This is a genomic window from Pseudomonas sp. GW821-FHT01C01 (assembly GCF_059422645.1).
Window position 1 is genome coordinate 1 of the sequence record NZ_JBWKXF010000051.1, and the last position, 43,451, is coordinate 43,451.

Annotated in this window: 44 protein-coding genes; 28 read left to right on the top strand and 16 right to left on the bottom strand. The window is 59.9% G+C overall.

What is annotated here, in order from left to right; translation table 11 throughout:
• Positions 1-354: 354 nt before the first annotated feature.
• Together AC07XF_RS23600 and ppnN are read right to left on the bottom strand one after the other, a co-directional pair.
• Positions 355-795, bottom strand: coding sequence for an NUDIX hydrolase (locus AC07XF_RS23600; RefSeq protein ID WP_495028398.1), 441 nt, complete (start codon positions 793-795; stop codon positions 355-357).
• A gap of 90 nt (positions 796-885) precedes the next feature.
• Entirely contained in the window at positions 886-2,259 is a 1,374-nt protein-coding gene (gene ppnN / locus AC07XF_RS23605; RefSeq protein WP_495028399.1) for a nucleotide 5'-monophosphate nucleosidase PpnN, read from the bottom strand.
• 235 nt (positions 2,260-2,494) lie between these two features.
• Here ppnN and AC07XF_RS23610 point away from each other — a divergent pair, with 235 nt between their 5' ends.
• Both AC07XF_RS23610 and AC07XF_RS23615 read left to right on the top strand, forming a co-directional pair.
• Positions 2,495-3,022, top strand: a complete 528-nt coding sequence (locus tag AC07XF_RS23610) for a DUF3087 domain-containing protein (RefSeq protein ID WP_495028400.1) — start codon at positions 2,495-2,497, stop codon at positions 3,020-3,022.
• 84 nt (positions 3,023-3,106) lie between these two features.
• Positions 3,107-4,651, top strand: a complete 1,545-nt coding sequence (locus AC07XF_RS23615) for a sensor domain-containing diguanylate cyclase (protein ID WP_495028401.1) — start codon at positions 3,107-3,109, stop codon at positions 4,649-4,651.
• A 10-nt stretch (positions 4,652-4,661) separates the two neighbouring features.
• Here AC07XF_RS23615 and AC07XF_RS23620 read toward each other — a convergent pair whose 3' ends face one another.
• The 4 genes from AC07XF_RS23620 to AC07XF_RS23635 all read right to left on the bottom strand — a co-directional run bounded on the left by AC07XF_RS23620 (position 4,662) and on the right by AC07XF_RS23635 (position 8,224).
• Complete coding sequence (locus AC07XF_RS23620; RefSeq protein ID WP_495028402.1) at positions 4,662-5,579, bottom strand: LysR family transcriptional regulator; 918 nt, start codon at positions 5,577-5,579, stop codon at positions 4,662-4,664.
• A gap of 130 nt (positions 5,580-5,709) precedes the next feature.
• Complete coding sequence (locus tag AC07XF_RS23625; RefSeq protein WP_495028403.1) at positions 5,710-6,066, bottom strand: DUF2784 domain-containing protein; 357 nt, start codon at positions 6,064-6,066, stop codon at positions 5,710-5,712.
• Positions 6,067-6,127: 61 nt separating this feature from the next.
• On the bottom strand, positions 6,128-7,003 hold the full coding sequence (dapA, locus tag AC07XF_RS23630) for a 4-hydroxy-tetrahydrodipicolinate synthase (protein ID WP_495028404.1): 876 nt from the start codon (positions 7,001-7,003) through the stop codon (positions 6,128-6,130).
• A gap of 285 nt (positions 7,004-7,288) precedes the next feature.
• The gene (locus AC07XF_RS23635) at positions 7,289-8,224 is read right to left on the bottom strand and encodes a GGDEF domain-containing protein (RefSeq protein ID WP_495028405.1); all 936 of its coding nucleotides are present in this window, start codon (positions 8,222-8,224) and stop codon (positions 7,289-7,291) included.
• 168 nt (positions 8,225-8,392) lie between these two features.
• Here AC07XF_RS23635 and AC07XF_RS23640 point away from each other — a divergent pair, with 168 nt between their 5' ends.
• The 3 genes from AC07XF_RS23640 to AC07XF_RS23650 all read left to right on the top strand — a co-directional run bounded on the left by AC07XF_RS23640 (position 8,393) and on the right by AC07XF_RS23650 (position 9,615).
• The gene (locus AC07XF_RS23640; protein ID WP_007978998.1) at positions 8,393-9,091 is read left to right on the top strand and encodes an AzlC family ABC transporter permease; all 699 of its coding nucleotides are present in this window, start codon (positions 8,393-8,395) and stop codon (positions 9,089-9,091) included.
• Entirely contained in the window at positions 9,091-9,402 is a 312-nt protein-coding gene (locus AC07XF_RS23645; RefSeq protein WP_015095729.1) for an AzlD domain-containing protein, read from the top strand. The genes AC07XF_RS23640 and AC07XF_RS23645 overlap by 1 nt, the downstream gene beginning before the upstream one ends.
• 66 nt (positions 9,403-9,468) lie before the next feature.
• Positions 9,469-9,615, top strand: coding sequence for a hypothetical protein (locus AC07XF_RS23650; RefSeq protein ID WP_008000522.1), 147 nt, complete (start codon positions 9,469-9,471; stop codon positions 9,613-9,615).
• A gap of 419 nt (positions 9,616-10,034) precedes the next feature.
• On the opposite strand, the gene AC07XF_RS23655 is transcribed toward AC07XF_RS23650, so the two are convergent.
• Complete coding sequence (locus AC07XF_RS23655) at positions 10,035-10,493, bottom strand: REP-associated tyrosine transposase (protein ID WP_495028406.1); 459 nt, start codon at positions 10,491-10,493, stop codon at positions 10,035-10,037.
• A 1,039-nt stretch (positions 10,494-11,532) separates the two neighbouring features.
• On the opposite strand from AC07XF_RS23655, the gene AC07XF_RS23660 reads away from it, so the two are divergent.
• From AC07XF_RS23660 to AC07XF_RS23685, 6 genes are all read left to right on the top strand, one after another.
• The gene (locus tag AC07XF_RS23660) at positions 11,533-12,990 is read left to right on the top strand and encodes a serralysin family metalloprotease (RefSeq protein ID WP_495028407.1); all 1,458 of its coding nucleotides are present in this window, start codon (positions 11,533-11,535) and stop codon (positions 12,988-12,990) included.
• Positions 12,991-13,064: 74 nt separating this feature from the next.
• Positions 13,065-13,448 carry an AprI/Inh family metalloprotease inhibitor gene (locus AC07XF_RS23665; protein WP_495028408.1) on the top strand — a complete coding sequence of 128 codons (384 nt, stop codon included), beginning with the start codon at positions 13,065-13,067 and terminating at the stop codon, positions 13,446-13,448.
• A gap of 92 nt (positions 13,449-13,540) precedes the next feature.
• The gene (locus AC07XF_RS23670) at positions 13,541-15,307 is read left to right on the top strand and encodes a type I secretion system permease/ATPase (protein WP_495028409.1); all 1,767 of its coding nucleotides are present in this window, start codon (positions 13,541-13,543) and stop codon (positions 15,305-15,307) included.
• On the top strand, positions 15,304-16,638 hold the full coding sequence (locus AC07XF_RS23675) for an HlyD family type I secretion periplasmic adaptor subunit (protein ID WP_495028410.1): 1,335 nt from the start codon (positions 15,304-15,306) through the stop codon (positions 16,636-16,638). Before AC07XF_RS23670 ends, AC07XF_RS23675 begins: the two co-directional genes overlap by 4 nt.
• A gap of 2 nt (positions 16,639-16,640) precedes the next feature.
• Complete coding sequence (locus tag AC07XF_RS23680) at positions 16,641-18,008, top strand: TolC family outer membrane protein (RefSeq protein WP_495028411.1); 1,368 nt, start codon at positions 16,641-16,643, stop codon at positions 18,006-18,008.
• Positions 18,009-18,212: 204 nt separating this feature from the next.
• Positions 18,213-20,066: a polyurethane esterase gene (locus AC07XF_RS23685; RefSeq protein WP_495028412.1), complete on the top strand. Its 1,854-nt coding sequence runs from the start codon at positions 18,213-18,215 to the stop codon at positions 20,064-20,066.
• Between the two features lie 124 nt (positions 20,067-20,190).
• On the opposite strand, the gene AC07XF_RS23690 is transcribed toward AC07XF_RS23685, so the two are convergent.
• Positions 20,191-20,871, bottom strand: coding sequence for an SOS response-associated peptidase family protein (locus AC07XF_RS23690; RefSeq protein ID WP_495028413.1), 681 nt, complete (start codon positions 20,869-20,871; stop codon positions 20,191-20,193).
• 197 nt (positions 20,872-21,068) lie between these two features.
• On the opposite strand from AC07XF_RS23690, the gene AC07XF_RS23695 reads away from it, so the two are divergent.
• The gene (locus tag AC07XF_RS23695; protein ID WP_495028414.1) at positions 21,069-21,968 is read left to right on the top strand and encodes a polysaccharide deacetylase family protein; all 900 of its coding nucleotides are present in this window, start codon (positions 21,069-21,071) and stop codon (positions 21,966-21,968) included.
• 122 nt (positions 21,969-22,090) lie between these two features.
• On the top strand, positions 22,091-22,330 hold the full coding sequence (locus tag AC07XF_RS23700) for a DUF1652 domain-containing protein (protein WP_495028415.1): 240 nt from the start codon (positions 22,091-22,093) through the stop codon (positions 22,328-22,330).
• 176 nt (positions 22,331-22,506) lie between these two features.
• Here the strand turns inward: AC07XF_RS23700 and AC07XF_RS23705 are convergent, their stop codons facing one another.
• Entirely contained in the window at positions 22,507-23,394 is an 888-nt protein-coding gene (locus AC07XF_RS23705; RefSeq protein WP_429398279.1) for a LysR family transcriptional regulator, read from the bottom strand.
• Between the two features lie 124 nt (positions 23,395-23,518).
• Between AC07XF_RS23705 and AC07XF_RS23710 the strand changes: the two genes are divergently transcribed.
• The 10 genes from AC07XF_RS23710 (at position 23,519) to AC07XF_RS23755 (ending at position 32,247) form a co-directional block, all read left to right on the top strand.
• Positions 23,519-24,667, top strand: a complete 1,149-nt coding sequence (locus AC07XF_RS23710) for a muconate cycloisomerase family protein (protein ID WP_495028416.1) — start codon at positions 23,519-23,521, stop codon at positions 24,665-24,667.
• A gap of 10 nt (positions 24,668-24,677) precedes the next feature.
• Positions 24,678-24,968 (top strand): muconolactone Delta-isomerase, encoded by a 291-nt coding sequence (catC, locus tag AC07XF_RS23715; RefSeq protein WP_218432980.1) that lies wholly within the window; start codon positions 24,678-24,680, stop codon positions 24,966-24,968.
• Between the two features lie 55 nt (positions 24,969-25,023).
• A complete protein-coding gene (catA, locus tag AC07XF_RS23720; RefSeq protein WP_495028417.1) occupies positions 25,024-25,953 on the top strand; it encodes a catechol 1,2-dioxygenase in 930 nt (309 codons plus the stop codon).
• Between the two features lie 196 nt (positions 25,954-26,149).
• Positions 26,150-27,109, top strand: a complete 960-nt coding sequence (locus AC07XF_RS23725) for an AraC family transcriptional regulator (protein ID WP_495028418.1) — start codon at positions 26,150-26,152, stop codon at positions 27,107-27,109.
• A 254-nt stretch (positions 27,110-27,363) separates the two neighbouring features.
• On the top strand, positions 27,364-28,728 hold the full coding sequence (benA, locus tag AC07XF_RS23730) for a benzoate 1,2-dioxygenase large subunit (RefSeq protein WP_277536788.1): 1,365 nt from the start codon (positions 27,364-27,366) through the stop codon (positions 28,726-28,728).
• Positions 28,725-29,213, top strand: a complete 489-nt coding sequence (gene benB / locus AC07XF_RS23735) for a benzoate 1,2-dioxygenase small subunit (protein ID WP_495028419.1) — start codon at positions 28,725-28,727, stop codon at positions 29,211-29,213. Before benA ends, benB begins: the two co-directional genes overlap by 4 nt.
• A gap of 10 nt (positions 29,214-29,223) precedes the next feature.
• Positions 29,224-30,237: a benzoate 1,2-dioxygenase electron transfer component BenC gene (benC, locus tag AC07XF_RS23740; RefSeq protein WP_495028420.1), complete on the top strand. Its 1,014-nt coding sequence runs from the start codon at positions 29,224-29,226 to the stop codon at positions 30,235-30,237.
• Between the two features lie 177 nt (positions 30,238-30,414).
• On the top strand, positions 30,415-31,188 hold the full coding sequence (locus AC07XF_RS23745; protein WP_495028421.1) for a 1,6-dihydroxycyclohexa-2,4-diene-1-carboxylate dehydrogenase: 774 nt from the start codon (positions 30,415-30,417) through the stop codon (positions 31,186-31,188).
• A 42-nt stretch (positions 31,189-31,230) separates the two neighbouring features.
• Entirely contained in the window at positions 31,231-31,929 is a 699-nt protein-coding gene (locus AC07XF_RS23750; protein WP_495028422.1) for an alpha/beta hydrolase, read from the top strand.
• A 117-nt stretch (positions 31,930-32,046) separates the two neighbouring features.
• Positions 32,047-32,247 carry an SPOR domain-containing protein gene (locus AC07XF_RS23755; RefSeq protein WP_495028423.1) on the top strand — a complete coding sequence of 67 codons (201 nt, stop codon included), beginning with the start codon at positions 32,047-32,049 and terminating at the stop codon, positions 32,245-32,247.
• Positions 32,248-32,388: 141 nt separating this feature from the next.
• On the opposite strand, the gene osmE is transcribed toward AC07XF_RS23755, so the two are convergent.
• Both osmE and AC07XF_RS23765 read right to left on the bottom strand, forming a co-directional pair.
• A complete protein-coding gene (gene osmE, locus AC07XF_RS23760; RefSeq protein WP_495028424.1) occupies positions 32,389-32,739 on the bottom strand; it encodes an osmotically-inducible lipoprotein OsmE in 351 nt (116 codons plus the stop codon).
• A 13-nt stretch (positions 32,740-32,752) separates the two neighbouring features.
• Complete coding sequence (locus tag AC07XF_RS23765) at positions 32,753-32,992, bottom strand: hypothetical protein (RefSeq protein WP_046043505.1); 240 nt, start codon at positions 32,990-32,992, stop codon at positions 32,753-32,755.
• 270 nt (positions 32,993-33,262) lie between these two features.
• Between AC07XF_RS23765 and AC07XF_RS23770 the strand changes: the two genes are divergently transcribed.
• The 4 genes from AC07XF_RS23770 (at position 33,263) to AC07XF_RS23785 (ending at position 37,052) form a co-directional block, all read left to right on the top strand.
• Positions 33,263-33,598, top strand: a complete 336-nt coding sequence (locus AC07XF_RS23770; RefSeq protein ID WP_495028425.1) for a hypothetical protein — start codon at positions 33,263-33,265, stop codon at positions 33,596-33,598.
• Positions 33,599-33,815: 217 nt separating this feature from the next.
• Positions 33,816-35,105: an NAD(P)/FAD-dependent oxidoreductase gene (locus tag AC07XF_RS23775; RefSeq protein ID WP_495028426.1), complete on the top strand. Its 1,290-nt coding sequence runs from the start codon at positions 33,816-33,818 to the stop codon at positions 35,103-35,105.
• 25 nt (positions 35,106-35,130) lie between these two features.
• Positions 35,131-35,685 (top strand): helix-turn-helix domain-containing protein, encoded by a 555-nt coding sequence (locus AC07XF_RS23780; protein ID WP_008000492.1) that lies wholly within the window; start codon positions 35,131-35,133, stop codon positions 35,683-35,685.
• 20 nt (positions 35,686-35,705) lie between these two features.
• Positions 35,706-37,052 carry a glutamine synthetase family protein gene (locus AC07XF_RS23785; protein WP_495028427.1) on the top strand — a complete coding sequence of 449 codons (1,347 nt, stop codon included), beginning with the start codon at positions 35,706-35,708 and terminating at the stop codon, positions 37,050-37,052.
• Between the two features lie 314 nt (positions 37,053-37,366).
• Here the strand turns inward: AC07XF_RS23785 and AC07XF_RS23790 are convergent, their stop codons facing one another.
• The 5 genes from AC07XF_RS23790 to AC07XF_RS23810 form a co-directional block, all read right to left on the bottom strand.
• Positions 37,367-38,725 carry a purine-cytosine permease family protein gene (locus tag AC07XF_RS23790; RefSeq protein WP_495028428.1) on the bottom strand — a complete coding sequence of 453 codons (1,359 nt, stop codon included), beginning with the start codon at positions 38,723-38,725 and terminating at the stop codon, positions 37,367-37,369.
• A gap of 5 nt (positions 38,726-38,730) precedes the next feature.
• Positions 38,731-39,408 (bottom strand): cysteine hydrolase family protein, encoded by a 678-nt coding sequence (locus AC07XF_RS23795; protein WP_495028429.1) that lies wholly within the window; start codon positions 39,406-39,408, stop codon positions 38,731-38,733.
• 91 nt (positions 39,409-39,499) lie between these two features.
• Complete coding sequence (locus tag AC07XF_RS23800) at positions 39,500-39,649, bottom strand: hypothetical protein (RefSeq protein WP_495028432.1); 150 nt, start codon at positions 39,647-39,649, stop codon at positions 39,500-39,502.
• Between the two features lie 177 nt (positions 39,650-39,826).
• Positions 39,827-40,870, bottom strand: a complete 1,044-nt coding sequence (locus AC07XF_RS23805; protein ID WP_102672851.1) for an LLM class flavin-dependent oxidoreductase — start codon at positions 40,868-40,870, stop codon at positions 39,827-39,829.
• Between the two features lie 232 nt (positions 40,871-41,102).
• Positions 41,103-41,588, bottom strand: coding sequence for a flavin reductase family protein (locus AC07XF_RS23810; RefSeq protein WP_495028430.1), 486 nt, complete (start codon positions 41,586-41,588; stop codon positions 41,103-41,105).
• Positions 41,589-41,912: 324 nt separating this feature from the next.
• Here AC07XF_RS23810 and AC07XF_RS23815 point away from each other — a divergent pair, with 324 nt between their 5' ends.
• Complete coding sequence (locus AC07XF_RS23815; RefSeq protein ID WP_495028431.1) at positions 41,913-43,319, top strand: purine-cytosine permease family protein; 1,407 nt, start codon at positions 41,913-41,915, stop codon at positions 43,317-43,319.
• The last annotated feature ends 132 nt before the right edge of the window (positions 43,320-43,451 follow it).

Genomic DNA, 43,451 nt, shown 5'->3' on the forward strand with positions numbered 1-43,451 from the left:
CCCCCCCCCCCCCCCCCCCCCCCCCCCCCCCCCCCCCCCCCCCCCCCCCCCCCCCCCCCCCCCCCCGCTCCCACAGTTGACCAGTGTCAGGCGCAAAATCCATGTACATCCCCGCCCTGCTGTGGGAGAAGACGGCCTGACAGCCAACGACAATCCTCTGGCTCACACCAGCAATGTGGCGAGGGAGCTTGCTCCCGCTGGGTCGCGAAGCGGCCCCCAAACCGGCAGACACCATTCCCGGGATACACCGCATCAGCCGGTTTACGACTGCTGCGCAGTCGAGCGGGAGCAAGCTCCCTCGCCACATGGATTGTGTATGTCAGATTGCTTGGCTGTGTGGCTATCACCCATGCATCACGCGCTTTCCAGCATCTCAATCAACTGCTCCGGCCACACCGTTTCGCGGGTCTCTCGTAGCTCGGCTGCGGACCACCATTTATGGTCCGCCATGACCCGAACCTCGTTAGCCGTCCACCCCTCCCGGGACAGGTGTTCATTGTCGGTATGAACCACAAAATACCGTTCAACCGACAGCACCGTTTCACCACTGGGCAACATCATCGAAAAACGCCGCTCTGCAACGCTGGCTCCCACGGCAGTGACATTCAGTCCGGTTTCTTCAAACAGTTCACGAACCGCTGCAGCCTCAAAGGATTCACCCGGCTCAAGCCCGCCACCGGGTGTCGCCCAGTGGCTTTGGCCCGCGAGGGCATCGTTTTTGTGCTGGAAGTGAAACAGCAGAACCTGTTTTGAAGGATTGATCAGCAGCAGTCGCGCTGAATCGCGTTGGCGCATGTTTTTTCTTTCCATAGAAGTAAGCGAGCCGCAGCTTTCACTGCGGCTCGCGACGGTAAAGCTCACATCGGTGTCGTTACACCGAAAGGGTTACGCCACCACCCGATAGCACGGTACATACGCCGCGCCGCCCGGCAGTTTCATGCGGTGCTGGGCGACGAAGGCTTTGAGCAGCAGGTCCAGCGGTTGCATGATCGCCGCGTCGCCACGGATCTGGTAGGGCCCGTGTTCTTCGATCAGGCGGATGCCCTTGTCCTTGACGTTGCCGGCGACGATACCGGAGAACGCGCGGCGCAGGTTGGCCGCCAGTTCGTGGGACGGCAGGTCGAGGCTCAGCTTCAGGTTGGCCATGTTTTCGTGGGTCGGGTCGAACGGCCGCTGGAAGCCTTCGTCGATTTTCAGCAGCCAGTTGAAGTGGAACGCATCGTTGCGCTCGCGGCGGAATTGCTTGACCGCCTTGAGGCCCTGGGTCATCTGGCGCGCCACTTCGGCCGGGTCATCGATGATGATCTGGTAGTGCTGCTTGGCGGCGTCGCCCAGGGTCGCGCCGACGAACGCGTCCAGTTGTTCCAGGTACGGCGCGGCATGTTTCGGCCCGGTGAGGACGACCGGGAAGGGCAGGCTTTCATTGTCCGGGTGCATCAGGATACCCAGCAGGTACAGGAACTCTTCGGCCGTACCGGCGCCGCCCGGGAAGATGATGATGCCGTGGCCGACGCGGACGAAGGCTTCCAGGCGTTTTTCGATGTCCGGCAGGATCACCAGTTCGTTGACGATCGGGTTCGGCGCTTCGGCGGCGATGATCCCGGGCTCGGTCAGGCCCAGGTAGCGGCCGCCGTGGATGCGTTGCTTGGCGTGGGCGATGGTGGCGCCTTTCATCGGACCTTTCATCACGCCGGGGCCGCAACCGGTGCAGATGTCCAGGCTGCGCAGGCCCAGTTCGTGGCCGACTTTCTTGGTGTACTTGTATTCTTCGGTGTTGATCGAGTGCCCGCCCCAGCACACCACGATCTTCGGCTCGACACCGGGGCGCAGGGTGCGGGCGTTGCGCAGCAGGTGGAACACGTAGTCGCTGATGCCCTGGGAGTTGCTCAGGTCGATGCGTTGGCTGTCGAGTTCGTTTTCGGTGTAGACGATGTCACGCAGGGCGCTGAACAGCATTTCCCGGGTGCTGGCGATCATTTCGCCATCGACGAAGGCGTCGGCGGGGGCATTCAGCAGTTCCAGGCGTACGCCGCGGTCCTGCTGGTGAATGCGGATTTCAAAATCTTTATAGGCTTCAAGGATGGTCTTGGCGTTGTCGACATGGGCGCCGGTGTTGAGGATGGCCAGGGCGCACTGGCGGAAGAGGGTATAGGTGCTGCCGGAACCGGCTTCGCTCAATTGCTGGACTTCCCGTTGCGAGAGCGTTTCCAGGCTGCCCTTGGGACTGACGGAGGCGTTGATAACTTGGCGTTGGGTCATTCAATGATCCTTAAAACGATGTCATTCACACAGCAACAACGAATGGCATCCGAATAATGTGTATTCATGAAAGAAGATGGCACGAACTGCGCGGTCTCGCCATGTCCCCCGCTTGACGATGAAAAGATGAAAAGGAGCCCCAGCATAGCTAAATCCCTCGCAGAGGCGATAATGGCCCGCTGTCTTTTTGCCGCAGACCCCTTTTTTACCCTTTCAGCTCAGGAAACCCGACGCAATGTTCGAAATCCAGCCGATGAACGCCGACACCTACCGGCAACAGACGCGGCGCAGCACGCTCATCATCGCCCTGATCTTTCTGGCGCTGGCGATGGTGCTGTCCACGGTGGCGGTTGCTCTGTTCGGCACGCCGGAGGGCGATAATCTGCGCTTCAACGTGGGCGGCGTGTTTGTTGCGGTACTGGCGATGGCGGCGCTGATGCGTAAGGTGTTCTGGTACCAGGAATGGATGGCGCCGGCGGTCTACAGTTGGCAACTCAAGCGCAGCCTGATGGGCATCACCAATGTCATGCATCATGTAACGGCGGCCGTGGAGGCGGGTGATCCAGTTGCCATGAAGCTGTTGCGTTTCTACCATTTGGGGTTGAACCAGATGCATCAGCTCGATGGCAACTCCAGCGACCACAGCCAGTTGATCCGCGAAATGGATCAGCACAAGGAACGGATGCAGGCGCTGGGCATCGATACCGAGCAGACGCGGCTGGATCCAGCGTGGCTGGAGGCGGTCAGGCAGGCCAGGCGCTAACATCATTGCGAGCCCGGATCAGGCATAGTGGGCAACAACGGCGATCAGGAAGATTCGCCCGGTCACAGACACTCAGGGAGCACCATGGGACATCCGTCGATCAACGATCATATTGAAATGCTCCGGCCAGCCGTGACCCGTCTCAAGATCCGCTCGGCGGTGATCCTGCTGGTCGCGGTGTGCCTGTCGATGACGGCGATCGTGATCTGGCAAGCCTGGAACTCGCGCCAGTACCAGCTGCATGACAAGGAAGTGGCGATGTCCAACCTTGCGCAGACCCTGGCATCGCAAGCGCAGGCAACGATCAAGCAGGCCGACACGCTGCTGTTCACCCTGGTCGATCGTCTGGAACACGAAGGTGCGGACCCATCCCGGCTGCCGCAGTTGCTCAACGTCCAGCGCAGTGAGTTGAGCCAGCTCCACGGCTTGTTCGTGTTCGACGAAAAAGGGCAGTGGATCGCCAATTCCAATGGCGCCGGCCAACCCGGCGTCAACAATTCCGACCGCGAATACTTCATCTTCCATCGCGATAACCCCAGCCGTGGGCCGCACATCGGGCCGTCGATCAAGAGCCGTTCAAGCGGTGAATGGATCATGACGGTTTCTCGCCGGGTCAATCATCCCGATGGCAGCTTTGCCGGCGTGGCGCTGGCGACGATTTACCTCAGCCATTTCCTGCAGCTCTACGACAGTATCGACATGGGCAGCAACGGCGTGATCAACCTGATCGCCGACAATGCCACCGTTGTCATTCGCAGACCCTTCAAGGAGACAGAGATCGGCACCAGCCTCGCCAAGAGCCCGTTGTTTACCCAGTTGTTGCCCAAGGGTGATGCGGGTACAGCCACGGTCACGTCGGTCATCGACGGTGTCGAGCGGGTGACGGGGTATCGCCGGGTCGAGGGTTATCCGCTGATCGTTTTTACCGCGCTGAACAAGAATGAAGTGCTCGGCAGCTGGCGCATGGAGACGCTGCTCAGCGCCGGCATCGTCACGCTGTTGCTGAGCTTTCTCGGGGTGTTGGGGCTGCGGCTCATCAAGTTGATGAGGCAACAGAACCTGGTGCAGGTCGAGTTGCTGGACACCCAGGAGAAACTCCTGGAGGTCAATCGCAACCTGGAGGGGTTGGCCCTCAAGGATGCGCTGACGGGGCTGGCCAACCGGCGTCAGCTCGACGCTTTCATCGATGCGGAGCTGGGTCGTGCCCGGCGCAGCCTGACCGATCTGGCGCTGCTGATGATTGATGTCGATCATTTCAAGGCGTTCAACGACCGTTATGGCCACCTTGCCGGTGACGAGTGTCTACGCAAAATCAGTGCGATCATCACGGACAACATCAAGCGCCCCGGTGGCCTGGCCGCCCGCTATGGTGGCGAAGAGTTCGTCGTGGTGCTGCCCGGCACCGACTATGTGGGGGCATTCCTGGTGGCGGAGAAAATCCGCCGCGCGGTGCTGCAGGCCAGTATTGTCCACAGCGACAGCTCCGAAGGCACAGTAACCGTCAGCGTCGGCGTGGGTGCCAGCAATGCCGCTTCTCAGGTCCGGCCCGAAGAGCTGATTGGTGCGGCAGACAAGGCGCTCTACGTGGCCAAGGCCAGCGGACGGAACATGAGCGTGATTGCCAACTGAGCGTCGGGCATCAGGCAATCCGGTCCGTTCCCTGAACCAGTCGGGTGGCCAGGTTGGGTTTTTCAAGCTGCTCCAGCCACCAGCCCAGGGCGCGACCGTCATGATCGCCACGCCAACCGGCGTACAGGATGTTCGGCTCGCGCGGGTCGGCCATCGGTTTTTCAACCAGCGTGCCGTTTTTCAGCAGTGAGCCAACCCGGTGCCGCGGTAGCCAACCCACCCCCAGCGCATTGCACTGGGCAAGGATTTTCGCGCGCATGGTCGGCACGGCCAGCACCGTTTGCCCCCCGGTGACGCCGTAAGTGCTGCCCTCGGTGACTCTGGACGAGTCGGCCACCACAATCGCCCGGTGTTGCGCGACCATGGCCCGGGTAATCGGGCCTTTGGCCTTGGCCAGCGGGTGCCGGGGTGACACCGCAAACACCCATTCCATTTCCCCCAGTTGCATCCAGCGCAAATTCGCAATGGCCGGCGGTTCATTGGTGGCGCCGATGACCAGATCCGCGCGGCCTTCGCGCAGGGCTTCCCAAACCCCTTTGAGCACTTCCTGGGTGATGCGCAGCGGCACGCCGGATTGCAGCGCATCGAATTCGTGGATCACCGGGATCAAGGTTTCGAACTCCAGCAGTTCGTCGGTCACGATCCACAAGCGGCTCTCCCAGCCGTTGGCGACTTGCCGGACCCGTTGCGTCAGGCGCGAGACGTCCTGCATCAGCCGCGCCGCTTCGTTGACCAGCAACTCGCCCGCCGGGGTCAGTTGCAAACGGTAGCGGCGACGGTCGAACAGCAGCGCATCGAAGCGCTCCTCCAGTTGCCGCGCCGCATAGGACACGGTCGATGGCGCCTTGCCCAGGTGCGCCGCCGCCCGCGACAGGCTGCCGGTTTGGCGGATGGCCTCGAGCAGCGCCAGGTCTTCAGTCGACAGCATGTTCTGCATCCTCAAACGAATACGACAACCTTGCAGGAGCCGGCTTGCCGGCGAAGGGGCCCGCGAGTGCGATGCATGGCTCAAGGCCGATCGCTGGCAAGCCAGCTCCTACAGAGGCAGGGTGGGTGACTCAGGAGGTACGGATCAGTCGAAGATAGACCAGTAGATTGATCACCAACACCACGCTGCCAAAACCCAGTTGAATGGTTGGCGTCAAGCCCGCCGGGTAAATCACCGGCCAAATGTAATGTTCGATGAATCCACCCCCATAGCCGGTTTGCCCGGCCCCGTGGCGCATGCGGTTTTCCCAGTCGGTCAGCGGGCAGGGCAGGTGGAAGAACTCCACCGCCATACCCCACAACGCGGCGGGCGGATGCCACCAAATCAGGGGGCGCCATTTGAGTACCAGCAACCCGCCGAACAACACAAACACAATGAACAGCAAGTGCAACAGCATCAGCCCGTCGGCGGCGATTCGGTACAGCATGTCGGTGCCCCTGAGCGGGTAAACGAATCGCTCCATGGTACTCGGGCCGGTGGCGGGCGCTCTATCGATTGTCGCGGCCCAATGCGCTGAGCACGTCTTTCAAACGCTCGGTCATCGATTCACTGCTGCGTTGCATCGGGGCGCGCAGCTCGTCTCCAATCAAGCCGTGCAGGGCCAGCGCGGTTTTCACCGGGGCCGGGTTGGGCTCCAGGAACAGGCTGTTGATCAGCGGCAGCAGACGGAAAAACGTGGCGCGGCCATCAGCCAACCGGTTGTCGCGGATCTGCCGGTGCAACTGCACGAACAGTTCGGGGTGGACATGCGCCGACGCGGCAATCGCACCTTTGGCACCCAGGCACAGGGCATTGAAGATCTGGTTGTCTTCGCCGCACAGCACGTCGACATGGCCGCTATTGAGCAATGCGAGGGTGTTTGAGAAGTTGCCGCCGCAATCCTTGATGGCGACGATCCGCTCGTGGGCGACGATGTTGAGCAGGGTCGCCTGTTCGAAGGCCACGCCGGTACGGTAAGGAATGTCGTAAAGGATCAGCGGAACGCTGGAGGCATCGGCGATCGTGCGGAAAAACACTTCGAGGCCGGCCTGGGAAGGACGGATGTAATACGGCGCCGGCACCAGCAGGCCAGCCACCGGGCGCTTGAGGATTTCGCTCTGGAACTGCAACAACTCGGTCAGGTTGTTACCGGCCAGGCCCATGGCCACCTGTCGCGCCGGCACCAGCTCCAACACCGCATCGAGCACCGCCAGTTGCTCATGTTTGCCCATCGCCGCCGGTTCGCCGGTGGTGCCGCAAACGATGAGGCCGTCGACACCTTTTTCCAGCAGATGGCTGACCAGCCGCCGCAAGCCGACGAAATCGATGGCGCCGTTGTGGAACGGTGTGACCAGTGGAACCCAGATACCTTGAAACGCTGACATGCACTTTCTCCTGATGGTTGACCGATTTCGTCACCGTCAGGAGCGTAGAAGGAGAGTAAGCAAGGGGAGGGTGGTCCGTCGCGCTCAATGTCCTGTCAGCTCATCTGACGGGACAGCGCGCCCCGGTCACATGAGCGACTGTTTCTTCGATTTGAGGGCGTGCGCAACGCAACCTTGCGCCTTGGCAATCAAGCCAATGACGGAAGTGTTGAGGTTGAAGGTTGCGGACATACTTGCTTACACCCTGAGTGAGGCGCCCAGTTTTAAAAGCCGGCGCGCCGTTTGTCAATCACGAAAATCAGCGAACTCGGCGCGCATCCGCCCATTGTGCTTGGCCTTGTAGAGCAACTGGTCGACCTGTTCGACGAACTCCAGCGCCGTGGCATGCAGTGAAACGCCGGTGGTGCCGACACCGAGGCTGACGCTCAGCAGGTTCGACACCCCGGAGAATTCATGGGCAATCTGCTGCTGGCGAATCAGGTGCAGGCATTTGTGCGCCACCAGCCTGGCGGATTCGGCATCGGTTTCCGGGAGTAGCCAGACGAATTCTTCACCACCGATCCGGGCGATGAAATCCCGTGGCCGATTGGCCGCCAGCGACAGGGTCTGCGCGACCCGGCGCAGGCATTCGTCACCCTTGATGTGGCCATAATGGTCGTTGTACTGCTTGAAGTAATCGATATCCAGCACGATCACCGACAACGGCAACCCGGTGCGCTGGGCGGTGGCCCACTCGCGTTCCAGCACGGTGTCGAACATGCGCCGGTTGGCGATGCCGGTCAGGCCGTCCTGGAAGGAATACTCTTCGAGCTGCTTTTGCAGGCGGATCAGGTGCTCTTCGGTTTTCTTGCGCTCGCTGATATCGAACATGAAGCCCACCAGCGCCTCGACTTCACCGTCCTTGCGCACCACGTGCACCACATCGCGGATCCACACGTACTCGCCGCTTTCGGTGAGTGCGCGATAGTCGGCCTCGTGATCGACACCGGCCCGCGATTGCGAGACGCAGAAGTCCACCACGTAGTCGCGATCATCAGGATGCATGCGCTCGACCCAGTCGTTGACCGTGGCCCAGCTGTCCTGCTTCCAGCCCAGCAGTTCTTCGATCTGTGGCCCGATGTAGCTGAAGGTCATGGTTTTCCAGTCGATGCGCCAGGGAATCGCCCGGGTTGACTCAAGCAAGGTTTTATAAACGTCGCTGTCGGTTTCGACTGAACTCATGAAGGGCCTGCCTCGGTGAAAATGCAGCGCCATCATGTTGCTATCACTTTGGCGAATCAAGCGGGCAGCCGATGAATGGCACGCAGTCGTATCAGTGAGCAAGATTGTTCAAGCCATTGGCCGCCACAACTGGCAAAGTCTGGGGTCTTTCCCTGTCCGTAGAACGTTATGTCCAACTCAATCATGCCGCGCAGTGCCTTTCTGCGCGGCGCCGCGGCGATCATGCCGTTGTCCCTGGCCACCGCGCCCTGGGGCTTGCTGGCCGGTTCCATGGCCATCGAAGCCAATCTCACGCCCCTGCAAGGCCAGGGCCTGTCGAGCATTGTGTTTGCTGGCGCGGCGCAACTGGTGGCCATCGGCATGCTCAAGGGCGGCGCCGGGATTTTTTCGATCCTGCTGACCACGCTGCTGCTGACATCCCAACATTTGCTTTACGGCATGAGCATGCGTTCGGTGATTTCGCCATTGCCGGGGCGCTGGCGTGCGGGCCTGGGTTTTTTGCTCACCGACGAGTTGTTCGCCCTGACCAGCCAGCACGACAAACAGCAGTTCAACCGCTGGTACGCCCTGGGCGTGGGCCTGACGTTCTACATCGCCTGGAACCTGTTCACCCTGGCGGGCATTGTGCTCGGCAGCAGCATTCCCGGCCTTGAACACCTGGGCCTGGATTTCTCCATCGCAGCGACTTTCATTGCCCTGATCACGCCGGTGGTGCGCAACGTGCCAACCGTGGTTTGCGTGGCGGTGTCGCTGTTCTGCTCGGTGTTGTTCAGCTATTGGCAATGGGGCTCGGCGCTGGTGCTGTCGGGGCTGGCGGGCATGACTGCCGGGTTTGTCTGCAACAAATTCTACGGTGGACGCACATGATGGTCTGGGCAGTGATTGTCGGAATGGGCGTGTTGGTGTTCCTCAACCGCTATGTATTTCTGGAACCGCGACTGCCGGTACGCCTGAGCAGCAATGCCCGGCAGTTCCTGGGGTTTGCAGTACCGGGCATGTTGACCGCCATCTGCGGGCCGATTGTGTTCATGCCGGAAAAACAGCTGAATCTGCACTGGGACAATCCCTATTTGATCAGCTCGCTGGTGGCGGTCGGACTGGTGCTTTACACGCGCAATACGCTACTCAGCATGCTGTTGAGCATGGGGTTCTTCTTTTTGCTGCGCTGGTGGCTCTGAGCGGGGCCTGGGGATCTGTTCTACGCTTAAAGGTGGTGACCGATCCCTTCAGGAAGAGAGGTGAACATGGCCAATGAACCCAAGCGTCCGGACCTGGAAGAAGACGAGGATGAACCTACGGAAGAAGAGATTGAGGAGCAGAAGCGTTCGGTACCGGACTGGAAGCATCCTGACGACGGTAAGGAACTGTCAGAGCCTGACCGCAAGTTTTGATCGGCCAGTACGACAAAGCCCCCGCCTTCAGGCGTAATGCTGCTCACTCATGGACGAACACTGTATCTGTGGCGAGGGAGTTTGCTCCCGCTGGACTGCGCAGCAGTCCCTGTTCTTTAGGGCAAACGAGGGACCGCTTCGCGCCCCAGAGGGAGCAAGCTTTATGGCGCGGCAGATTGAAGACAAGGCGCGCTGAAGAAACTCGACAAGGTTGTCTGTAGTCCTCCGTAGCAGCTGGCGAAGCCTGCGTTCGGCTGCGAAGCAGTCGCAGACCGGCATCGCAATGCACCCGATTGAAAACCCGCACGAATGGATGACGACCGCTGCGCGGCCGAACGCAGGCTTCGCCAGCTGCTACAGGCCCAAGTCTTCTGTAGCAGTTGCCGAAGGCGACGTTCGGCTGCGAACAACTCAGTACATCAGAGCCAACACGCATCCCACAGTGGATAATCATGGACTCGGTCAACCAGTCCCGCCCGAATTGGATTGGCAATCACATATCGAGCAAGATTTTTTACATCTTCCTCTCGGCGAACCGCTCGATCATGGTAACCCTTCTGCCACAAGCGCCCTTGCCGTTCCAGTGCTTGATTGACGGCCAGGCTACTGCGGGATTTGATTCGGCACATCAGCTCGGCCAAGGTTTTATCCCGCAGTTGCACCAGGCAATGCATATGATCTGGCATCACGACCCAGGCCAGAAAATCAACCCAACCTTCTTTTTGTGTATGTCTCAACTCCTGGACAACCAGTCTACCCATTCGCCAATCGGAAAAAACCGACTGCCGTTGATGAACCACCGTGGTTAGCAGATAGATACGTCCTGGCTCTGAAAAGCGACCAATGCGCAGGTGACCGGCGTTCGAACTGACAGGCATTCCATTGCCCCTTATCTACTGAAAAGAGGCTCGGAATCTACCGCGTTGCAACCCAGATTGATTGACGCCTATCGCAACTGGATATGACTGCGCACAACCGACTTTTCGTAGCAGCTGGCGCAGCCGGCGTTCGGCCGCGCAGCGGTCGTCATCCAGTCATTCGGATTGCCAGTCAGATGCAATGCTGCGACTGCTTCGCAGCCGAACGCCGCCTTCGGCAGCTGCTACAGGGCCCGCGCACGACCGGCTTTTCGTAGCAGCTGGCGCAGCCTGCGTTCGGCCGCGCAGCGGTCGTTATTCGGTCATTCGGATTGCCAGTCAGATGCAATGCTGCGACTGCTTCGCAGTCGAACGCCGCCTTCGGTAGCTGCTACAGGGCCCGCGCACAACCGGCTTTTCGTAGCAGCTGGCGCAGCCGGCGTTCGGCCGCGCAGCGGTCGTTATTCGGTCATCCGGATTGCCAGTCAGCATGCAATGCTGCGACTGCTTCGCAGCCGAACGCCGCCTTCGGCAGCTGCTACAGGGCCCGCGCGCGACCGGCTTTTCGTAGCAGCTGGCGCAGCCTGCGTTCGGCCGCGCAGCGGTCGTTATTCGGCCATTCGGATTGCCAGTCAGATGCATTGCAACGCCGGTCTGCGCCGTCTTCGGCAGCTGCTACAGGGCCCGTGCACAACTCGCTTTATAACCTCCGCTATAACTCACTGAATGTTTAATTCTGTTGATTGAAGCGCATTAAGTAAACGCGAAAAGTCAGACTACTTTCACACAAAAAAATTTACCTTTATTTAATAATCAAATTGTCGATTGTCGGACAATTTCTCTCACGCATTAACTTTCAAAATAATACTTTCAGAGCACGCCTATTGTTTACGGGCACTTGCTGGAATCTCACATTTTGACGTCGAAAAAATAGTGGACATTTGATTTCAAGTTGTGTCAGTTTTCTTTCGCCTTCAATGGGCGAGTGATAGGACGATCTCGCCAGGGATCGTCGTTATCTGACAAAAACTGTTCCATAGCTAAACAAGGAAGTGTGTTTATGTCGAAAGTAAAAGATCACGCTATTGATTCCGCCGAACAGGCGTTGCAGCCAGTCAATGCATTGGCAGCCAGTAGTTCTGCATTCAATCAAATCAATAGTTTCAGCCATCAGTATGATCGGGGCGGCAACCTCACGGTCAATGGCAAACCCTCGTTTTCCGTCGACCAGGCCGCTACCCAATTGCTGCGCGATGGTGCTGCTTACCAGGACAAGGACGGCAGCGGCAAAATCGAACTGACCTATACCTTCCTGACTTCGGCATCGTCGAGCACGATGAACAAGCACGGGATTACCGGGTTCAGTCAGTTCAGCGCGCAGCAGAAGGGCCAGGCGGCGCTTGCCATGCAATCCTGGGCCGATGTGGCCAATGTCACCTTCACCGAAAAGGCTAGCGGCGGCGACGGTCACATGACCTTCGGAAACTACAGCGGCGGCCAGGATGGTGCGGCGGCGTTTGCTTACCTGCCGGGCACCGGGGCCGGATATGACGGGGCTTCCTGGTACCTGATCAACAGCAGCTACACGCCCAACAAAACCCCGGACCTGAACAACTATGGCCGGCAAACCCTGACCCACGAAATCGGCCACTCCCTGGGTCTTGCCCACCCTGGCGACTACAACGCCGGCGAAGGCGCTCCGACCTACAATGACGCCTCCTACGGGCAAGATACCCGCGGCTACAGCGTCATGAGCTACTGGAGTGAAAGCAACACCAGCCAGAATTTCAGCAAGGGCGGGGTCGAAGCCTATTCGTCCGGCCCGCTGATGGACGACATCGCGGCCATTCAGAAGCTCTACGGTGCCAACACCACCACCCGCACGGGCGACACTACCTACGGATTCAACTCCAACGCGGGACGTGATTTCCTGAGCGCGTCCTCGTCAGCGGATAAAGTGGTGTTTTCCGTGTGGGATGCCGGCGGAAAGGACACCCTGGACTTCTCCGGATTCACCCAGAACCAGAAGATCAATCTCAATGAGGCCTCGTTCTCCGACGTTGGCGGCCTGGTGGGCAACGTCTCCATCGCCAAGGGTGTCACCGTCGAGAACGCCATTGGCGGTGCAGGCAATGACCTGTTGATCGGTAACAGCGTGTCCAACGAGCTGAAGGGCGGTGCCGGCAACGACATCCTCTACGGTGCCGGTGGTGCGGACAAACTGTGGGGCGGCGCCGGTTCCGACACCTTCGTGTTTGCGGCCAGCAGCGACTCCAAACCCGGTGCTGTCGATCAGATCCTCGACTTCGTCAGCGGTCTGGACAAGATCGACCTGACGGGCATCACCAATGGCAATGGCCTGCATTTCGTCAGCGCTTTCACCGGTACGGCCGGCGATGCGGTGCTGAACACGTCGGGGGGCAACAGCTTGTTGTCGATCGACTTCTCCGGGCATGGCGTGGCTGACTTCCTGGTCAGCACCGTAGGCCAGGCGGCGTACTCGGACATCGTGGCCTGATTCAAGGCGTAAGGAGGGCGGTGCCGATGCGCCGTCCTTTGTCCCTTGAGCCACGACCCTGAGTAGAGCGCCCCATGATTCGCAACGCTTTTACCTGCAAGACAACCGCGTGGCTGATAGCGACGCTCATGATGTTTTTTGGAGATGTAGCCATGGCTCGCAGCCTGAAATTGGCGGACCCGTCGGAACTCGCGGGAAAGTGGCAGGTGACACTGCAGGACAAACCGCTGGATGTTTGCACCATCGAACTCAGCGCCAGCCAGACCGTGGACGGTGCCGAATGCTTGAGCGCCTGGTTAAGCGAGCAGCCGACCGGTTGGTTCACGGAACCGGACGGTATCGCGCTTACCGGTAAGGAAGGCGCAAAAATCGTGTTCTTCAGTCGGCAAGGAGAAGGGCTGTATCGAGGCACTTCGAAGTCCGGACTGATCATTATCCTCGAGCACAAAGTTCAATAGCCGGAACACGTTTCCGGTGTCGGAAAGTTGTAATTAACGTGCAAGTAACGACCTCGCCAGGCAGGCGAGGGATAACACTTCAGGAAGAGCCCATGAAGATGGCGAAGAACCCGGCCACTGCACCGTTAATCAAGACGCTGGGTGACTACAAGAGCACTCTGCTCAGCGTTGGTTGTTTCACTGCACTGATCAATATTCTGATGTTGGCGCCCTCTATCTACATGCTGCAGGTCTATGACCGGGTATTGTCTTCGCAGAATGAAACGACACTGGTCATGTTGTCGCTGATGATTGTCGGCTTCTTTGCCTTTATCGGTTTGCTGGAAGCAGTTCGAAGTTTCATCGTTATCCGTATCGGCAGCCAGTTGGAGCGACGCTTCAATCTTCGGGTGTATCAGGCGGCGTTCGAGCGCAATCTGTTCCAGGGCGAAGGCAACGCCGGACAATCGCTGGGCGATCTGGCGCACATTCGCCAGTTTGTCACCGGCCCCGCGCTGTTCGCATTCTTCGATGCGCCGTGGTTTCCGGTTTACCTGTTCGTGATTTATTTGTTCAACGTCTGGCTCGGTGTGTTTGCCACCGCAGGCGCGGTCCTGTTGATTGGGCTTGCATGCCTCAACGAGGCGATGACCAAAAAACCATTGGGCGAGGCCTCGTTTCTCTCCCAGAAATCCAGCCAACTGGCCACCAGTCACCTGCACAACGCCGAAACCATTCAGGCCATGGGCATGCTGGGGGCGTTGCGCAATCGCTGGTTCCAGGTGCATTCGCGTTACCTCGGCCTGCAGAACCAGGCCAGCGACACCGGCGCCGTTATCAGCTCTTTGAGTAAAACCCTGCGCCTGTGCCTGCAATCGTTGGTGCTGGGCCTTGGCGCGTTGCTGGTGATCAAGGGCGACATGACCGCCGGAATGATGATCGCCGGCTCGATTCTGATGGGCCGCGTGTTGAGCCCCATCGACCAATTGATTGCCGTGTGGAAGCAGTGGAGCGGCGCCAAACTCGCTTATGGCCGTCTGAATGCCTTGCTGCAAGCCTTCCCGCCGGGTGACGACGCCATGGCGCTGCCGGCGCCGAAAGGCCAGATCACTTTTGAGCAGGTCAGCGCCGGACCGCCGGGCCAACGCGCTGCAACCTTGCACCTGGTCAGTTTCAGCCTGGCCGCCGGGGAGGTGATGGGCGTGCTCGGTGCTTCGGGTTCCGGTAAATCCACACTGGCGCGGGTACTGGTGGGCGTCTGGCCGACTCTGGGCGGTACGGTGCGGCTCGACGGTGCGGACATCCATCGCTGGAACCGCGACGACCTCGGGCCTTACATCGGTTATCTGCCGCAGGACATCGAGTTGTTCAGCGGCAGCATCGCGCAAAACATCGCGCGTTTTCGTGAAGCCGATCCGCAAAAAGTCGTGGCCGCCGCACAGCAGGCCGGGGTACATGAGCTGATCCTGCGCCTGCCACAGGGCTACGACACCGTGCTCGGTGAGGATGGCAGCGGTCTGTCCGGCGGGCAGAAACAGCGCGTGGCCCTGGCCCGCGCACTGTACGGCCAACCGAGCCTGGTGGTGCTGGATGAGCCCAATTCCAACCTCGACACCGTGGGCGAAGCGGCGCTGGCCAGCGCGATTGCGCAAATGAAAGCCCAGGGAACCAGCGTGATTCTGGTGACCCATCGCTCCTCCGCGCTGGCCCAGGCTGACAAGTTGCTGGTGCTCAACGACGGGCGCCTGCAGGCGTTCGGTGCGAGTCAGGAGGTGCTCAAGGCGCTCTCGGGTGCCCAGCAGGAAAAGGCGGCGCACCCGTCGGGCGGGCTCAGCATGAGCCGGCAGTATCAGCCCGCGACAAGGAGTTCGGGCGTATGAGCAACATCAATGAAGCCAACATGGAACAGGCCTGCATCGCCGAGCGCCCCGAGCGCGACGCCCGCTACTTCGTCCGCCTGGGCTGGGTGCTCGCACTGGTCGGCGCTGGCAGCTTCTTCATCTGGGCCAGCCTGGCGCCGCTCGATCAGGGCATTCCGGTACAAGGTACGGTGGTGGTTTCGGGCAAGCGCAAAGCCGTGCAATCGATGAGCAGCGGCGTGATCAGCCAGATTCTGGTGCGCGAGGGTCAGTCGGTGAAACAGGGGCAGCCGTTGTTCCGGCTCGACCAGACCCAGGTGGCCGCGGACGTGCAATCGCTGCAAGCGCAGTACCGCATGGCCTGGGCCAGTCTGGCGCGTTGGCAAAGCGAGCGGGACAACCTGAAACAGGTGAATTTCCCCGCCGGGTTGAGCAACGACCCTGACCCGCGTCTGGCATTGGTGCTCGAAGGCCAGCGCCAGTTGTTCAGCAGCCGTCGCGATGCCTTCGCCCGCGAGCAGTCAGCCTTGCGCGCCAGTATCGAAGGCGCCGCTGCGCAACTGGCCGGTATGCGCCGTGCCCGCACCGACCTGAACGCTCAGGCCGATTCCCTGCAACAACAACTGAGCAATCTGACGCCATTGGCGGAAAACGGCTACATCCCGCGTAACCGCTTGATGGAGTACCAGCGGCAGCTGTCGCAAGTGCAGCAATTGTTGGCAGAAAATCTCGGTGAAAGCGGTCGGGTAGAGCAGGGCATTGTCGAATCGCGCCTGAAGCTGCAACAGCACATCGAGGAGTACCAGAAGGAAGTCCGCACGCAACTGGCCGATGCGCAGCTCAAAAGCGTGACCCTGGAGGAGCAACTGACCTCCGCCGGGTTCGACCTGCAGCACAGCGAAATCATCGCCACGGCTGATGGCATTGCCGTGAATCTGGGGGTTCACACCGTAGGCGCGGTGGTGCGCCAGGGCGACAACCTGCTGGAGATCGTGCCTCAGGACACGCGCCTGGAAGTGGAGGGACGCCTGCCGGTCAACCTGATCGACAAGGTTGGGGCGCATTTGCCGGTGGACATCCTGTTCACCGCGTTCAACCAGAGCCGCACCCCGCGGGTACCAGGCGAAGTCAGCCTGATCTCCGCCGACCAGATGGTCGACGAGAAAACCGGCGCACCGTACTACGTGCTGCGCAGCAGCGTCAGCGATCAGGCCATGGAAAAACTCAATGGCCTGGTGATCAAGCCCGGCATGCCGGCGGAAATGTTCGTGCGCACCGGTGAACGCTCACTCCTCAACTATTTGTTCAAACCGCTGCTCGACCGGGCAGGCTCCGCGTTGACCGAGGAATAAGGATGTTCGGCTGTATGAATAAGCTTTCCAGGCTCGGGGCGGCATTGATGCTGCTCGTGGGCAACCCGGCGGTAGCGGCCATGGGACCGTTCGATATCTATGAACAAGCGTTGCGCAATGACCCGGTGTTCCTCGGCGCCATCAAGGAGCGCGATGCCGGCCTTGAGAACCGCGCCATCGGCCGCGCCGGGCTGCTGCCGAAACTGGGTTACAACTACAACAAGGGCCGCAACAGCTCCAAGGTCACCTACCTCAACGAGCGAGGGCAAAACCAGAGCGATGACCGCAATTACAGCAGTTACGGTTCCAGCCTGACCCTGCAACAGCCGCTGCTCGACTACGAGGCCTACGCGGCTTATCGCAAAGGTGTGGCGCAGTCGCTGTTCGCCGACGAAAACTTTCGTGGCAAAAGCCAGCAATTGCTGGTGCGGGTGCTGGAAAACTACACCAAGGCGCTGTTCGCCCAGGATCAGATCGACATTGCCCTGGCCAAGAAAAAAGCCTACGAGCAGCAGTTCCAGCAAAACGAGCAGATGTTTCGTCAGGGCGAAGGCACGCGCACCGACATTCTTGAAGCCGAATCGCGCTACGAACTGGCCACCGCCGAGGAAATCGAGGCGCGTAACGAACAGGATGCGTCCCTGCGCGAACTCGGGGCGCTGATTGGCGTGCCGACCGTCGACATCGTCGATCTCGCGCCCCTGGATCAGCACTTCCAGAGCTTCACCCTGCAACCGGCCAATTACGACACCTGGCACGAATTGGCGGTGGCCAACAACCCGAACCTGGCCTCCCAGCGTCAGGCCCTGGAAGTGGCGCGTTATGAGGTCGAACGCAATCGTGCCGGGCACTTGCCCAGGGTCAGTGCCTACGCCACGGTGCGCCAGAACGAGTCGGAGAGCGGCAACACCTACAACCAGCGTTATGACACCAACACCATCGGTATCGAAATCAACGTGCCGTTGTATGCCGGCGGCGGTGTCTCGGCATCGACCCGTCAGGCCAGTCGCGCGATGGAGCAGGCCGAGTACGAACTGGACGGCAAGACCCGGGACACCCTGATCCAATTGCGTCGGCAATTCAGCGCCTGCCTGTCCGGCGTGAGCAAATTGCACGCCTACCAGAAGGCACTGATCTCCGCTGAAGCATTGGTGGTATCGACCAGGCAAAGCATTCTGGGTGGCGAACGGGTCAATCTCGATGCGCTGAACGCCGAACAACAGCTCTATACCACGCGCCGCGACCTGGCCCAGGCCCGCTACGACTACCTGATGGCCTGGACGAAATTGCATTACTACGCCGGAACCCTGAATGAGCAGGATCTGGCCAGGGTTGACGAGGCATTCGGACAAGGCCCGAGGCCCCGCTAACCCCACCTTTTTCCGTAGCAGCTGGCGAAGCCTGCGTTCGGCTGCGCAGCAGTCGTGAATTCAGACAATGCGGTCCATCAAGTAGATCGCATGCACAGGTTTTACGACTGCTACGCAGCCGAACGCAGGCTTCGCCAGCTGCTACACGGGTGCGCCGGTTGTGAGTGATCTCTGACAATTCCAACAACGAGAGAGGCAATACCCATGGGTGTGTACGACTACAAGAACCTCGGCGCAACGGATGCCAAAGCGCTGTTTTCCGACGCGATGGCAATCACGCTGTATTCCTATCACAACCTCGATAACGGCTTTGCCACCGGTTATCAGCACAACGGATTCGGCCTTGGCCTGCCGGCGACGCTGGTGACGGCGTTGATCGGCGGCACCGATTCCCAAGGCGTGATCCCCGGCATTCCGTGGAATCCCGATTCGGAAAAAGCCGCACTCGACGCCGTGCAGAAAGCCGGTTGGACTCCCGTCACCGCCGCGCAGTTGGGCTATGACGGCAAAGTCGACGCCCGGGGAACCTTCTTCGGTGAAAAGGCCGGCTACACCAGTGCTCAGGTGGAGATTCTCGGCAAATACGACGCCCAGGGGCACCTCACGGAAATCGGTATCGCCTTTCGCGGTACCAGCGGTCCACGGGAAAACCAGATCAGCGACTCCATCGGTGACGTGATCAATGACCTGCTGGCGGCGCTGGGCCCGAAGGATTACGCGAAAAACTACGTGGGTGAAGCATTCGGCACGTTGCTGGCGGACGTTGCCGCGTTTGCGCGGGCCAACGGTCTGTCCGGCAAGGATGTGCTGGTCAGTGGCCACAGCCTCGGCGGCCTGGCGGTCAACAGCCTGGCGGATTTGAGCAGCGATAAATGGGGCGGTTTTTTTCAGGACTCAAACTACATCGCCTACGCCTCGCCGACTCAAAGCAGCAGCGACAAAGTACTGAACGTCGGCTATGAAAACGACCCGGTATTCCGCGCCCTCGACGGCTCGGCGTTCAACCCGTCATCGGTCGGCGTGCACGACGCCGATCAAGCCTCGGCCACCAACAACATCGTCAGCTTCAATGACCACTACGCATCGACCGCCTGGAATCTGTTGCCGTTTTCCATCCTCAACATTCCGACCTGGATTTCGCATTTGCCCACCGCTTATGGCGACGGTATGAACCGGGTGATCGAGTCAAAGTTCTACGACCTCACCAGCAAGGACTCGACCATCATCGTGGCCAACCTCTCGGACCCGGCACGGGCCAACACCTGGGTACAGGATCTCAATCGCAACGCTGAAACCCACAAGGGCAGCACGTTCATCATCGGCAGTGACGGCAATGACCTGATCCAGGGCGGCAAGGGCAACGACTATCTGGAAGGTCGCGACGGCAACGACACCTTCCGTGATGCCGGTGGCTACAACATCCTGTTGGGCGGCAAAGGTTACAACGTGCTCGACTTGCAGCAGTCAGTGAATAATTTCGACTTTGCCAACGATGGCGCCGGCAACCTGTACATTCGCGATGCCAATGGCGGTATCAGCATGACCCGCGACATTGGCAGCATCGTGAGCAAGGAACCGGGTTTCCTGTGGGGGATTTTCAAGGATGACGTGACCCACAGCGTCACTGCCAGCGGGCTTGCGGTGGGCAATCAGTTGACTGCCTACGCGTCATCGGTGAAGGGCGGGGCGGGGAATGACACCTTGAAGGCGCAGGCAACCGGCGACTGGTTGTTCGGCCTCGACGGCAATGATCATTTGATCGGCGGCAAAGGCAACGACGTGTTCGTCGGTGGGACAGGCAACGACCTGTTGGAATCGGGTGGCGGGATCGATACATTCCTGTTCAACGGCGCGTTTGGCCACGACCGGGTACTCGGCTATCAGGCGAACGACAAACTGGTGTTTCTCGGGGTGCAGGGCGTAACGCCGAACGACGACTTCCGGGCCCATGCCACGGCAGTGGGGCAGGATACCGTGCTGACGTTTGGCAATGACTCGGTGACGCTGGTGGGGGTGGGGCTGGACAGTTTGTCGGGAGCGGGGATTGTGATTGCCTGAGGATAATGAGGCGCCTGTAAGGGCCTCTTCGCGAGCAGGCTCCCTCGCCACGGATTAAGTGTTCGTTCTTAAGTGAATAGCATTACGCCTTTTAAGCGGGGGGGCTTTGTCGTTACTGACAGGTTCATGGAATTTTATTGATTAGCGTGGCGCCCTGGTTCCTGACATTGCCAACGGCCTTGTCGACCTTGTACCACTCAAATACGTCACTGACTTCGCCCTGGGATAGCGCCATTTCCTCGGCGCGTTCCTTGGGGGTGGCCGGGTCCAGCCATTCCCGCGCCAGCTTGGGCGAGAACACCACCGGTCGTCGGTCATGCACGTCAAGCAGACCGCCTGCGCTGTCGGCGGTGAGGATCACGAAGCCGTCGTGCTCCCGATGTGGGGCTCCGCCGATGGGGTACTGGCCGATGGTCGCGCAGAAAATCGGGGCGCGATCCCGTCGACGGATCAGCCAGGGTTGCTTCGTCGAGTCGCCGCTATCGACCCATTCGAACCAGTTATCAATCGGGCAGATTGCGCGATGGGGCCAGATTGTCCGGAAGTACGGGCCGTGGGCGACTTTCTCGACCCGGGCATTGATCGGCTCCGTGCGATCGGTCGCCCAGTGCGGACGCCAACCCCAGCGCACGGTGTCGGCGTGCAGCCGCCCGTTCTCCAGATGCAGCAGGGCGAGTTGCGTGGTGGGCGCGGCGTTATAGTGCGCCAAGGGTTCGTTGCCGACGTGGTTGATCAGCGCGTCGGGGATGCTCAGCACCGCCACGAAGTCGTGAATCCCGCGGTATTGCGACAGTCGTCCGCACATGGCCTGACACTCTGGCTGAGGATTTTTTTCAGTTTAGTTGGTGGCGACGAAACGGGCTTGGCAAGCACTGGAACCAAACTCTGTGTACCTTATCCAACCTCGGCCCGCTGTTTCGATGCGGGCTGACGACGGATGAACGGGCGAAGGATTCTTGCCAGTTGAAGTATCGACCGAGATGGTCTGGCTCAAGGCAGAAGATGAAACAGTTGTTCAAGTGTTTAACGGTGTGCGCCTTGGCAGTGGGTCTGCTGGGCTGTATCGCAGCACCGATCGAAATGACTCCGCAGACCGAACAGCGTCTGAGTACGCAACCACCGATCCGGTTTCTGCTGACCTTCGATGACGGTCCCAGTGCATCGAGCTGGTGGAATCCGACCGTCACGGTGCTTGAGAGCCTGGCGCAAAACCCGCTGCAACTGGGCATCAAAGCCGTGTTCTTCGTGCAAACCCGCGCTCCTCGGGCCGGTGGCAGCGAGTTGGGCCGGGACATCATGCGGCGCGAACATGCCGAAGGTCACATCCTGGGGTTTCACACCGCCACGCCCTGGCACACCAATCATCGCTCGCTGGAACCGCAAGAACTCGAGCAGTCCCTGACCGATGGCAGCGCCGACATTGCGGCGATCACCGGCGCCCCGCCAATCCTGCTGCGCCCGCCATTCTGGAACTACGACAAACGCACCTTTGCCGCTTATCAGCGGCATGGCCTGCACGTGCTGCTCACGGACTTGAGCGCCAATGACGGCAAGATCTGGGGCTTCAATGCCAGCCCCCGGCGCCGGTCGCACATGCTGCGCTCGATGTCCGAAGTACGCGAACGCATTGCCCGTGGCGAGTTGCCGGTGGTCGATGGAGTGATTCCGGTGGTGGTGACCTTCCACGACCTAAACCGCTATACCGCCCGGCATACCCGTGAGTACCTGCAGATTCTTCTCGACAGTGCCCGGGAAACCGGCGTGAAAACCGCCGACAAGCCGTTTTACGACGATCAGTCGGCGCTGCGGCGGGCGGCCATGGCGCGTACCGTGCGCGACGATTCGCAGCCGGTCGAGTTGCCGGGGTTCTGGAACTGGATCTGGGGCGGAAACACCCATTGAAAAAACGTGCAGAAATGAGCGCTGAATAACACCAATTGCGAATGATTTGTGGCGCAGAATCGGCAAAGTGTACCTATGCTGAAACAGATCCAATCCGATCAACTGTCGCCGAGGCACCGGCCATGGTTCCTATTTCAGTTCTTTGCAATATCGTAGAGTCCGGTTTCGAACCGCTGTCGTGCGAGTGCACGGAGAACCTCGGATTGCTGCGTATCGAAGTCTGCGACCCCGTCACCGGGCGGGTGGAGCTGCTGATCAGCGGTGTCTCGACCGCCGAACTGACCAGCGTGCGCGCCATCTCTGATTTTGTCGGCGAGTTGCGTACCGAGATGAAGTCAGGACGCCGGGCGTTTTCGGGCTGATCACTCGCTGATCTGATGGCAACACTGACCCTGTGGCGAGGGAGCTTGCTCCCGCTGGGGCGCGAAGCGGCCCCCCAAAAGGTCATTACGTTCATCTCAAAGAAACGGGTAACGGCTTTTAGGGCCGCTACGCGCCCCAGCGGGAGCAAGCTCCCTCGCCACAGGTTTTCAATGCCTCAAGTCGCTGGTGGCAGCAGTTCATCAATCATCCGCAAACAATGGTTCAACCCCGGCGAAACATCGCCAACCCGTCGGCTGAGTATGATCGGCGAGGTCGCGTTGTCTTCCAGCAGCGGGGTGAAGCCGATGTCGTCGCGGTGCAGCAATTGCACCGAGGCCGGCACCAGCGTGACTCCGATTCCCGCCCCCACCAGACCGATCGCCGTTTGCAGCTCGTTCGTCCATTGCGCGACGTGGATGCTCACGCCGTAGGACTCAAACAGGGCAATCACATGGTCGGCGTAACTCGGCCGTGGATTGCCGGGGTACAACACAAAGGGTTCCTTCGCCAGTTCCCGCAGGCTGATGGGACCGGCGAGCAACGGGTGGCCGGCGGGCAGGGCGGCGACCAGGCGGTCTTCGGTCAGCACGGTCTGGACGATAGCCGGGTCGTCAATGCGGATACGGCCGAAGCCGATGTCGATGCGTCCGGCCTTGAGCGCCTGCACCTGCTGCAAGGTGGTCATTTCCGACAGCCCCAACTCCAGCTCCAGCGGCTCGCCGCTGCGTAACCGGCGGATCAGTTCCGGCAGCACGCCATACAAGGTCGACGGCGCAAAACCGATACCCAGCCAGGTTTTCTCACCCAACCCGATACGCCGCGTGTTGTCACAGACCTTGTTCAGTTGTTCGAGCAGGGCGGTGGAGTGCTCATGGAAAAAACGTCCTGCGTCGGTCAACTTCAGTGGTCGACCGCGCTCCAGCAGCATCACCCCCAGTTCGTCTTCCAGTTGCTGGATCTGCCGGCTCAACGGCGGTTGGGCAATGTGCAAGCGCTCGGCGGCGCGAGTGAAGTTGAGGGTTTGAGCCAGCACCTGAAAGTAACGCAGGTGACGCAGTTCCATGGGGCCTCCGGATTTTCAATTGAATACCTTTTAGGTATCAAGCCAGACCAATTCTATATTGGCCGCCCGGAAAAAGCCGTATGAGAATCCGACTCAGAACTTCAAGAACCTGACGGGTATCGAAATGCTTGCAACAGCCATTGAATCGATCGAGACGATCATCGTCGATCTGCCGACTATCCGCCCGCACAAGCTGGCGATGCATACCATGCAGAACCAGACCCTGGTGATCATTCGCGTGCGTTGCGCCGACGGCATCGAAGGCATCGGCGAATCCACCACCATCGGTGGCCTGGCCTACGGCAATGAAAGCCCGGACAGCATCAAGACCAACATCGACACGCACTTCGCACCGCTGTTGATCGGCCAGGACAGCAACAATGTCAACGCCGCCATGTTGCGCCTGGAACGCAGCATCCGTGGCAACACCTTCGCCAAATCCGGTATCGAAACCGCGCTGCTCGACGCCCTGGGCAAACGCCTCGGCCTGCCGGTCAGCGAATTGCTCGGCGGCCGTGTTCGCGATGCGCTGCCCGTGGCCTGGACCCTGGCCAGCGGCGACACCGGGAAAGACATCGCCGAGGCGGAAAAAATGCTCGACCTGCGCCGCCACCGCATCTTCAAACTGAAAATCGGTGCCGGCGAGGTCAATCGCGATCTGGCCCACGTCATCGCCATCAAAAAGGCCCTGGGTGACCGCGCCAGCGTACGGGTCGACGTCAATCAGGCGTGGGACGAAGCGGTGGCGCTGCGGGCCTGCCGAATCCTCGGTACCAACGGCATCGACCTGATCGAACAACCCATCTCGCGCAACAACCGCGCCGGCATGGCCCGCCTGAATGCCATGAGCCCGGCGCCAATCATGGCCGACGAATCCATCGAATGCGTGGAAGATGCGTTCAACCTGGCCCGCGAAGGCGCGGCGTCGGTGTTTGCCTTGAAGATTGCCAAGAACGGTGGCCCGCGTGCTGTGCTGCGTACCGCCTGCATCGCTGAAGCGGCCGGTATCGCCCTGTACGGTGGCACCATGCTCGAAGGCGGCCTGGGCACCATGGCTTCGGCCCATGCTTTTGTCACCCTGAACAAACTGGCGTGGGACACCGAGTTGTTCGGCCCGCTGCTGCTGACCGCAGACATTCTCAGCGAGCCGCTGGTGTATCGCGATTTTGAACTGCACGTGCCGAAAACGCCGGGTCTGGGCCTGAGCCTGGATGAAGAGCGTCTGGCGTTCTTCCGCCGCGACAAGACATCCACCGCCATTCATCAAGCCTGAGGAGAGCATTATGCTGTTCCACGTAAAAATGACCGTGAACCTGCCGGTCGACATGAATCCGCAAGCGGCCGCCAAACTCAAGGCGGACGAAAAAGCCCTGGCCCAGCGCCTGCAAGAGCAGGGCAAGTGGCGCCACCTGTGGCGCATCGCCGGGCACTACGCCAACTACAGCGTGTTCGATGTCGACAGCGTTCAGGAACTGCATGACCTGCTGATGCAATTGCCACTGTTTCCGTACATGGCCATCGAAATCGACGCGATGTGCCGGCATCCTTCTTCCATCCGCGACGATGACCGCTGAGCCCAGCCTGCTCAGTTCGCTACGCTAATAATTACAAGATGAGGAACCCTGCAAAATGAACGTCAAGATTTCCCACACTGCCGAAGTCCAGAAATTTCTCGAAGAAGCCAGCGGCTTGCTCAACGACGCCGGCAATCCACGGACCAAAGCGCTGGTCTATCGCATCCTGCGTGACTCGGTGAACATCATCGAAGACCTGGCCGTGACCCCGGAAGAGTTCTGGAAAACCGTCAACTACCTCAACGTGCTGGGCGCACGCCAGGAGGCCGGGCTGGTGGTGGCCGGGCTCGGTCTGGAACACTACCTCGACCTGCTGATGGACGCCGAAGACGAGCAGGCCGGCAAATCCGGCGGCACGCCGCGCACCATCGAGGGCCCGCTGTACGTGGCCGGTGCGCCGCTGTCGGTGGGCGAAGCGCGCCTCGACGATGGTGTCGATCCGGGCGTGACCCTGTTCATGCAAGGCCGCGTGTTCAACACCGCTGGCGAACCCCTGGCCGGTGCCGTGGTGGATGTCTGGCACGCCAACACCGGTGGTACTTACTCGTACTTCGATACCACACAGTCGGAGTTCAACCTGCGTCGCCGTATCGTTACCGACGCCGAAGGCCGCTATCGTTTCCGCAGCATCGTGCCGTCGGGCTATGGCTGCCCGCCGGACGGACCGACCCAGCAACTGCTCGATCAACTGGGCCGTCACGGCCAGCGCCCGGCGCACATTCACTTCTTCATTTCCGCAGCGGATCATCGCCACCTGACCACCCAGATCAACCTCGATGGCGATCAATACCTGCACGACGACTTCGCCTACGCCACTCGCGATGAACTGATTGCCAGGATCACCTTCAGCGACGATCAGCAGCGCGCGGCGGCCCATGGTGTGAGCGGTCGCTTTGCCGAAATCGACTTCGACTTCACCTTGCAGTCGTCTGCCCAGCCGGAGGAGCAACAGCGCCACGAGCGGGTCCGCGCACTGGAAGACTGATCGCACAACCCTGTGGGAGCGGGCTTGCTCGCGAAGGCGGAATCAGCCTCAACATCAACGTTGACTGATACTCCGCTTTCGCGAGCAAGCCCGCTCCCACAGGGGTTTCGGTCAACTGTCCGGAAATATCTCAAGCGCCTGACACACTGTTCTAGAATGGACTGCCACAACGCATAACAACAACGAGAGTGACCTGATGATGCAAGCGCAACTGTTGAGTCAGCGCAGCCGGGTGTTCGACCACGCCGACCCTTACGCGGTGTCGGGCTACGTCAATCAGCACGTCGGCAACCATTGCATCCTCATGCCCCGTGCGGGACGGCCGCTGGCCAGTCTCGACCACCGCAAATTCGCCAGCCTCGACCTGTGTCGTATCAGCTACGGCGCCAGTGTGCGGGTGACGTCGGGCGCACTGGAGAACATCTATCACTTGCAAGTGTTGCTGCGCGGCAATTGCCTGTGGCGCGGGCATGGCCAGGAACATTACTTCGCCCCCGGCGAGCTGCTGTTGATCAATCCCGATGATCCGGTGGACCTGACGTACTCCAACGATTGCGAAAAATTCATCCTGAAAATTCCCACCCGGTTGTTCGAGTCCGTTTGCGATGAGCAGCGCTGGCAATATCCGGGGCAGGGCGTGCGGTTCCTGGAGAACCGCTATCAACTGGGCGAGCTGGAAGGTTTCGTCAACCTGCTGGCGATGATTTGCCAGGAAGCCGAGGCCAGCGAGCAGATCCCCAGGGTGCAGGAGCATTACGCGCAGATCATCACCAGCAAGATGCTGAGCCTGATGAAAACCAATGTCACCCGCTTCAGCACGGGATCGCAGGCTGCGACCTTCGAAGCCATTGCCGATTACATCGCACGCCACCTCAAACAGGACATCGACAGTGAAGAGCTGGCGCGCCAGGCCCACATGAGCTTGCGTTCGCTGTACGGATTGTTTGAACGCAATGCCGGTGCCACGCCGAAAAACTACATCCGCCAGAAGCGCCTCGAGTCCATCAACGCCTGCCTCAGCGACCCGACTTGCAACGTACGCAACATCACGGAAGTGGCGATGGACTACGGCTTCCTGCACCTGGGGCGGTTCTCCGACAGCTATCGCAAGCAGTTCGGCGAATTGCCGTCGGACACCCTCAAACGCCGGCATTGAATGCACTGACCCTGTAGGAGCTGGCTTGCCAGCGAAGAAGGAGTGTCAGTCGCCATTTATCTTGCCTGACCCACCGCTTTCGCTGGCAAGCCAGCTCCTACAGTTGATCGCTGCCGTTCATACATTCCGCATACATCTCCATTCCAGGCGTGCATTGCACAAAACGGATAAAGGTCTGCACCCCGCGGATATTCCAGTCTGCCCCCCCGTCCTAGCATGGCCCTGCCTGAACAATAACAATGGAGGCGGCGGCCATGACCCTGCGACCCGAATATTTGCATTCCCTGCTTGAAGATGATCCCGAGCAAGGCCTCTATCGCTGCAAACGCGAGATGTTCACCGACCCGCGGTTGTTCGATCTGGAGATGGAACACATCTTCGAAGGCAATTGGCTGTACCTGGCCCACGAAAGCCAGATCCCCAACATCAACGATTTCTACACCACCACCATGGGGCGCCAGTCGATCTTCATCGCGCGCAACAAGGACGGTGTACTCAACGCCTTCATCAATGCCTGCAGCCACCGCGGCGCGACCCTGTGCCGGCACAAGTCCGGCAACAAGAGTTCCTACACTTGCCCGTTCCACGGCTGGACCTTCAACAATTCCGGCAAGCTGCTCAAGGTCAAGGATCCGGCCCAGGCGGGCTACCCGGCGAGCTTCAACTGCGAAGGCTCCCACGACCTGACCCGCGTCGCGCGTTTCGAGTCTTATCGCGGCTTCCTGTTTGGCAGCCTGAAAGCCGATGTGCTGCCACTGGTCGAGCACCTCGGCGAGTCGGCGAAGATCATCGACATGATCGTCGACCAATCCCCTGATGGCCTGGAAGTGCTGCGTGGGTCTTCCAGCTACATCTACGAAGGCAACTGGAAACTCACCGCCGAAAACGGCGCCGATGGCTACCACGTCAGCTCCGTGCACTGGAACTACGCCGCCACCCAGAACCAGCGCAAGCAACGCGAGGCCGGTGACAGCAACCCGACCATGAGCGCCGGCAGCTGGGCCAAGCAGGGCGGAGGTTTCTATTCCTTCGACAAGGGCCACATGCTGCTGTGGACCCGGTGGGCCAACCCCGAGGACCGTCCGCTGTACGAGCGCCGCGATGAGCTGGCGCAGGATTTCGGCAAGGCCCGCGCCGACTGGATGATCGAGAATTCGCGCAACCTGTGCCTGTACCCCAACGTGTACCTGATGGACCAGTTCAGCTCGCAGATCCGCATCGCCCGGCCGATCTCGGTCAACCGCACGGAAATCACCATTTACTGCATCGCCCCCAAAGGCGAAAGCGACCATGCGCGTTCCAGCCGGATTCGTCAGTACGAGGACTTCTTCAACGTCAGCGGCATGGCCACGCCGGATGATCTGGAAGAATTCCGCTCCTGCCAGACCAGCTATCAGGGCAGCGTCACCACCTGGAATGACATGTCCCGTGGTGCCGAGCACTGGATCGAAGGTGCCGACGAGGCAGCCAGGGAAATCGATCTGCATCCGCTGCTCAGTGGCGTGCGCACCGAAGACGAAGGCCTGTTCGTGCTGCAACACAAGTACTGGCAGCAGACCATGCTCAAGGCCCTCGCCGCCGAGCAGTCGAAACTGATCGCCGTGGAGGACGTGCAATGACCATTTCCCATGACACCGTGCGCGATTTTCTCTACCGCGAAGCGCGCTACCTCGACGACCGTCAGTGGGATGAATGGCTGGAGCTGTACGCACCGGACGCGACGTTCTGGATGCCGTCGTGGGACGACAACGACGAGTTGACCGAAGACCCGCAGCGGGAAATCTCGCTGATCTGGTACGGCAACCGCACGGGCCTGGAAGACCGCGTCTTCCGCATCAAGACCGAGCGTTCCAGCGCGAGCATTCCGGACACCCGCACCTCCCACAACATCAGCAACATCGAACTGCTTGAGCAGGCCGACGGAATCTGCAAGGTGCGCTTCAACTGGCACACCCTGAGTTTTCGCTACAAGACCGTCGACAGCTATTTCGGCAGCAGTTTCTACACCCTCGACGTGCGCGGTGAAAACCTGTTGATCAAGGCCAAGAAAGTGATCCTGAAGAACGACTATGTTCGTCAGGTCATCGATGTTTACCACCTGTGAGGCGGCCGTCATGACCCATTCCATTGCATTCAATTTCGAAGACGGCGTCACCCGGTTCATCGACGCCAATGCCGGCGAAACCGTGGCCGATGCCGCGTACCGCCAGGGCATCAATATCCCGCTGGACTGCCGCGACGGCGCCTGCGGCACCTGCATGTGTTTTGCCGAAGCCGGCACTTACGATCTGGGCGAGGAGTACATCGAAGACGCCCTCAGCCCTGAAGAGGCCGCGCAGGGTTTTGTCCTGACCTGCCAGATGCGCGCCCGGAGTGACTGCGTGGTGCGGGTGCCGACGTCCTCGGAAGTCTGCCGTACCCGCCAGACCAGTTACGACGCGACCATCAGCGCCGTACGCCAACTGTCCGACAGCACCATCGCGCTGTCGATCAAGGGTGAAGCCCTGAGCAAACTGGCGTTTCTGCCGGGGCAATATGTGAACCTTGGGATTCCAGGCAGCGAGCAGACCCGCGCCTACTCGTTCAGCTCGTTGCAGCGCGACGGCGAAGTCAGCTTCCTGATCCGCAACGTGCCGGGCGGCTTGATGAGCAGTTTCCTGACCGGCATGGCCAAGGCCGGCGACAGCATGAGCCTGGCCGGACCGTTGGGCAGTTTCTATCTGCGTGACATCCGTCGGCCGCTGTTGCTGCTGGCCGGTGGCACCGGGTTGGCGCCGTTCACCGCGATGCTGGAGAAAATCGCCGAGCAGGGCAGCGATCATCCGCTGCATCTGATCTACGGCGTGACCCACGACTTTGATCTGGTGGAGCTTGATCGTCTGGAAGCCTTTGCTGCGCGCATCCCCAACTTCACCTTCAGCGCCTGCGTCGCCAGCCCCGAGAGCCAACATCCGCTCAAGGGCTACGTGACCCAGCACATCGAGCCAAAGCATTTGAACGATGGCGACGTCGATGTGTACCTGTGCGGCCCGCCGCCGATGGTCGAGGCGGTCAGCCAGTTCATTCGCGAGCAAGGCATCGCGCCTGCGAACTTCTACTACGAAAAATTCGCCGCCAGCGCGGCTTGAGTCGTGCACAAATTCCCTGCCGGGCAACTACCCAATGTGGGAGCGGGCTTGCTCGCGAAAGCGGTCTGACAGGGGACACTGTTATTGAATGTTACGGCCTCTTCGCGAGCAAGCCCGCTCCCACAGGATCGAGTTTGACCTGCATTACTTTAATTGATCGGATTTTTTGAGGTTGCCATGAACAGATTTCACGAAAAAGTCGCACTGATCACCGGCGCTGCCCAAGGCATTGGCCGACGGGTGGCCGAGCGTATGGCCGCGGAAGGGGCGAAGCTGATCCTGGTGGACCGTTCCGACCTGGTGTTCGAAGTGCAGCAACAGTTGGCGCCGACCACCCAGGTTTTGGCCCTGACCGCCGACCTTGAGCAATACGAGGAGTGCAGTCGGGTGATGCAAACCGCTGTCGAGCGCTTCGATCGCCTCGATGTGCTGGTCAATAACGTCGGCGGCACGATCTGGGCCAAGCCGTTCGAGCATTACCAGGCGTCGCAGATCGAGGCCGAGGTTCGCCGTTCGTTGTTCCCGACCTTGTGGTGTTGCCATGCTGCACTGCCGTTCATGCTGGAGCAGGGCAGTGGTGCGATCGTCAACGTATCTTCCATCGCCACCCGCAGCCTCAATCGCGTGCCCTACGGCGCGGCAAAAGGTGGGGTGAATGCCTTGACCGCTTGTCTGGCGTTCGAAACCGCCGGTCGTGGCGTGCGGGTCAACGCCACCGCTCCTGGCGGCACCGAAGCCCCGCCGCGACGCATACCCCGCAACGGTGCCGAGCAGAGTGAGCAGGAAAAACTCTGGTATCAGCAGATCGTCGACCAGACCCTCGACAGCAGTCTGATGAAACGCTACGGCACCCTGGATGAGCAGGCGGCGGCTATTCTGTTTCTGGCCAGCGACGAAGCGTCCTATATCACCGGCATGGTCATGCCCGTGGGCGGCGGCGATCAAGGCTGACGCGAACGACAGACAACCCCATCCGCAAACGGAGTCATGGTGATGAATGACAAACCCACGATCGTGCTGGTCCATGGTTTTTGGGGCGGCGCTGCCCATTGGAACAAAGTCATCGCCAAACTGCTCAGCCGGGGTGACACGCACATTCGTGCCGTCGAGTTGCCGCTGACTTCGCTGGCTGATGATGCCGAGCGCACGCGCAAGATGGTCGCCCAGGTGCCCGGTCCGGTGCTGTTGGTGGGTCACTCCTATGGCGGCGCGGTGATCACTGAAGCGGGTGATTTGCCGAATGTGGTCGGGCTGGTGTACATCGCTGCGTTCGCGCCGGACGCCGGTGAAAGTCCCGGCGGCATCACGCAACGGCATCTGCCTGCGGCAGCGGCAAACCTGATGCCGGATAGCGACGGTTACCTATGGGTCAAGCCGGAGCTCTACCATGAAAGCTTCTGTCAGGACCTGCCGGCGACCGAAGGGTTGATCATGGGCCTCACCCAGAAAGCGCCGCTGGCGAGTACCTTCGGTGACACCATTGGCACGGTGGCCTGGAAGAAAAAACCATCGTGGTATCAGATTTCGACCGTAGACCGGATGATCGCGCCACAAAACCAGCAATGGATGGCGGCGCGGCTGAACGCCCGGGAAATTCTGACGTTGAATGCCAGCCATGCGTCATTGGCGTCGATGCCCGCTGAAGTGGCGGCATTCATCGACAGGGCCGCGACGGCGTTGGCAAAGGACTAGGGTCCAAGTGCAACCCGAATCGGGAATTTCCATGGCGATGTCTGGTCGGTATTTTGGAGAAGGGTGGGTGTAAGGTAAGTGAGTCAACCTGATATCACTGCCCATGAGGAGGTGACTATGAGTGTTCCGATGCTGAACAAAATGCACATGAACGGCTATGACGTGCTCAGCGTGAACAACGGCCCCTGGCGTGTATGTACCCGGGGTGACCGGCTTGGCTCGTTCGACAGTCGAGAGGAGGCACTGGCGTTTGCGGCATCGCTGCCGGGCTACAGGGCTCGAACCGGCAAGCCTGCGGGCAACCATCAGACAAAATGAAGTCAAGCCCGAAGCCCCGGTTCACCGGTAATCTCCTGTAGGAGCGAGCTTGCTCGCGATGGTCGCAAACGATAACGCGTGTTTCCTGGCTAAACTCGGCGCGCTTGAGTCCATCGCGAGCAAGCTCGCTCCTACAGGGCGCTAGTAGCCACCGCCACCGCTGGGGCGGGAGGGTTCTCGGGCCTTTTGCTGCATGTAGCTCCATTCCGCACACGTCATAAAGCTCTTGTGGTCGACCATGCCACGGCCATCAAAGCTGACATTGAACGTTTGTTGATGGCCGGACTGAGTCAGTTTGTAGTCAAAGCACGTACCGGGTTCGACGGTACGATCGCTGATCGCCAGCGGCTGGCCGCCGATTTGCCGGACTTGCTCCTGGGTCATGCCGGTGCCGACCTTCGCCACCAGCGGCTGGTTCTGGTAGATCGAGTTGGTGCTGCAGCCTGCCAACGCGGTCAGTGTGACGACCAGCGTGAATAGAGGCCTGTTCATGGCAGCGCTCCCGCTATTGAGCCTTGTTGCGGCTAATGACCTTGGCTTTCACTTCCTCGGCATAGCCTGACAGTTTTGCTTCATCGCCTTGAAATAAAGCACACAGTTTTTGAACGGCTTGCGCGTCTATGTCGTTCCCGAGCAGGCGCAATTGCTGCTCTATGCGCAAAAGCTCCACGGCCGACCAGCGCAAATCTGACGCAAGTCCCTGCAGATCACGCCGAAGTTCCTGTTCCGATTCGTTAAGCCACATGATGACCTCCTGAACACTGCATTCCGGAATTTTAGACCTGTTTACCGGACCGGATGTTGTGTTTGTCTGATTCAGACGGGTTTCCTTTGGTCGGGAAAATAAACGCGAACGTGAAAGTACGCTGTCCTACTCAAGAAAGATGGATGGCTTATCTGAACTCAAGGAACTAACGGGGGGAGCCGATATCAATGGCAGTCGCTGAATCGTCGGGGATGGATGTACGGACGACGGCGAGCTACATTTTCTTTATTTCGAATATAAGGACGCAACATGCGGATGTTGATGGGAGGAGTCGTGCTGGCGTTGCTAGCCGGATGTTCGCTGCCGGCGTCGCTGGTACCGGGCGAGCCGAATGTCAGCAAGCACAGCGGGAAGACGCCAAAAGAGTATGCGGCGTGCGTTTTGCCGGCCTGGCAAAAGGAAGTACCGAATACGACCCAGGTTTCGATATCCAACGGATTCCGGATCACCGCGCCCAGCGTAATCACGGCCGACGAAGTGCTGGATATCGTGAAGTACAAAAACGGCAGTCAGGTTTCGCTGTACCAGGGGCCACCTTGGGCCAAATCTGGTGACCTGCGTAAAATCGTGCGCGACTGTTTGTAAGAACAGGAAAACGAAAATCGGGGCGCCATGCCGGCAATAACGTGGCGGCGCAGCGGCCCCACTGGTCCCGATTGCCTGATGCGTTCGCTGACGCCTCTGAATAAAAAATCCCGCCCAAGTCTTCTTGGGCGGGATTTTTTTTGCGCGCCATTTGCCTGTGTGAAATTTACCGTGTATTTTTTCATGAAATTAAAAATACAAAATTTCACGAGGCCATATGTTTCAGCAATCCACTCAGCATGTCGCCAGTTACTACGCCCATTCCTGTGCCGACCGTCTGGTCAATCGAGCCGCACTGGAAGGTGAACAAGACACCGAAGTGCTGATCATCGGGGCCGGCTTCAGTGGATTGCACACGGCGTTGCGCCTGGCACTGGCTGGCAAGCGCGTGACCTTGCTCGAAGCAAGCCGGGTGGCCTGGGCCGCTTCGGGGCGCAATGGCGGCCAGGCGATTCTCGGTTGGTCGTGCGACATGCCACCGCTGGAAGCGGCGCTGGGTTATGAACGGGCGCGGCGACTGTGGGACGGCATGCGCTGGGCCGCGCGGGAACTGCGTGATCTGCCCGGCCGGCATGAGTTCGATTGCGACTACCGCGCCGGTCATCTCTGGACGTCGGTGATGCCGCGTCGGGTAGGCTTGCTGACGGAGTGGCAACACGAGGCCAGCCATAAGTGGGGCCACGACAAACTGCAATTCATTTCACGGCAACAGTTGCCGGAATGGGTGGCCAGCGAGCGTTATCAGGCCGGCTTGTTCGATCCCGAGGGCGGGCATTTGAATCCGCTGAAACTGGCCCTGGGCCTCGCGGATGCAATTGAGCGGGCGGGTGGCCGTATCTACGAGCAAAGCAAGGCGCTGAGCTATGGCGAGGAGGGCGACGGGTTTGTGGTGACGACCGAGCGTGGTCGTATTCGCGCCGATGTGCTGGTGCTGGCGTGCAACGCCTATCTCGATCGGCTCGACCCGCAATTGGCAAGTTGCGTGTTGCCGGTCGGGACTTATCAGGTCGCGACCGCGCCGCTCACGACGGAGCAAGCCACCGCGCTGCTGCCGAGCAACGTGTGCGTGACCGACAACCAGTTCGTGCTCGATTATTTCCGGCGCACCCCGGATAACCGCCTGCTGTTCGGCGGCGGTTGCACTTACCTGGGCGGGATGCCCAAGGACATCGCCGCGGCGACCCGGCCGTTCCTGGAGCGCGTGTTCCCACAACTCACGGGCGTCGAGCTGGAGTTTGCCTGGGGCGGACACATCGACCTGACCCTCAAGCGCACGCCGGATATCGGGCGGCGCGGCGATCTGTACTGGATGCAGGGGTATTCCGGGCATGGCGTGCTGCCGACGCTGGCCGCGGCGCGGGCAGTGTCCGACGCGGTGCTCGGTCAGCCCGACGAGCTGTCCCTGTACCAGGGCCTGAACAATGGCAGTTTTCCCGGTGGCAAATACCTGGCCGCGCCGCTGGAAGCCATCGGCAAAGCCTGGTATCGGCTGCGCGACAGCATTTGAAGCGACACTTTCAGGAAGACTCCGGATGGACATGCAAGAAGAAATCTCGGCGCTGGCGATCCTGATCCAGGACCTGCGCAAACACAAAAAGTACACCCTGAAGGAGCTGGCGGACAAAATCGGGCGCTCCGTCGGTTTTCTGTCCCAGGTCGAGCGCGGCCTGTCGCGCCCGACGGTGGCGGACTTGACCGCCATCAGCGAAACCCTGGGGGTGCCGACCACTTATTTCTACAGCCTGCCCAAGCCTATGGCGTTGTCCTGGGTCACCCGCCCGGACGAGCGCCGCACGCTGTATTACGCCGATGGCATTACCGACATCCTCGTTTCGCCAAAAATGCGTGCGTCGTTCTCGATGCTTGAAAGCCAGCTCGAACCCGGCGCCAGCAGCGGCGACCGGCATATGAAGGACAGCTCCGAGCAGGGCGGTTATGTCCTCGAAGGGGAACTGACCCTGTGGCTCGACGACAACGAACCGGTGACCCTGCATCCCGGCGACAGCTTTCAACTGGCCAGCCATGCGCATTGCCGCTACGGCAACCTGTCCGACCAACTGACCCGCGTGCTTTGGGTTTACACCTGATAACAACAAGGAACAAAACGATGGATGCTGTGTGCTCTGATCTGCTGGCCGAGGTTCGCAACTTTCGCCACTGCAACCCTGAAGTGCGTTATGTCGACCTGATCTCCCTGGACATTCCGGGGCACTTCTACGGCAAGCGCTACCCGATCGAGATGTTGGAAAAAGTCGCTGCCGGCAGTGCACTGAAACTGCCGCAAAACTGCGTGCTGCTCGGCACTCAGGGCGGGCTGTTCAAGATCGGAGACTACTGCTTCAACGATGGTGACCCCGATGCGCTCCGCCGTTTGGTGCCTGGCACGTTGAAGCTCGTGACCTGGGAAAAGCAGCCTCTGGGCCAGATGCTGATCACCTCCGACGGCACGGAAAAACCCATCGAATTCGAACCCCGTGAAGTGTTGGCCCAGGTGTTGAACCGGCTGCACCGTAAAGGCATTTTCCCGGTGGTGGCGTTCGAGCTGGAGTTTTACCTGTTCGACAGCCGCTTGAAGGACGGCTTGCCGCAGTTCCCCCGTGATGAGTTGACTGGCGATGCCGATGATCAGCCGAACATGCACATCGAACGCTTGTCGCGATTCGCCCCGGTACTCGATGAAATGGTCGAGACGGCGCGAGCGCAAGGCATCGATGCCACGGTGATTACCGCTGAACTCGGCCCGGGTCAGTTCGAAATCAACTTCGGCCATTGCGATGACGGCTTGCGCGCCGCCGACTGGGCGGCCCTGTTCTGCCGCAGCACCCGGGGCGTGGCGCTCAAGCACAACCTGCGCGCCAGTTTCATGGCCAAACCCTACTTGCAACATCCCGGCAGTGGTATGCATGTGCATGTCAGCCTTTATGACAAGGCCGGCAACAATCTGTTGGCGGCGAACGGCCAGCGGGCGCTGCGTCATGCGGTGGCCGGTTGCCTGGATGTGTTGCCGCATTGCATGCCGATTTTTGCCCCGAACCACAACGCCTTGCGCCGTTTGAGCGGCACCGTGAACGTCGCGTCCCGCGCCAGTTGGGGCTTTGAGGATCGTGATGCGTGCTTGCGTATACCGGAGTCGGACGTCAAAAACCTGCGTATTGAACATCGCCTGGCGGGCGCCGATGCCAATCCGTATCTGGCGTTGGCGGCGATTCTGGTGGGGTTGGAGCAGGGGCTGGAAAGGGAGTGTGAGCCGATTGCACCGCTCAACGAAGACCGCAGCAGTGGCATCGAATTTCCGTTGGAAATGCTCGAAGCGGTGAAGTCCATGCAAAGTCATGCATCGCTGCGCGAAGGCTTGGGGGCGGAGTTTGTGGATGTCTATTGCGAAAACAAACGTCAGGATCATCTGGCATTTCTGCATGACATCAGCGCGCGGGAGTATCGCTGGTTCTTGTAGTCTCCCTTAGAAAAAGTGTGGATATTTAATGAGTTAGAAAGATTAGTAACTGGATGGTGAATAAAAATATCTTGTTACAGGCTGAAATATTCCGTAATATCCGCGCCGCGTTCACCACCACGGTTTATGCATTTTTAAATCCCAGGCGTCCATCAGCTGCCTGGGATTTTTTTTGCCTGCAATTCCGTATGCAGGGTGAAGATCAAAAGATCACCCGAACCTGTAGGAGCCAGCTTGCTGGCGAACCGGACAATGCGGTGTGTCAGGCAGGTCGCCTTCGCTGGCAAGCCAGCTCCTACAGGCCCATCGGTGTGTCAGGCTGGTCCCATCACTGGCACGCGACTGGCGCGCTTCATCAGCCAGTAGTAACTCAGCGCAGGCACCAGCAACCCGACGATCCACGCCAGGTCCACCCCGTCCAGCGCCGTGGCCACCGGGCCGACGTACAGCGTGGTGTTCATGAACGGAATTTCCAGGGCAATTGCCAACAGGAAACTGCCGCAGGCAATCCAGTTGATGCGCCCGTAGATCCCGTTCAGGTCGAAGATGTCGTCAATCCGGTATTGGCCTTTGCGCAGGCAGTAGTAGTCCACCAGATTGATCGCCGTCCACGGGATCAGGAAGTAGCTCATGAAAAAGATGAAGTTCAGGAAGAAGTTGATGAAGTCGTCCTGACTGATGGTGCACAAGGCCGTTGCCACCAGGCTGATCAGCAGCATGAACACACCGCGCACCCGCGGGGTCACCTTGAGTCGGGCGAAAGGTTCGATCACGGTGATGGTCGACATGAACGCGCCATACAGGTTGAACACGTTGATCGACACCTGGCCGTAGACGATGAAGGCGAACAGCAGCACCGCGCCAGCGCCGAACAGACCGGCGACATGCCCGCCGACGTTGCTGGAAAAATCGCCGATGCCGACGCTGAGAATCGCCCCGAGAATCATCATCCACGCGCCGCCGCTGACCGTGCCGGCGTAGCTGTACCAGAACACCTGGGCAGTCGGCGTGCTGCTCGGCAGGTAGCGCGAGTAGTCGGCGACGTAAGGCGCATAGGACAGCTGCCAGGTCACGGCAATGCTCACCGCCACCAGGAATTTCGACAACGAGAAGCCTGTCGGCAACCATTGTTCGGCCGGGATCGGTAACTGCAAGGCGAGCACCGTGGCGGCCACGAACACCACCAGCGACAGGATCGACAGCAGCTTCTGCAAGCGGTGAATCAACCGATAGCCATAGAGGGCGACGACGAAGCACAACGCACCGATCAGGTAGATGTTGCCCGACATTGGCAGCGGGCTGACGGACTCCAGCGCCTGGGCCGCGAGCAACGTGTTACTGACGAAGAAGCCCAGGTAAATCAGCATCACGAACAGCAGCGGCAACACCGCCCCCAGCACGCCGAATTGCGCCCGGCTCTGGATCATTTGCGGAATCCCCAGCTTCGGTCCCTGGGCCGAGTGGGAGGCCATGAAAATCGCCCCCAACAACGAACCGATGATGATCGCCAGCGCACTCCAGAACAGGTTGAGCCCCATCACCACCGGCAACACACCGGACGCGATGGTGGTGATATTCATGTTGGCGCCGAACCAGATATAGAACAGCGAGGCCGGCTTGCCGTGGCGTTCGGTTTCGGGGATGAAATCGATGCTTCTTTTTTCGACTTGCATGGCGATCACTCCTGAGTCCGGACGAGGTGGGATTGCAGACGGGCGATGGTGCCGGGCAGCTCATGGGGCTGATGGGCAAACAGGTCCGGACGTTCGGGGATCAGGCTGGCGTAATCGAGTTGTTGCAGGGCGCGCAGGCATTGTTCAGTCGTGAGAATTTCCAGCGAGTAAACCCAGTTGGCCATGATCAACAACGCCGAGTAGTGCCCGGCCAGCGTGGTTGTGGTGCAGGCATCGTTGACCAGGCGCACGCGATATCCCAAGGCGAAGGCATCGAACACGCTGGTCAGCACGCAGACGTCGGTCAACACGCCACAGATGATCAGCGTGTCGACTTCCAGAGCCTTGAGTCGGGCGTCGAGGTCGGTGCGGTGAAAGGCGCTGTAACGGCCCTTGTCGATGATTAATTCACCGGGCTGCGGCGTCAGCGACTCGATGATTTCCACTTGCCGGGTGCCGGCGCGGTAACCGCCGGGGCCACCGTCGGCGGCGAGGGGTTCGCCGTGGGGCAGGTCACTGCCGTCGGCCTGATTGATGTGGCGGGTATAGATGACAGGCATCCGCTGGCGACGGGCTGTCGCGAGCAGGGCGGCGGTATGGGCAACTACCGTGGCAAAGTTTTCGAGGACGAAACCGTCCTCCTGTTGCATGTCGATGATCAACAGCGCGCTGTTATTGTTCATTGGGCAAACCTGATCAAAGGCGAAACACAAAGCACCGCACGCGCCATGCAATGGCGAGACGCGAGGGGCGTGATTGGCTGTTCGGGTGGGCTCAGTGAACTATTTGCCAGAAGCCGTTCTGCTTGGCCGAAACGCTGGCGCGCAGGCGCTTGAAATGCAGGTGCGAAGCGGTCCATTCACCGCGCAGGTAAGCCCGCGCGGCGCTGGAGGGAAGGGCGAGTGATGGGAGACGACCAGTCATCATTGGAATCGACTCTTGTGGGGGCGCGCTTGCTCCCACAGGACAAATGCGTACCTGTAGGAGCGAGCTTGCTCGCGAAAAACTCTGGACAACGCGGTCATTCAGATGGCACGCGTTATCGTTGGCGTCCATCGCGAGCGAGCTCGCTCCTACAGTTGATGTCGCAGGGCGGCGCAATCAGCGAAACGCTGGCACCACATGCTTGATAAACAGCTCCAGGGATTTTTTCTTCTCCGCGTGGGGCAGGCTGTTATCGCACCAGAAGCTGAACTCGTCTACACCCAGTTCCTGGTAGTACTTGATGCGCGGAATGATTTCTTCCGGGGTGCCGATCATGGCGGTCTTGTGCAGGCTCTCCAGTTCGAACTCTGGGCGACCGGCGAATTTTTCTTCCGGGCTCGGCGCGAGGAAACCGTTGACCGGGGTGGTCTTGTTGCCGAACCAGGCATCGAAGGTGCGATAGAACTTCGAGATCGCCTTGGCTCCGACTTGCCAGCCTTGCGGATCGTCGGCGGTGTGCACGTGGGTGTGACGCAGCACCATCAGTTGCGGGCGCGGCACGCCCGGGTTGTTGTCCAGCGCGGCCTGGAATTTGTTCTTCAGGTCGAGGACTTCTTCGTCGCCTTTCATCAGCGGCGTGACCATCACGTTGCAGCCGTTGGCCACGGCGAAGTTGTGCGAGTCCGGATCGCGGGCGGCGATCCACATCGGCGGGTTCGGCTGCTGGATTGGCTTGGGCACGCTGGTGGAGGTCGGGAATTTCCAGATGTCGCCGTCATGGGCATAGTCGCCGTTCCACAGTGCACGCACCACCGGAACCATTTCCCGCAACGCCTGGCCGCCGGAGGACGCTGGCATGCCGCCGGCCATGCGGTCGAATTCAATCTGGTAGGCACCACGGGCCAAACCGACTTCCATGCGCCCGTTGCTGATCACGTCGAGCAATGCGCATTCACCCGCCACCCGCAGCGGATGCCAGAACGGCGCGATGATGGTGCCGGCGCCCAGGTGAATGGTGGTGGTCTTGCCCGCGAGGTAAGCCAGCAGCGGCATCGGGCTTGGCGAGATGGTGTATTCCATTGAGTGGTGTTCGCCGATCCATACGGTGCTGAAACCACCGGCCTCGGCCATCAGCGTCAGTTCGGTCAGGTCTTCGAACAACTGGCGGTGGCTGACGCTTTCGTCCCAACGTTCCATGTGTACGAACAGAGAAAACTTCATGACGCTTACCTCGGATCTATTGTTATTGGCCTGTCGACTGCGGGCTCGTTGTTTATTGGTATACCATAATACATGTTTTCCGCAAATCACTTCTCTTCGCGGCTAACGCTAACCAGTGTGGGAGCGGGCTTGCTCGCGAAAGCGAACTTCCAGGCGGCATCTGTGTTGACTGACACTCCGTCTTCGCGAGCAAGCCCGCTCCCACAGGGGGTATGCGGTGATATCAGAGGGATCAGGCCAGAACGGGCAGGGCGCCCATCTTGCCGTGGCAATACACCAGTGGCCCGCTGCTCTGCTGGGGCACGATCAGGTTTTTCACCGCGCCGACCATGATCGCGTGGTCACCGCCTTCATATTCGCGCCACAGCTCACATTCGATGACCGCCGTGGCGTTGGCCAGAATCGGGTTGCCCAACTCGCTCAGTGTCCACTCTATCCCCTGGGCCTTGTCCTTGCCTTTGCGTGCGAAAGCATAGGCTTCGCTTTGCTGGCCGCCGGAAAGCACGTGGATGGCGAAGCGTTTGTTCTTGATCAGGACCGGGTAGGAATCGGAGCTGTAGTTCGGGCAGAACAGCACCAGGGCCGGGTCCATCGACAGCGAGCTGAAGGCACTGGCGGTCAGGCCGACGATTTGCCCGTCGTCATCCAGGGTGGTGATCACGGTCACTCCGGACGGGAACGAACCCATGACTTGTTTGTAGATGGCGGCATCGATCATTGGACGGTCCTCGGCGGGTGTGACGCGGTTTTTATGTGTTTGTGGGTCTGATGGTATACCGTAATACATCGATTGCAAGGTCTTTTTAGGTGAACCGATAAACGTACGGCTTTCGTCGGAAACTCAATGATTACGGGGCTTTCAGCTAGCCAGATTTGGCGTGGATCGGGCAGGATGCCGGCTCAGATGCTTGTTCAAAGACCGGATCAGTCTTGTTTAAAGTTTGGAATACCATAATATGGTAGGCATCTGAGGGGTGACCAAAGAGTCCCCCCGGTTTGGCTTCATACAAAGATAAGAACAGACAAACTCGAGTTCATGCACATGTCCCAGATGTCCCGGCAAGATCCGTTGATCGAGAACCATACGGTCGACTATGTTCCACTCGCAGAGCGCCACGGGAAGGCCCGCGATCTTTTCACCCTGTGGTTCAGCACCAACATTGCGCCACTGCCCATCGTCACCGGCGCGATGGTGGTCCAGGTGTTCCACCTCAACCTGTTCTGGGGTTTGCTGGCGATTGCGCTCGGGCACATGGCCGGCGGTGTGGTGATTGCCCTCGCGTCGGCCCAGGGGCCGTGCATGGGCATTCCGCAGATGGTGCAGAGTCGTGGTCAGTTCGGCCGCTATGGCGCGCTGCTGATCGTGTTCTTCGCTGCGCTGATCTACATCGGTTTCTTCATTTCCAACATCGTGCTGGCGGGCAAATCGATTGTCGGCATTGCGCCGTCGGTGCCGGTGCCGGCCAGCATTCTCATCGGTGCCCTCAGCGCCACGGCCATCGGGGTGATCGGTTATCGCTTCATCCATACCCTCAACCGCATCGGTACCTGGGTGATGGGCAGTGCGTTGCTCGCCGGTTTCCTCTATATCTTCGCCCATGACTTGCCGGTGGACTTCTTCACTCGCGGTGGGTTCAACCTGTCCGGCTGGCTGGCCACGGTGTCGCTGGGCATTATCTGGCAAATCAGTTTCTCGCCGTACGTGTCGGACTACTCACGCTACCTGCCGGCGGATATCGGCATCGCCCGGCCGTTCTTCGCCACCTATCTGGGTGCGACCCTGGGCACGATCCTGTCCTTTACCTTCGGTGCCGTGGCGGTACTGGCGACCCCGGAAGGCACCGAGGCGATGGCGGCGGTCAAGCAATCCACCGGCTGGCTGGGGCCGATCCTGATGGTGTTGTTCCTGCTCAACATCATCAGCCACAACGCCTTGAATCTGTATGGCGCGGTGCTGTCGATCATCACTTCGATCCAGACCTTCGCCAGCCAGTGGACACCCAGCATCAAGGTGCGCGTGGTGTTGTCGAGTATCGTGCTGGCGGGTTGCTGCGTGGTGGCGCTGGGTGCTTCGGCGAATTTCATTTCGCAGTTCATCGGTCTGATTCTGGCGCTGTTGCTGGTGCTGGTGCCGTGGGCGTCGATCAACCTGATCGACTTCTACCTGATCAAGCGCGGCCGCTACGACATCGCGTCGATCTTCCGCGCAGACGGCGGCATCTACGGTCGTTTCAACTTGCATGCGATCATTGCCTACTTCATCGGCATCATCGTGCAGCTGCCATTCGCCAATACTTCGCTGTACGTCGGGCCATACGCCAATCTGGTCGAGGGCGCGGACCTGTCGTGGCTGGTTGGACTGGTGGTGACTTGTCCGTTGTATTTCTGCCTGGCCACGCGGGGCCAGGCTCCGGAAATCCGTTCGGCAAAACTCGGCTACACCGACTGAGGCAAAAACCTTTCGTGTTTGTCTGAAAATGCCCGGCGTGTTGCCATAAGGATTTTGTAGGAGCGAGCTTGCTCGCGATGGACTCAAGAGCGCCGCGTTTAGTCAGTAAACACGCGGCATCGTTAACGACCA

Coding starts and splice junctions, on each gene's coding strand:
- AC07XF_RS23610 (WP_495028400.1), top strand. CDS start 2,495: ATGTTCGAAATCCAGCCGATGAACGCCGACACCTACCGGCAACAGACG.
- AC07XF_RS23625 (WP_495028403.1), bottom strand. CDS start 6,066: ATGCTGTACCGAATCGCCGCCGACGGGCTGATGCTGTTGCACTTGCTG.
- AC07XF_RS23680 (WP_495028411.1), top strand. CDS start 16,641: ATGTTCGGCTGTATGAATAAGCTTTCCAGGCTCGGGGCGGCATTGATG.
- AC07XF_RS23790 (WP_495028428.1), bottom strand. CDS start 38,725: ATGCAAGTCGAAAAAAGAAGCATCGATTTCATCCCCGAAACCGAACGC.
- benA (WP_277536788.1), top strand. CDS start 27,364: ATGACCCTGCGACCCGAATATTTGCATTCCCTGCTTGAAGATGATCCC.
- AC07XF_RS23660 (WP_495028407.1), top strand. CDS start 11,533: ATGTCGAAAGTAAAAGATCACGCTATTGATTCCGCCGAACAGGCGTTG.
- AC07XF_RS23700 (WP_495028415.1), top strand. CDS start 22,091: ATGGTTCCTATTTCAGTTCTTTGCAATATCGTAGAGTCCGGTTTCGAA.
- benB (WP_495028419.1), top strand. CDS start 28,725: ATGACCATTTCCCATGACACCGTGCGCGATTTTCTCTACCGCGAAGCG.
- AC07XF_RS23745 (WP_495028421.1), top strand. CDS start 30,415: ATGAACAGATTTCACGAAAAAGTCGCACTGATCACCGGCGCTGCCCAA.
- AC07XF_RS23640 (WP_007978998.1), top strand. CDS start 8,393: ATGTCCAACTCAATCATGCCGCGCAGTGCCTTTCTGCGCGGCGCCGCG.
- AC07XF_RS23685 (WP_495028412.1), top strand. CDS start 18,213: ATGGGTGTGTACGACTACAAGAACCTCGGCGCAACGGATGCCAAAGCG.
- AC07XF_RS23725 (WP_495028418.1), top strand. CDS start 26,150: ATGATGCAAGCGCAACTGTTGAGTCAGCGCAGCCGGGTGTTCGACCAC.
- AC07XF_RS23650 (WP_008000522.1), top strand. CDS start 9,469: ATGGCCAATGAACCCAAGCGTCCGGACCTGGAAGAAGACGAGGATGAA.
- ppnN (WP_495028399.1), bottom strand. CDS start 2,259: ATGACCCAACGCCAAGTTATCAACGCCTCCGTCAGTCCCAAGGGCAGC.
- AC07XF_RS23675 (WP_495028410.1), top strand. CDS start 15,304: ATGAGCAACATCAATGAAGCCAACATGGAACAGGCCTGCATCGCCGAG.
- AC07XF_RS23635 (WP_495028405.1), bottom strand. CDS start 8,224: ATGAGTTCAGTCGAAACCGACAGCGACGTTTATAAAACCTTGCTTGAG.
- AC07XF_RS23665 (WP_495028408.1), top strand. CDS start 13,065: ATGATTCGCAACGCTTTTACCTGCAAGACAACCGCGTGGCTGATAGCG.
- AC07XF_RS23770 (WP_495028425.1), top strand. CDS start 33,263: ATGCGGATGTTGATGGGAGGAGTCGTGCTGGCGTTGCTAGCCGGATGT.
- AC07XF_RS23795 (WP_495028429.1), bottom strand. CDS start 39,408: ATGAACAATAACAGCGCGCTGTTGATCATCGACATGCAACAGGAGGAC.
- catC (WP_218432980.1), top strand. CDS start 24,678: ATGCTGTTCCACGTAAAAATGACCGTGAACCTGCCGGTCGACATGAAT.
- AC07XF_RS23695 (WP_495028414.1), top strand. CDS start 21,069: ATGAAACAGTTGTTCAAGTGTTTAACGGTGTGCGCCTTGGCAGTGGGT.
- osmE (WP_495028424.1), bottom strand. CDS start 32,739: ATGAACAGGCCTCTATTCACGCTGGTCGTCACACTGACCGCGTTGGCA.
- AC07XF_RS23710 (WP_495028416.1), top strand. CDS start 23,519: ATGCTTGCAACAGCCATTGAATCGATCGAGACGATCATCGTCGATCTG.
- AC07XF_RS23765 (WP_046043505.1), bottom strand. CDS start 32,992: ATGTGGCTTAACGAATCGGAACAGGAACTTCGGCGTGATCTGCAGGGA.
- AC07XF_RS23810 (WP_495028430.1), bottom strand. CDS start 41,588: ATGATCGATGCCGCCATCTACAAACAAGTCATGGGTTCGTTCCCGTCC.
- AC07XF_RS23620 (WP_495028402.1), bottom strand. CDS start 5,579: ATGCTGTCGACTGAAGACCTGGCGCTGCTCGAGGCCATCCGCCAAACC.
- AC07XF_RS23600 (WP_495028398.1), bottom strand. CDS start 795: ATGCGCCAACGCGATTCAGCGCGACTGCTGCTGATCAATCCTTCAAAA.
- AC07XF_RS23775 (WP_495028426.1), top strand. CDS start 33,816: ATGTTTCAGCAATCCACTCAGCATGTCGCCAGTTACTACGCCCATTCC.
- AC07XF_RS23780 (WP_008000492.1), top strand. CDS start 35,131: ATGGACATGCAAGAAGAAATCTCGGCGCTGGCGATCCTGATCCAGGAC.
- AC07XF_RS23755 (WP_495028423.1), top strand. CDS start 32,047: ATGAGTGTTCCGATGCTGAACAAAATGCACATGAACGGCTATGACGTG.
- AC07XF_RS23750 (WP_495028422.1), top strand. CDS start 31,231: ATGAATGACAAACCCACGATCGTGCTGGTCCATGGTTTTTGGGGCGGC.
- dapA (WP_495028404.1), bottom strand. CDS start 7,003: ATGTCAGCGTTTCAAGGTATCTGGGTTCCACTGGTCACACCGTTCCAC.
- AC07XF_RS23800 (WP_495028432.1), bottom strand. CDS start 39,649: ATGACTGGTCGTCTCCCATCACTCGCCCTTCCCTCCAGCGCCGCGCGG.
- AC07XF_RS23785 (WP_495028427.1), top strand. CDS start 35,706: ATGGATGCTGTGTGCTCTGATCTGCTGGCCGAGGTTCGCAACTTTCGC.
- AC07XF_RS23805 (WP_102672851.1), bottom strand. CDS start 40,870: ATGAAGTTTTCTCTGTTCGTACACATGGAACGTTGGGACGAAAGCGTC.
- AC07XF_RS23670 (WP_495028409.1), top strand. CDS start 13,541: ATGAAGATGGCGAAGAACCCGGCCACTGCACCGTTAATCAAGACGCTG.
- AC07XF_RS23645 (WP_015095729.1), top strand. CDS start 9,091: ATGGTCTGGGCAGTGATTGTCGGAATGGGCGTGTTGGTGTTCCTCAAC.
- AC07XF_RS23655 (WP_495028406.1), bottom strand. CDS start 10,493: ATGCCTGTCAGTTCGAACGCCGGTCACCTGCGCATTGGTCGCTTTTCA.
- AC07XF_RS23690 (WP_495028413.1), bottom strand. CDS start 20,871: ATGTGCGGACGACTGTCGCAATACCGCGGGATTCACGACTTCGTGGCG.
- catA (WP_495028417.1), top strand. CDS start 25,024: ATGAACGTCAAGATTTCCCACACTGCCGAAGTCCAGAAATTTCTCGAA.
- AC07XF_RS23815 (WP_495028431.1), top strand. CDS start 41,913: ATGTCCCAGATGTCCCGGCAAGATCCGTTGATCGAGAACCATACGGTC.
- AC07XF_RS23705 (WP_429398279.1), bottom strand. CDS start 23,394: ATGGAACTGCGTCACCTGCGTTACTTTCAGGTGCTGGCTCAAACCCTC.
- benC (WP_495028420.1), top strand. CDS start 29,224: ATGACCCATTCCATTGCATTCAATTTCGAAGACGGCGTCACCCGGTTC.
- AC07XF_RS23615 (WP_495028401.1), top strand. CDS start 3,107: ATGGGACATCCGTCGATCAACGATCATATTGAAATGCTCCGGCCAGCC.